The sequence below is a fragment of the Flavobacterium circumlabens genome, from assembly GCF_004345565.1.
In the GTDB taxonomy this organism is placed as follows: domain Bacteria; phylum Bacteroidota; class Bacteroidia; order Flavobacteriales; family Flavobacteriaceae; genus Flavobacterium; species Flavobacterium circumlabens.
On sequence record NZ_SLWA01000013.1, the window covers coordinates 1 to 57,671 of the forward strand.

At 36.0% G+C, this 57,671-nt stretch carries 43 protein-coding genes and 1 tRNA gene (1 of these 44 running past the window's edge); 24 read left to right on the plus strand and 20 right to left on the minus strand.

The annotated features are described in order from the left end of the window. Window positions 1-175 precede the first annotated feature (175 nt). Window positions 176-248 (minus strand) — tRNA-Met (locus EV142_RS22385). A gap of 148 nt (window positions 249-396) precedes the next feature. Here EV142_RS22385 and era point away from each other — a divergent pair. Together era and der are read left to right on the plus strand one after the other, a co-directional pair. Beyond that, window positions 397-1,278: a GTPase Era gene (gene era, locus EV142_RS22390; protein ID WP_041517423.1), complete on the plus strand. Its 882-nt coding sequence runs from the start codon at window positions 397-399 to the stop codon at window positions 1,276-1,278. 370 nt (window positions 1,279-1,648) lie between these two features. After that, a complete protein-coding gene (gene der, locus EV142_RS22395) occupies window positions 1,649-2,959 on the plus strand; it encodes a ribosome biogenesis GTPase Der (RefSeq protein WP_132038131.1) in 1,311 nt (436 codons plus the stop codon). A gap of 79 nt (window positions 2,960-3,038) precedes the next feature. Here the strand turns inward: der and EV142_RS22400 are convergent, their stop codons facing one another. Then, window positions 3,039-4,898, minus strand: coding sequence for a transthyretin-like family protein (locus EV142_RS22400; RefSeq protein ID WP_132038132.1), 1,860 nt, complete (start codon window positions 4,896-4,898; stop codon window positions 3,039-3,041). Between the two features lie 346 nt (window positions 4,899-5,244). Here EV142_RS22400 and EV142_RS22405 point away from each other — a divergent pair, with 346 nt between their 5' ends. Next, window positions 5,245-8,004, plus strand: coding sequence for an outer membrane beta-barrel protein (locus EV142_RS22405; protein ID WP_132038133.1), 2,760 nt, complete (start codon window positions 5,245-5,247; stop codon window positions 8,002-8,004). A gap of 4 nt (window positions 8,005-8,008) precedes the next feature. Here EV142_RS22405 and EV142_RS22410 read toward each other — a convergent pair whose 3' ends face one another. The 8 genes from EV142_RS22410 to EV142_RS22445 form a co-directional block, all read right to left on the minus strand. Then, a complete protein-coding gene (locus tag EV142_RS22410; RefSeq protein ID WP_132038134.1) occupies window positions 8,009-8,746 on the minus strand; it encodes a DUF2490 domain-containing protein in 738 nt (245 codons plus the stop codon). Between the two features lie 186 nt (window positions 8,747-8,932). Continuing rightward, window positions 8,933-11,479: a TonB-dependent receptor gene (locus EV142_RS22415; RefSeq protein ID WP_132038135.1), complete on the minus strand. Its 2,547-nt coding sequence runs from the start codon at window positions 11,477-11,479 to the stop codon at window positions 8,933-8,935. Between the two features lie 237 nt (window positions 11,480-11,716). Beyond that, complete coding sequence (locus EV142_RS22420) at window positions 11,717-12,130, minus strand: RrF2 family transcriptional regulator (protein ID WP_047777994.1); 414 nt, start codon at window positions 12,128-12,130, stop codon at window positions 11,717-11,719. A gap of 84 nt (window positions 12,131-12,214) precedes the next feature. Next, window positions 12,215-13,042 carry a TPM domain-containing protein gene (locus EV142_RS22425; protein WP_132038136.1) on the minus strand — a complete coding sequence of 276 codons (828 nt, stop codon included), beginning with the start codon at window positions 13,040-13,042 and terminating at the stop codon, window positions 12,215-12,217. 4 nt (window positions 13,043-13,046) lie between these two features. Then, a complete protein-coding gene (locus EV142_RS22430; RefSeq protein ID WP_132038137.1) occupies window positions 13,047-13,484 on the minus strand; it encodes a TPM domain-containing protein in 438 nt (145 codons plus the stop codon). 88 nt (window positions 13,485-13,572) lie between these two features. Then, window positions 13,573-14,154: a LemA family protein gene (locus EV142_RS22435; RefSeq protein WP_132038138.1), complete on the minus strand. Its 582-nt coding sequence runs from the start codon at window positions 14,152-14,154 to the stop codon at window positions 13,573-13,575. A 44-nt stretch (window positions 14,155-14,198) separates the two neighbouring features. Further along, window positions 14,199-14,531, minus strand: a complete 333-nt coding sequence (locus tag EV142_RS22440) for a MerR family transcriptional regulator (protein ID WP_127340335.1) — start codon at window positions 14,529-14,531, stop codon at window positions 14,199-14,201. A gap of 48 nt (window positions 14,532-14,579) precedes the next feature. Continuing rightward, window positions 14,580-15,557, minus strand: a complete 978-nt coding sequence (locus EV142_RS22445; protein ID WP_132038139.1) for a M23 family metallopeptidase — start codon at window positions 15,555-15,557, stop codon at window positions 14,580-14,582. Between the two features lie 263 nt (window positions 15,558-15,820). On the opposite strand from EV142_RS22445, the gene alaS reads away from it, so the two are divergent. Both alaS and EV142_RS22455 read left to right on the plus strand, forming a co-directional pair. Then, the gene (gene alaS / locus EV142_RS22450) at window positions 15,821-18,457 is read left to right on the plus strand and encodes an alanine--tRNA ligase (RefSeq protein ID WP_132038140.1); all 2,637 of its coding nucleotides are present in this window, start codon (window positions 15,821-15,823) and stop codon (window positions 18,455-18,457) included. 50 nt (window positions 18,458-18,507) lie between these two features. Continuing rightward, window positions 18,508-19,080 carry a hypothetical protein gene (locus EV142_RS22455; protein WP_132038141.1) on the plus strand — a complete coding sequence of 191 codons (573 nt, stop codon included), beginning with the start codon at window positions 18,508-18,510 and terminating at the stop codon, window positions 19,078-19,080. Between the two features lie 154 nt (window positions 19,081-19,234). Here the strand turns inward: EV142_RS22455 and EV142_RS22460 are convergent, their stop codons facing one another. Beyond that, complete coding sequence (locus tag EV142_RS22460) at window positions 19,235-20,980, minus strand: ABC transporter ATP-binding protein (protein ID WP_132038142.1); 1,746 nt, start codon at window positions 20,978-20,980, stop codon at window positions 19,235-19,237. Between the two features lie 144 nt (window positions 20,981-21,124). Here EV142_RS22460 and EV142_RS22465 point away from each other — a divergent pair, with 144 nt between their 5' ends. The 5 genes from EV142_RS22465 to EV142_RS22485 all read left to right on the plus strand — a co-directional run bounded on the left by EV142_RS22465 (window position 21,125) and on the right by EV142_RS22485 (window position 31,366). Continuing rightward, window positions 21,125-21,931, plus strand: a complete 807-nt coding sequence (locus EV142_RS22465; protein WP_132038143.1) for a hypothetical protein — start codon at window positions 21,125-21,127, stop codon at window positions 21,929-21,931. Between the two features lie 87 nt (window positions 21,932-22,018). After that, window positions 22,019-22,978 (plus strand): GSCFA domain-containing protein, encoded by a 960-nt coding sequence (locus EV142_RS22470; RefSeq protein WP_132038144.1) that lies wholly within the window; start codon window positions 22,019-22,021, stop codon window positions 22,976-22,978. Window positions 22,979-23,148: 170 nt separating this feature from the next. Further along, window positions 23,149-28,251 (plus strand): translocation/assembly module TamB domain-containing protein, encoded by a 5,103-nt coding sequence (locus tag EV142_RS22475; protein WP_132038145.1) that lies wholly within the window; start codon window positions 23,149-23,151, stop codon window positions 28,249-28,251. Continuing rightward, window positions 28,235-30,550, plus strand: a complete 2,316-nt coding sequence (tamL, locus tag EV142_RS22480; RefSeq protein WP_132038146.1) for a translocation and assembly module lipoprotein TamL — start codon at window positions 28,235-28,237, stop codon at window positions 30,548-30,550. The genes EV142_RS22475 and tamL overlap by 17 nt, the downstream gene beginning before the upstream one ends. Window positions 30,551-30,736: 186 nt before the next feature. After that, the gene (locus tag EV142_RS22485; protein ID WP_132038147.1) at window positions 30,737-31,366 is read left to right on the plus strand and encodes a DUF4230 domain-containing protein; all 630 of its coding nucleotides are present in this window, start codon (window positions 30,737-30,739) and stop codon (window positions 31,364-31,366) included. A gap of 322 nt (window positions 31,367-31,688) precedes the next feature. On the opposite strand, the gene EV142_RS22490 is transcribed toward EV142_RS22485, so the two are convergent. After that, the gene (locus tag EV142_RS22490) at window positions 31,689-33,446 is read right to left on the minus strand and encodes an aromatic amino acid hydroxylase (RefSeq protein ID WP_132038148.1); all 1,758 of its coding nucleotides are present in this window, start codon (window positions 33,444-33,446) and stop codon (window positions 31,689-31,691) included. Window positions 33,447-33,602: 156 nt separating this feature from the next. After that, entirely contained in the window at window positions 33,603-33,986 is a 384-nt protein-coding gene (locus EV142_RS22495) for a group III truncated hemoglobin (RefSeq protein ID WP_132038149.1), read from the minus strand. Between the two features lie 362 nt (window positions 33,987-34,348). Between EV142_RS22495 and EV142_RS22500 the strand changes: the two genes are divergently transcribed. Continuing rightward, complete coding sequence (locus tag EV142_RS22500; protein ID WP_132038150.1) at window positions 34,349-36,508, plus strand: RICIN domain-containing protein; 2,160 nt, start codon at window positions 34,349-34,351, stop codon at window positions 36,506-36,508. Between the two features lie 83 nt (window positions 36,509-36,591). On the opposite strand, the gene ilvA is transcribed toward EV142_RS22500, so the two are convergent. From ilvA to EV142_RS22520, 4 genes are all read right to left on the minus strand, one after another. Further along, window positions 36,592-37,836, minus strand: coding sequence for a threonine ammonia-lyase IlvA (gene ilvA / locus EV142_RS22505; protein WP_132038151.1), 1,245 nt, complete (start codon window positions 37,834-37,836; stop codon window positions 36,592-36,594). 355 nt (window positions 37,837-38,191) lie between these two features. Then, complete coding sequence (locus tag EV142_RS22510) at window positions 38,192-38,728, minus strand: DUF4136 domain-containing protein (protein ID WP_132038152.1); 537 nt, start codon at window positions 38,726-38,728, stop codon at window positions 38,192-38,194. Between the two features lie 99 nt (window positions 38,729-38,827). Next, the gene (locus EV142_RS22515) at window positions 38,828-40,804 is read right to left on the minus strand and encodes a urocanate hydratase (protein WP_132038153.1); all 1,977 of its coding nucleotides are present in this window, start codon (window positions 40,802-40,804) and stop codon (window positions 38,828-38,830) included. 309 nt (window positions 40,805-41,113) lie between these two features. Then, the gene (locus EV142_RS22520) at window positions 41,114-41,299 is read right to left on the minus strand and encodes a DUF5522 domain-containing protein (RefSeq protein ID WP_132038154.1); all 186 of its coding nucleotides are present in this window, start codon (window positions 41,297-41,299) and stop codon (window positions 41,114-41,116) included. A 114-nt stretch (window positions 41,300-41,413) separates the two neighbouring features. Between EV142_RS22520 and EV142_RS22525 the strand changes: the two genes are divergently transcribed. From EV142_RS22525 to EV142_RS22545, 5 genes are all read left to right on the plus strand, one after another. Further along, window positions 41,414-41,761 carry a hypothetical protein gene (locus EV142_RS22525; protein ID WP_132038155.1) on the plus strand — a complete coding sequence of 116 codons (348 nt, stop codon included), beginning with the start codon at window positions 41,414-41,416 and terminating at the stop codon, window positions 41,759-41,761. Then, the gene (locus EV142_RS22530) at window positions 41,758-42,654 is read left to right on the plus strand and encodes a 1-aminocyclopropane-1-carboxylate deaminase/D-cysteine desulfhydrase (RefSeq protein ID WP_132038156.1); all 897 of its coding nucleotides are present in this window, start codon (window positions 41,758-41,760) and stop codon (window positions 42,652-42,654) included. The genes EV142_RS22525 and EV142_RS22530 overlap by 4 nt, the downstream gene beginning before the upstream one ends. After that, window positions 42,647-43,534 carry a glucosaminidase domain-containing protein gene (locus tag EV142_RS22535; protein WP_132038157.1) on the plus strand — a complete coding sequence of 296 codons (888 nt, stop codon included), beginning with the start codon at window positions 42,647-42,649 and terminating at the stop codon, window positions 43,532-43,534. Before EV142_RS22530 ends, EV142_RS22535 begins: the two co-directional genes overlap by 8 nt. 70 nt (window positions 43,535-43,604) lie before the next feature. After that, window positions 43,605-44,891 carry a glutamate-1-semialdehyde 2,1-aminomutase gene (hemL, locus tag EV142_RS22540; RefSeq protein WP_132038158.1) on the plus strand — a complete coding sequence of 429 codons (1,287 nt, stop codon included), beginning with the start codon at window positions 43,605-43,607 and terminating at the stop codon, window positions 44,889-44,891. A gap of 180 nt (window positions 44,892-45,071) precedes the next feature. Next, window positions 45,072-47,546: a zinc-dependent metalloprotease gene (locus EV142_RS22545; RefSeq protein ID WP_132038159.1), complete on the plus strand. Its 2,475-nt coding sequence runs from the start codon at window positions 45,072-45,074 to the stop codon at window positions 47,544-47,546. A gap of 52 nt (window positions 47,547-47,598) precedes the next feature. Here EV142_RS22545 and EV142_RS24490 read toward each other — a convergent pair whose 3' ends face one another. Both EV142_RS24490 and EV142_RS22555 read right to left on the minus strand, forming a co-directional pair. Beyond that, entirely contained in the window at window positions 47,599-48,333 is a 735-nt protein-coding gene (locus EV142_RS24490) for a hypothetical protein (protein ID WP_238698785.1), read from the minus strand. Between the two features lie 162 nt (window positions 48,334-48,495). Beyond that, entirely contained in the window at window positions 48,496-48,936 is a 441-nt protein-coding gene (locus EV142_RS22555; protein ID WP_132038160.1) for a hypothetical protein, read from the minus strand. Between the two features lie 192 nt (window positions 48,937-49,128). Between EV142_RS22555 and EV142_RS22560 the strand changes: the two genes are divergently transcribed. The 4 genes from EV142_RS22560 to EV142_RS22575 all read left to right on the plus strand — a co-directional run bounded on the left by EV142_RS22560 (window position 49,129) and on the right by EV142_RS22575 (window position 52,763). After that, the gene (locus EV142_RS22560) at window positions 49,129-50,151 is read left to right on the plus strand and encodes a 2-hydroxyacid dehydrogenase (protein WP_132038161.1); all 1,023 of its coding nucleotides are present in this window, start codon (window positions 49,129-49,131) and stop codon (window positions 50,149-50,151) included. Between the two features lie 85 nt (window positions 50,152-50,236). Then, complete coding sequence (locus tag EV142_RS22565) at window positions 50,237-50,839, plus strand: hypothetical protein (protein ID WP_132038162.1); 603 nt, start codon at window positions 50,237-50,239, stop codon at window positions 50,837-50,839. A gap of 149 nt (window positions 50,840-50,988) precedes the next feature. Further along, window positions 50,989-52,155: an AAA family ATPase gene (locus EV142_RS22570; RefSeq protein WP_238698786.1), complete on the plus strand. Its 1,167-nt coding sequence runs from the start codon at window positions 50,989-50,991 to the stop codon at window positions 52,153-52,155. 2 nt (window positions 52,156-52,157) lie between these two features. Next, window positions 52,158-52,763: an RloB family protein gene (locus EV142_RS22575; RefSeq protein WP_132038164.1), complete on the plus strand. Its 606-nt coding sequence runs from the start codon at window positions 52,158-52,160 to the stop codon at window positions 52,761-52,763. Between the two features lie 54 nt (window positions 52,764-52,817). On the opposite strand, the gene lysS is transcribed toward EV142_RS22575, so the two are convergent. Further along, window positions 52,818-54,521, minus strand: coding sequence for a lysine--tRNA ligase (gene lysS / locus EV142_RS22580; RefSeq protein WP_132038165.1), 1,704 nt, complete (start codon window positions 54,519-54,521; stop codon window positions 52,818-52,820). A gap of 323 nt (window positions 54,522-54,844) precedes the next feature. On the opposite strand from lysS, the gene EV142_RS22585 reads away from it, so the two are divergent. The 4 genes in view from EV142_RS22585 to EV142_RS22600 are tightly spaced (at most 53 nt apart) and all read left to right on the plus strand, a layout consistent with a single transcriptional unit that may run on beyond the window. Next, a complete protein-coding gene (locus EV142_RS22585; RefSeq protein ID WP_132038166.1) occupies window positions 54,845-55,570 on the plus strand; it encodes a hypothetical protein in 726 nt (241 codons plus the stop codon). A gap of 53 nt (window positions 55,571-55,623) precedes the next feature. Further along, window positions 55,624-56,382 (plus strand): hypothetical protein, encoded by a 759-nt coding sequence (locus tag EV142_RS22590; RefSeq protein WP_132038167.1) that lies wholly within the window; start codon window positions 55,624-55,626, stop codon window positions 56,380-56,382. Between the two features lie 5 nt (window positions 56,383-56,387). Beyond that, the gene (lipB, locus tag EV142_RS22595) at window positions 56,388-57,092 is read left to right on the plus strand and encodes a lipoyl(octanoyl) transferase LipB (protein ID WP_132038168.1); all 705 of its coding nucleotides are present in this window, start codon (window positions 56,388-56,390) and stop codon (window positions 57,090-57,092) included. A gap of 18 nt (window positions 57,093-57,110) precedes the next feature. Next, window positions 57,111-57,671 carry the 5' portion of an AraC family transcriptional regulator gene (locus tag EV142_RS22600; protein WP_132038169.1) on the plus strand. The gene runs 261 nt beyond the window's last position, so only the first 561 of its 822 coding nucleotides appear in the window; its start codon is at window positions 57,111-57,113; its stop codon lies off the right edge, out of view.

Sequence of the window (57,671 nt, forward strand, 5' to 3'; positions counted from 1 at the left end):
TCACAATCACGAGATTTGATTGGTTCGATTTATCCTGAAAAATTTACGATTTCAGAAAATCAGCTTCGAACCACAAGAGTTAATGAAGTTGTTAGCGTTATCTATCTCATTAACAGTAGAATATCAACAAATAAAAAAGGGACAAAGAAGACTTTTTCTTCTTTGTCCCATGTAGTAGCGGGAACAGGACTCGAACCTGTGACCTTCGGGTTATGAGCCCGACGAGCTGCCTACTGCTCTATCCCGCGATGTTTCGGGTGCAAAGATACGCCGATTTATGAGAAAAACAACGAAAACTTTAAAAAATGTTTTATTTTCTGTATTGAGTTGATATGATTACCTTTGCACCCTAGACCGTAGGTCGAATTGTACGGAGTAAAAATAAATATTACGCAAATGTCACATAAAGCAGGTTTTGTAAACATCATAGGGAATCCAAACGTTGGAAAATCAACATTGATGAACGCCTTTGTTGGAGAAAGATTATCAATCATTACATCAAAAGCACAAACAACACGCCATCGTATTCTTGGAATCGTAAATGGCGAGGATTTTCAACTTATATTATCGGATACTCCCGGGATCATCAAACCGGCTTATGAAATGCAGGAATCGATGATGAACTTCGTGAAATCGGCATTTGAAGATGCTGATATCCTGGTTTACATGGTAGAGATAGGGGAGCAGGACTTAAAAGACGAAGCCTTCTTTAACAAAATTATCCACGCTAAAATTCCGGTTTTATTATTGTTGAATAAAATTGACAATTCAAATCAGGAACAACTGGAAGAGCAGGTTGCTTTTTGGACGGCTAAAGTACCAAACGCAGAGATTTTTCCAATTTCAGCCTTGCAGAATTTTAATGTACCGGAAGTTTTCGGAAGAATCATAGAATTGTTACCGGAATCACCGGCGTATTATCCAAAAGATCAGTTAACAGACAAACCGGAACGTTTTTTCGTAAACGAAACCATCCGTGAGAAAATCTTATTGAATTACAGTAAAGAGATTCCATATGCAGTTGAAATCGTGACTGAAGAATTTTTTGAAGATGAAAATATTATCAGAATCCGTTCAATCATTATGGTAGAACGCGAAACCCAAAAAGGAATCATCATAGGACATAAAGGCGCCGCTTTGAAAAAAGTAGGTACCGAAGCCCGTGCCGATCTGGAAAAATTCTTCGGAAAACAAATCCACATTGAATTGGTTGTAAAAGTGAATAAAAACTGGAGAAGCAACGCGAACATGCTGAAACGATTTGGGTACAATCAATAGTTTTATTTGTTTCAGGTTTCAAGTTGAAATGCGAAATTGTCCCGGTTAAATTGTTTCAGGTTTCAAGTTTTTGAAATGTGAAATGATAAACGAAAAAATTCTTGTAACCTGATGGCCTAGCCCAGATGGAAGCGGCATCCTTTTTCTGGCTTCTTTAGCCAGGAAAAGATAAAGCGGACAGCTGGAAAGAGCTCCTTAAAATAACAGGAAAAATAATAAAAAACTTAGGTACTTAGAAACTTAGCGACTTAGCCACTTTTTTACCTACCTTTGCAAAAAATTAAAATAAAGCATTTTGGATTTATAAGTGATAGAATTTTAGGGAACTAAAAATCTAAAAGCTGTAATCCAAAATCTAAAATTCAAAAAAATGAATAACATTGTTGCGATAGTAGGAAGACCTAATGTAGGGAAATCAACCCTTTTTAATAGGCTGATACAAAGAAGAGAAGCTATTGTAGATTCAGTTTCCGGAGTTACCAGAGACAGAAACTACGGTAAAAGCGAGTGGAACGGAAAAGAGTTTTCTGTAATTGATACCGGCGGATATGTTCGCGGAAGTGATGACGTATTTGAAGGTGAAATCCGTAAACAAGTGGAGCTTGCTATTGATGAAGCAGATGTTATTATTTTTGTGGTAGATGTTGAGGAAGGGATTACACCAATGGATGATGTAGTTGCACGCTTGTTGCGTAAGGTGACGAAACCAGTTTTATTGGCTGTGAACAAGGTAGATAATGCGATGCGTGAGAAAGACGCATTGGAGTTTTACAATCTTGGTTTAGGAGACTATTTTACTTTTGCGAGTATTTCAGGAAGCGGAACCGGAGATTTATTAGATGCTCTAATTGAATCTTTCCCGGTAAAACCGGAGCCTGTTCAGGAAGAAGTAGTTTTACCTCGTTTTGCTGTTGTGGGACGTCCAAATGCCGGAAAATCAAGTTTTATCAATGCATTAATTGGTAAAGAACGTTTTATGGTTACCGATATTGCAGGAACTACACGTGATGCAATTGATACCAAATTTGACCGTTTTGGTTTTGAGTTTAACTTAGTGGATACTGCAGGAATCCGTCGTAAAGCGAAGGTGAAGGAAGATTTAGAATTTTATTCTGTAATGCGTTCGGTTCGTGCGATTGAGCATGCAGATATTTGTATATTGGTTATCGATGCAACCCGTGGATTTGAAGGTCAGGATCAGAGTATTTTCTGGCTGGCAGAGAAAAACCGTAAAGGTGTTGTAATCCTGGTAAACAAATGGGACTTGGTAGAAAAAGATACCATGTCTACACGTGATTACGAAGAAAAAATCAAAAAAGAATTAATGCCTTTTACAGATGTGCCAATTTTGTTCGTCTCAGCTTTGACGAAACAGCGTTTATTGAAAGCACTGGAAGCTACGGTTCAGGTTTTTGAAAGCAGAAAACAAAGAATCCCAACTTCTAAATTCAACGAATTTATGTTGAAAGTGATCGAGGCTTATCCGCCGCCGGCAACAAAAGGAAAGTACGTGAAAATTAAATATTGTATGCAGTTGCCAACATTGACTCCTCAGTTTGTGTTTTTCGCCAATATGCCACAGTACGTTAAGGAACCGTATAAGAGATATCTTGAAAATAAGATTAGAGAAAATTGGGACTTTTCAGGAGTGCCAATCGATATTTATATCAGAGAGAAATAAAATTCTCTTTCAGAAAGATAAAAAGCAACATTTTCAAATTTGAAAATGTTGCTTTTTTGTTTTAGGTCATTCATATCAGTTAACCATTATAAAAGAATAATTGCTCTTCTGGCCAGCTTCCATCAGAATCACCATAATCACCATTGTGTTTTCTGGTAGAGGAATAAAGCCTTACGATGTAAGTACAGCGTGCCATAGTCGGCGGATTGTTAATTTCAGAACTGGCATTGGTTCTTTGATCCACTAGGACAGGATTATCAATTACACCATCATTGATATAGGTTTCGTCAGTATCGCTATTCTTTTTTATTGTTAAAGAGCAGGTCGATAAATAGGGATGGTATAAGGTATATTTCAGATGTATAATTCCGGTAATCGGACTGCAAAGGGTACTGTCTTCCAGTTCTTTAATGGCTAGCTTTTTGTATATCGGATTATTATTAATTACAATAGAATTCAGCGTTTTTCCATCGCCTCCAATCACTCCAAAATCATTACTAGCTTTATTTATTACCTCACGGATTTCAAATCGTATGGCAATTTTTTCCATATCAATTTTGTTTGCATCAGGAACAATTTGCCCTGCATTAAAAATATTCGGAACATTTGGCTCCGTCGTTAACGTAGTGGTATCTAATGAAATTAATGTATCTTCTTCTATAACATTGTACAGCGCTAAATCTGCGGGCGTTAAACCAACGCTAATTAAGGTTCTCTCAATGGCATGATTGACATCAAACCAGCCTTCAGGATCAAAATCACTTTGATCGCTTTCCACAAAAATTTCATTAAGAAGAGGAGCAGGAACGATACGGCTTAATTTAGAAACAGTGCTTTTAACAAACAAGCCAGGGGTCACACCAACAGTTTTAGTAAAATTTGCTTCGGGAAGGCTGGCCGCAGTATTTAAATCGGTTGTATGGCTAACTCTAAAACGATATTCGATTGGATAACCCGAGGCTGATTTTAAAGCTGCCTGTCCCGTTAAACGTATCGTTGAAAATAAAACGTTCTTACCTGAACCGGCAAAACCATTAACATCAAAATCATGAATACCTGTGCCGTAAGAAGAACTGAACGCATTTCCAATTCCTGACCACGCACTGGGAAAAGTTTCTTCGGGACGAGTCACCGCTATTTCTGAACATAAATTGACACATAGGCAGTAGCCCACATTTTTGCGTGCATCTGCTTTGGTTTCGTCAATTAATTTAGTTCCGGCCAATTCGGCTTTAAAGTAAACATCCGGACCACTTTCGAAGGAAAGAAAATTGGGATCGGTTTCTACATTGATCCACGGAGATAAAAAGGTCTTTTTAAAATCTGCAGCCGAATAATCGATTCTAAAATGTCCGTTAGCATCCGTTGTTGCAGCTCCTAAAGTATCATCGGTCAGGAAATCGGCATCCATTGCCGTAACTGTTGCATTGGCGATAGGTTTATTTGTTTTGCAGTTCATCAAATGGCCGCAAATAACCCACGCATCAAAGAAGTGACCTCTAATGTAACACCACCATTTATGAGCAATGGTATAATTCCATCTGGAATTTTGGTCTTGTGCTTGTTTTTCAAGCTCTGATTTCATCGCTAAAGTAGTGATATGAAATTGTACCAGTTCCTCTCTTTTTGGTTTGGGATGTTTTGGCGGAACGGAACCACAGACAAAATCAATATCGAAATCTGAATTCAGGTATCTTTCGTTAATTTCAAACTCAAAATCTCCATTTATATCCGTTGTTTTTTTGTCTATAAGTAATCCTTTTCTTTGTTCTGCTTCTTCTTTGGTAACTACATGAAATGCGTCTTTTGCATTAGCAGGTGAATCTGGTAAACGGGTTTCTTTATACGGCAGGTATAATAAAACGTCAACATTTGATATAAATTCGCGACAGTCTTCGCAAACATATCCCCTTAAGGAACCTTTAAAAATAGTGTTCATAATTATTTGTTTTTAAATTGCCTACTCTAATCAGTTTTCGACTTTTCTGTCATACTCTTTTTAGGATTTTCTGAACGCTCCTTATTTTTTAAATTATTGATAACAAAGGTTCTGTATTTTGATACAATAGAGATCAGGCTAAATACCGTTTTTAATTGGGCAATTTTCCCCTTTTTTTTTTGATTTAAAATATTGTTTTTCAGGTTTTTATATTGAAATTGCCTTGGGTAAAAAAGATTTTCAGCAGAGTTTTTCAAATGTCTTTTCAGAAGGATTAAATAAATGTTAAAGTCATAATTAAACCTTTTCTTTTTTTTGTAGTCTTACTATTCAAATCAATTATCTTATGACCAGACTGTCTTACCTTGTCTTCTTTTTTCTAGCCTGTTTTTCTGCAAGTGCTCAAAATGATATTACTATTAAAGGGACTATAATTGATATCAATACACAATTGCCTCTCGAAATGGCTACCATGTATTTTACGACTGTAAAAGATTCTACTGTACTTGAATATGCTACTACGGATAAGAATGGCGTTTTCAGGATTAATACTAAAAAAATTGAAAAACCAGTTTTCTTAAAAGTGAATTATATGGGATATCAGCCTTTGGTTGAAGAACAAAAGGAACTTTTGGAAAGTAAGGATTTCGGGAAATTATACCTGCTTGAAAGTGTAAATGCCCTGGATAATGTGGTCATCAAAACAGAAGCACCTCCCATTACCATCAAAAAAGATACTTTAGAATTTAATGCCGCTTCCTACAAAGTACGTCCGGATTCTAATGTAGAAACCTTATTGAAACAATTGCCCGGATTTGATGTGGATAACGATGGTAAAATAACCGTAAACGGAAGGGAAGTGACACAGCTTCTGGTGAACGGAAAAACTTTTTTTGATAAAGATGGCGCCATTGCCTTAAAAAATCTGCCTGCGGAAATCATAAAGAAAATTCAGGTTTCGGATTTTAAGACTAAAAAAGAAGAACTCTCTAAACAGGAATCAACTTCAGATTATTCGAGTATTAATATCACTATCGACGAAAAGAAAAATAAAGGATTCTTTGGAAAAATCCTCGGCGGATATGGCTCTGACGATCGTTATGAAAGCAGTCTGATTCTGAACTTCTTTAAAAATAAACAAAAGATAAGTGTTCTGGCCTCCTCTAATAATATCAACTCTACGGGATTTTCGCAGGATGAGGTATTTGATAATATGGGTGGCGGAAGAAATAGTAAGACCAGTTCTAAGGGTTCAGGTTCCGGAAGCGGGAAAGGAATTACGCAATCGAATCTGGCCGGAATTAATTATTCAGATGACTGGACGGAAGATCTGGAATTTATGAGCAGTTATAATTTTTCGAATTCGGTTAATAAAAACGAAAGCAAGTCCAATCAGGTTAGTTTTTTGCCAACAGGAAATATCCTGACGGCTGCAGATTCAAAAACCAGAAATGAAAACACCGGGAATAATGCTAATTTTGAATTAGAATATAAAATCAACCCTACAACCCGACTGGTTGTGGCTCCGAAACTAAATGAATCACATGCTAACAGCAAGTCGTCGTCTTCCACTTTTTCGGAAGATGAAAATGGACAGTCTTTAAACGAAAGTACTGCAGATTCGTACAACGAAAGCTCAAATACCAATTTTTCCAATAGTATTAATTTCAATAAAACTTTTGAAAAAGCAGCACGTAACCTGAGTTTGGTTTTCAACAACAGCAATTCAAGAAGTGATTCAAACGGATTTAATGTTTCTGAGACCATTTTTTATCAGGACAACAAACCCAATGATGAAAGAAACCAGAACAGCAAAAATAACAGCAGTTCAGATTCGTATTCTTTTGATGTGGAATACACAGAACCCGTTACGGATTCGCTCAGAATTAGATTTGGTTCTAATCTGGATTGGGCAAGTAGCGTAAACGATGCTAAAACGTTCAATTTTAACGCAGCAACCGATTCTTATTCGGATTTGAATGAATCGCTGACGAATTATACCACTTCAAGTCAAAATTCGATAAGTCCTAAATTTGGGATTACGTGGCAGAAAAGTAAATTCACCCTGAACATGAATTCGAAAACGTCAATTATTGGTTATGATAATTACTCTTTATACCAAAATAAGGAGACTGATCTGAATAAAAAATATGCTTTGCCTTTTGGAAACCTTCAGCTTCGATATAAATTCAGCCGATCAAAAAACCTGACATTTAGATACGATTATTCGAACGCACTTCCGTCTGCAGTTCAGTTAATGCCGGTGCTGAATCTGACGAATCCGTTAAATACCTTAATTGGTAACCCAGATCTGGATCCGATTGAAAAAAATACGGCCAGTATCGATTTTAAAAATTTCGATTTCCGTACGCGATCCGGTTATAGCTTATATGTAAAGGGGGATTACTACAATAATGATGTAGTTTCTACTTCTATTTACGATGATAGCGGAAAGAGAACAACAACCTATGCCAATATTTCCGGAACTTATATTGCTTCCGTTGGTGCCAATTGGAATCAGTCTGTAAAAAGAGATGCTCACGCTTTGAGATACGGCTTTGGAATCAACGGAAGTTATTCCTTTGATAAAGGATATACAAATGCAGTCATTTATACGGCTAAATCTACAGCAGTAACGCCAAGAGTTTACCTGACTTACGAATACGGAGATTTGCTCACGATTTCGCCATCGTACAGTTTATCTTATAATGAAACCAAATATGAGAACTTTACCAGGGATGCAAGCTCAAATGTAGTACACAGAATCAATTTGCAGACCACTTCGTACTGGCCGGCCAATCTGATTTTTGGAAATGATTTCGGTTACAATTACAATTCAAATATTTCAGGTGATTTCAAGAAAGATTTTTTCTTATGGAATACCAGTTTGTCGTATGGCTTTTTTGATAAAAAAATCTACGCAAAAGTAAAAGTATATGATATTCTGAATCAAAATCAGAGTGCTGTAAGAACCATTTCTGCAACCTCAATTCGGGATGAAGAGAATACCGTTCTAAAAAGATATGTAATGTTTTCCTTGTCTTATAAAATTGGAAATTTTGCCTCGAAAGAAAAAGAATCAAAAAGAAGACAAAGGGAAATGTAAAAATTTAAGCTTTTGTTTTTCGGTTAATCCGATGATATACCGTAAATCGGATAATATCACGATCGTAAAAATCAAGACCGCCTGCACGTCTCTGAAAGCTTTTTAAATAGCCCAGTTCTAATCCGATATTGGGATTGAAATGATAGCGTAAGGCAATGTAAAAGCGGTTTTGATCGAAGGTATTTCTTTTATTGTCTTTCCCGTAATTGAATAAAATTTCATCAGAAATAGTTCCTTTTATGCTGCGTTTGTCTTTTTCCCAAAGAGTAAACATCGACTGTAATCGGTATCTGAATCGAAAGGAAAAAGAATAATCGTCCAGTAGTTCCGTTTTAGTCGCTTTTTGAATAAAACGTTCTTCAAGCTGTAAACGGTTATGGAAAGTGATTTTTGCTTTATCAGTAATAAAGGTAATATCCTGCTGGCCCCGGTATTCCGGAACTGAAAAATTAGGGTCGGTATAAGGATCTTGTGTGTTGACATTAAAATAAGCAAATCCACCACCTAAATCTATTATTTTAGTGGCTCTGTAACGCCCCTGAATACGTATCACAAAAAGATTTTCATGAACAGGATTGACAAAACTGCGATTGTCAAACTCAGAGTGAATGGCCCATTTTTCAGTTAGAGGAAAGATATTGTAGTACCGAATCCAGGTCAGGGTTTGTTGATCCGTCTTTGTCTGAGCCAGCAAAAAGGGACTTGTAAACCCTAAAAGGAATACTATTTGGAGGATTTTCATCTAATCTGTATAAATTCAGGCTGCGAATATAGGCAAACCCGATAGTATTTACAGAAATTAAGATAGGTTTTTAAATTCGTTTTGAAAGCTATTTTGTGATTTTCAATACAGATCTCTTATAAAAAAACGGGATACGTTTTAGATGACGCATCCCGTTAATTGCTATTAACAAAAAAACAAAATTGTTTACAGAGAATATTTTAAAGTGATACCGTAGGTTCTCTGATCGCCTAAAACACCTGCATATTGTCCTGTATTTCCTCCTGCAGGTAATAATTGCTCATAATAATCCTTGTTCAGAAGGTTACGTCCCCAGAACTGAACTGATAATCCCTGAGAAGCACGGAAACCTAAACGCGCATTAAAAAGGGCATATCCCTGAACTACTAAATATTTTGAAGCAGAAGGACTTGATGAAAATTCAGAACGAGCATAAGAATCAACTGCTACGAAAACTTTCCCTGCATTTCCGAAGAATCTTGCATTATCAGAAAGTTCACCGCCTAAAGATCCTGCCCATCTTGATGCACCAGGTAAATTAGTTCCTGAAACGTCTTTAAACGCTACTGAAGCTCCTGTTTCTTCTAAAGGAAGCGGTGCATTGGTAAACTTCACATATGTACCGTCTGTATAAGTTGCGGCTCCATTGATCGTTAAATGCTGGCTCACAACAAAACTCGCATCCAGTTCAACACCTCTTACACGAACTTTATCAGCATTGGCAAGATAACCGCGATTGACACCTAATTCTGCTGCCTGAACGTTAGTTTGGAAATTTTTAATGTCCGTATTAAAGAACGTTAAATTAAAAATTGAGTTTTTAAAAGGAGACGTTTTTACGCCAACTTCATAATGATTTACTTCTTCCGGTTTAATTACGGCAAGTTCCAATAAAGGAGCACCAGCTGAATTGGTTGGAAGTCCCGCTACATTGACACCAACCGGTTTGTAACTTTTTGCAAAAGTAGCATAAGCATTGATTTTGTCTGTAGCTTTAAAAGAAACTGTTAAGTTTCCGGAGAAATCGGTATTGTCTGTATTTGATGCAAAAGCCTGGTCGCTGTACACTTGTTTTTTCAAAGCAAGTAATGCCGGATCTGTTGTTTGTAATCCTCCGTAAGTGGTACGGGTGTAATCTGCATCTTTTTTATCAAAGTTATAACGTAAACCTGGCAGTACATGTAAACGTTCTGTAATAGCCCAGTCCAATTGGCCAAATACGGCTGCACTTGATGCTCTTATACGGGCATCTGTTTTGATTCCGTATCCTTCAAAAAGACCCGGAGTTTTCCATAAATTGCTTGTAGAACTTTGAGAGAATCTCCATTGTGCATTTCCGGATTCTTCCGTACCATTGGTTTGTGAAGTCTGATCAATAAAGAATACACCCACAACGCCGCTCAATTTGGAGCTAAGCTGACCTGCATAACGAACTTCTTGTGTAAATTGTGTCTGTCTTGTAGGGTTTTGAGATAAGGCTAATACCTGCAATCCTGTAAAATCCCTGTCATTTGAAGGATCCCAATTCCAAAAACGCCAGGCCGTAGTAGACGTAAGTGTTCCACTTCCGATTTTAGTATCAATGTTAAGAGAAATACCGCCCATATCCTGTCCGGAACGCCAAGGCGTATCATGATCAATTTTACGGTCAAAAGCATTCTGACTTGGTAATTGGTAATTTAAATCGGCTATAATCGCATTAAATTGACGGTAAGGAGCACGTTGAGTAGGAGCAACACCCGCAACAACCTGTGCATATCCGTCAGGACGCTGTGTTGTAATGTCTGCTGCCAGTATAATATTTGTATTTTCTGTAGGAGTATAAAGTAATTGACCTCTAATTCCCTGATTGTTGAGTGTATTTGTAGCTCTTCCTGTAGCAACATTGTCAATTAGACCATCACGTTGTGTGCCTGAAAAAGACAAACGACCCGCTATTTTTTTACCCAAAGCTCCTGTAACAGATGCTTTTGCCTGTAAAAAAGCATAATTTCCGTAACTCACTTCAAAGTCTGCACCAGAGGTAAAACTTGGTTTGCGTGTCGTAATATTAAAAGCTCCCGAAGTCGTGTTTTTACCAAACAACGATCCTTGTGGTCCGCGCAATACTTCAATTTGTTCTATATCAATAAAATCAAGTGTTGTGGCAGCCGGACGGGCATAATAAACACCGTCAACATAAAAACCAACACCAGGATCGATTCCGTCATTGGTAAGTCCGAAAGGTGAACCTAAACTTCTGATATTGATTCCTGTATTTCTTGGATTTGAAGAGTACAATTGAACAGATGGTACCAGTTCCTTGATACGATTTACGTTGAAAGCACCCGTTTGCTCAGCCTGTTTACCCGTAATAACCGAAACGGCAATTGGCACATCCTGAACTTTTTCGATACGGCGTCTTGAAGAAACGACTACTTCTACCAGTTTATTTTCTTCGTTAAGAGTTACCAGTAAAGGAGTTGCCGGTAAAGAAGAAACATTGTATTCTGCTGTTGTGTAACCTGTGTATTGAATTAAAAGGGTTAAAGGAAGCTTTCCTTGTGTATTGATGCTGAATTTTCCGCTGGCATCTGTAATGGTACTGAAAGTAGTTCCTTTTATTACAACATTGGCAGCTTCTAAAGGGATGTTTTCATTTGTTGTTACTACACCTTCTATGTTTTGAGCGAATGAGATGGAGAATACTAAAAGAGATAATAGGGTAAATATATTTTTTATAGACGTTTTCATTTTATATTAAGTATATGTGATTAGTATAATTTAAATTAAATTTTTTTTACCAACACATACACATTAAAGAAGAATGGTTTTTCACTGTTGTGAATTGACTATTTTGCAAAAGATTTTTCGATACATCTGACAGACTGGAATGTACTTTCATAGGTTAGAATTTTGGAATTGTTTGTTAATTTTTTTTGCAAATATATATAAATTCTATAAATATAGTATAGTTTAGAAAATATTTTTTTATTTCTTCACCAGTGAGGCAATAGTGATCCCTTCCATAGCTTTTAAAGTTTTGTCTCTAATAAGCACTAAACCATGATGCAGGCTACATTCTGACTCAGTTTTACAATCGGAGCAGGGTTCGTAAAAGTTTAACGAAGCACAAGGTAAAAGCGCAATTGCACCGTCAAATAAACGATGAATTTCAGCCAAAGTGATATCATTTTTAGATTTTATCAGATAATATCCGCCAAATTTTCCCTGCTTACTGCTCACAAAACGCCCTCGTTTCAGATCCAGTAAAATCTGCTCTAAAAACTTTTTGGGAATGTTGGCACCATCCGCAATTTCTATTGTTTTAGAAATGTGATTTTCGTCCTGTTCTGCTAAATAAAGTAAGGCTTTAAGGGCATATTTTGCTTTATGTGATAACATCTGTATTGAATTATGAATTATAAATTATGAATTATAAGTTTTGACTGCGACTGTAAACCGTGACTGAATACTGCGACTAAAACCCTACCAGCCTCCGCTAGAGCCTCCACCTGAGAAACCTCCACCGCCAAAACCACCGCCGAAGCCTCCACCGCCACCACCTGATGATCCGCCTCCAAAGCCACCGAATCCGCCACCGCCTCCGCTTCTGCCAAGACTACTTAACAGAATTACATCCATCAGGCTCGGACCTCCGCCATTATTGCCTGAATTTCCTCCTCCGCCACGTTTATTTCGGGACAGTAAAATTAACACAATTACAACAATTATGATAAAGGGCAATATGGGGAAACTTTTTCCTTTGGCTTGTTTTCGCTCTCCTTTGAATTTTCCTTTAAAAACATCGATTATAGCATCAGTTCCTTTGTCCAGTCCGTTGTAAAAACTTCCGGCTTTAAATTCCGGAATAATTATATTTCGAATTATAGTTCCTCCAAGTCCGGCTGTTAAACGATCTTCAACTCCGTAGCCGGGATTGATCGCTATTTTCTTTTCGGCTTTAGCCAATAAAATAATAACCCCGTTGTCTTCTTTTGCTGTTCCTCCAATTCCCCAGGTTTGTCCCCATTTGGTTGCTAACTGGCTGACATCTTCACCCTTTAGGCTCTCAATGGTAATGACAACTATTTGAGTGGTAGTAGAGTCAGAATACCGTATTAGCTTTTCTTCTAATTGTGCTTTTTCCGTTTTACTTAAAACGTTGGCATAGTCATAAACTGACGTCTGAAAACTTGGTTTTTCCGGAATTGTAAATTGTGCAAAAATACAAGTAGAGGTAAAAAAGGCTATAAACAGAAAGGATAATTGAAAAATTCCTTTTGAATTGGATGTTTTGTTTGGGAAAATTTTCATTTATTTAACCTTTTGAGATTTCGTTAGATAATTCGTTTGTATCGCCGTCAGACCAAGGGAAATATTTTTTCAGTTGTTCCCCCGCATTCAGGATGCCGTCAACAATACCTTGTTTAAAATTTCCTGATTTAAATTGTTCCGCCATTGCATCTTTGGTACAATCCCAAAAATCGGTTGCAACAACATCATTTATACCTTTATCGCCGCAAATGGCAAAGGTTTTATCTTCGACAGCAAAATAAAATAAAACCCCGTTTTGTAATTGGGTTTCATCCATTTTTAATTCATGAAAAAGTTCTAAAGCTCTTTCAAACGGAGCTTTAGAACTAGTCTTTTCTATGTGTACTCTAATTTCGCCAGAAGTATTTTTTTCGGCCACGCGAATCGCTTCAACAATTATTAGTTCTTCATCCTTGGTTAAAAAATCTTCTACTTTTGACATTGAAATTATTTTAGAGTTTAGATTTCAGATTTTAGATTTCAGACTGAATCTGAAATCTAAATCGTTAATCAAAAATATTAAATCTTATTTAGAATTTTACTTCAACTGGTTTGTCAGCTCCTGTAACTGCTTCGAAATATGGTTTTTCTTTGTAATCTAAGAACCATTTGTTTGGTATAGAAAGGATATAACCGTTATATTCCTGAACTGTTTCATTGAAACGTGTTCTCGCTGTTAGAATCTGATTTTCCGTGCTGGCTAATTCGTCTTGTAATTTAAGGAAATTTTCGTTTGCCTTTAATGTTGGATATTGCTCTACAGAAACCAATAATCTAGATAAAGAGGAAGAAACTCCACTTTGAGCCTGATTAAATTGTGCTAATTGTTCCGGAGTTACATTACTTGGATCAATTGTTACAGAGGTTGCTTTTGCACGGGCTTCAATAACTGCTGTTAAAGTTGATTTTTCGAAATCAGCAGCACCTTTTACCGTATTTACTAAATTTCCAATAAGATCATTCCTTCTTTGGTATGCCGTTTGTACATTTCCCCATTCTTTATTCACTGCCTGGTTGTATTTTAATCCGGTGTTTTTAATTCCAATCGACCAAAAAGCGATAATAGCAACTAGTACTACAATAATTCCTACGGGGATTAACCATTTTTTCATATTTGTTTGATTTAAGTTGGTTTCTAATTTTAATAATAATTATGTTATAATTCGTTTTTGATTTCTGTTAATTGTGTTTTTATGGACTCTAATTTACGTATTATTTCGAATTTATCTAATGTTTTCTTTTGTCCTTCCTTCAAATGGGTTTTGGCTCCTTCAAGTGTAAAACCACGTTCTTTTACCAAATGATAAATCAACTGTAGATTGGTAATATCATCCGGTGTAAACATCCTGTTGCCTTTTGCATTCTTTTTAGGTTTCAGAATATCGAATTCGCTATCCCAAAATCGTATCAAAGATGCATTGACATTAAAGGCTTTTGCAACTTCGCCAATGCTGAAATATCTTTTATCTTTAGAAAGCTCAATATGCATGATTTATATTTTTCTGTTTTTACTTCAAACTTACTACTTTTTGCAGTGTTAATCTAATGACTGGTTTTCCTGATTGGCCATATGTGAAATGGCAACGTATTCTACTGCCGAAATATTTCCGTAATAAAAATTAAGCGGATTCACTACTTTTCCATCTTTATGCACCTCATAATGACAATGAGGCCCTTCAGAACGTCCCGTGCTTCCAACATAACCAATCACATCGCCTCTTTTTACATGTTGTCCGGGTCTGCAGTTGTATTTGCTTAAATGCGCATACACACTTTCATATCCAAAACCATGCCTGATAACCACATGATTTCCAAAACCTGATGCAGTATTATCAGCTCGTGCCACCACACCATCACCGGTTGCATACACGGGAGAGCCTGTACTGGCTGTGAAATCCATTCCGTTATGCATTTTTCGCACCTTCGTGAAAGGATCAATTCGATATCCGAAACCGGAAGCAACCCGTTTTAAATTTTCATTTCGGACTGGCTGAATGGCAGGAATTGCCAAAAGCAAATTTCCTTTGACACTCGCCAGCTTCAAAATCTCATCCAGTGATTTGGACTGAATGGCCAATTGTTTCGAGAGTCTATCAATCCGTTTGGTCGTATTCAATACCAATTGCGAATTGTTGTATCCCTCTAAATCTTTGTATCTCTTCAGGTCCTTAAAACCTGATTTTCTTATAGAATCGGGAATTGAGGCTTTGTTAAAATAAACCCTGTAAATATTATTGTCCCGGTCTTCTATCGCTTCCGTTACCTCATTAATCTCATCCATTTTTTTATTCAGAATCGAATACTGCAACTTCAAATTTTCAATTTCACGTGACTGCAGACGATCTTTTGGAGTTTCAAAATAAGGAGTGTTAACTAAAAGAACGAAAACTAAAAAGCCAAACAGCGCTGAGGCCAGTAAAAACAACAATGCATAACCGATTTTGATTCTCTTTCTGGTTTTTATTTTTGTATAAGCCAGATTTTCTGAGTCGTAATAATATTTTACTTTCGCCATATTTTAAAATACCCTATTTTTGCAGCTTGTAAAATTGTTAGTCGAACAAATTTAATAAATGTTTCAGTTGTTCGCCGCTTTTTTTCAAGAATTAAAAATAATTAGATAATGTGTCAATTTGATCATTAGATAATGTCATAAAACAGAAATTTATTGTTGTGAACGCTAAGTTTTTATTTAAGAATTATTTAATTATCACATTTTCAAATTAACACATTTTTTAATTTTCAAATTTTCACATTATCATATTTTCTAATTATAACATGAAATCACAAGACGTACGTAAACAATTTCTAGACTTTTTCAAGAGCAACGGACACTTAATCGTTCCATCTGCTCCAATCGTTCTTAAAGACGATCCAACCCTTATGTTCAACAACTCGGGAATGGCCCAGTTTAAAGAATACTTTTTAGGGAACGGAACACCAAAAAGTAAAAGAATAGCCGATACGCAAAAATGTCTTCGTGTTTCAGGAAAACATAACGATCTTGAGGATGTAGGTTTTGATACCTATCACCATACCATGTTTGAAATGCTTGGTAACTGGTCTTTTGGAGATTATTTCAAAAAAGAAGCGATCAATTGGGCTTGGCAATTACTTACAGAAGTTTATAAGATTCCAAAAGAAAATCTTTATGTTTCTGTTTTTGAAGGAAGTAAAGAAGATAATGTGCCTTTCGATCAGGAAGCCTGGGATATCTGGAAAACATTAATCGATGAAGACCGTATTATACTTGGAAATAAAAAAGACAATTTCTGGGAAATGGGAGATCAGGGACCTTGCGGACCTTGTTCTGAAATTCACGTTGATTTACGTTCTGAAGAAGAAAAAGCACAGGTTTCAGGAAAAAGCCTTGTCAATAATGATCACCCGCAGGTAGTTGAAATCTGGAATAATGTATTCATGGAATTCAACCGTAAAGCGGATGGTTCATTAGAGAAACTTCCTGCTCAACACGTTGATACCGGAATGGGATTTGAGCGTTTGTGTATGGCATTACAGGGAAAAACTTCTAATTATGATACCGATGTTTTTACACCTCTTATCGAAAAAGTAGAACAAATTACGGGATTAAAATATACTTCTGATGAAATTAAAAACATCAGCGAAGAACAAAACAAAACCAATATTGCCATTCGTGTAATTGTAGATCACGTTCGTGCGGTAGCGTTTGCAATTGCAGACGGACAATTGCCATCAAACACAGGAGCGGGTTATGTGATTCGCAGAATTTTGCGTCGTGCGATTCGTTACGGATTTACATTTTTAAACACCAAAGAGCCGTTTATCAATAAATTGGTAGAGGTTTTAGCCAATCAGATGGGAGAATTTTTCCCGGAAATAAAAGCACAACAGCAATTGGTTACAAATGTAATCCGTGAAGAAGAAGCTTCTTTTTTAAGAACTTTAGATCAAGGGTTACAGTTGTTGGACAATGTAATTACGCAAACAAAAGGCGCTGAAGTTTCAGGAGCAAAAGCATTTGAATTGTATGATACTTTTGGTTTTCCAAAAGATTTGACTGCCTTGATTTTGAAAGAAAAAAACATGTCTTTAAACGAAGCGGAATTTGATGCATCAATGCAGGAACAAAAAAATCGTTCCCGTGCCGCTTCAGAAGTTTCAACGGAAGACTGGTCGGTTTTAATTCCGGGAAATGTAGAGACTTTTGTGGGTTACGATCAGTTGGACAATGACGTAAAGATTACCAGAATTCGTAAAGTTGACAGTAAAAAAGACGGAATACTGTATCAGATTGTTTTAGACAATACGCCATTCTATCCGGAAGGCGGAGGTCAGGTTGGAGATAAAGGAACGTTGGTTTCTGCCAATGAGACTATCGAAATCATTGACACAAAGAAAGAAAATAACCTGATTCTGCATTTTGCAAAACAATTGCCGGAAAATATTGAAGCTGGTTTTACAGCAAAAGTAAATACCGATTTAAGAGGTTCAACTTCTAAAAATCACTCGGCTACGCATTTAATGCATTTGGCTTTGAGAAACCTTCTAGGTACTCACGTAGAGCAAAAAGGATCCCTGGTAAATCCGAACTATTTACGTTTTGACTTTTCACATTTTTCTAAAGTTTCAGATGAGGAGTTGCATCAGGTTGAAGCAAGTGTAAATGCCCAGATTGAGGCACAATTACAATTGGTAGAACACAGAAATATTCCGATTAAAGAAGCATTGGATAAAGGTGCAATGGCTTTATTTGGAGAGAAATACGGAGATAATGTCCGTATGATTGAATTTGGTGACAGTAAAGAACTTTGCGGCGGAATTCACGTAAAAAACACAGCAGAAATCTGGCATTTCAAAATCATTTCTGAAGGTGCAGTTGCAGCTGGAATTCGTCGTATTGAGGCGATTACAGGTGATGCCGTAAAAGATTTCTATCAAAATCAGGAGAATATTTTAGCTGAAATAAAAGAAACATTAAAAAATCCACAGGATATTTTAAAATCAGTGGCTTCTTTGCAGGATGATAATGCGAAACTGAAAAAACAAATTGAGCAACTGCTTAAGGAAAAAGTTGGAGCCTTAAAAACGGAACTTGAAAGAGATTTTCAGGAAATAAACGGCGTAAATTTCCTTGCCAAACAAGTAGATTTAAGCATGGCTTCGACAAAAGATTTAGCTTCGGCTTTAGGAAGTTCAAAAGCAGATTCGTTTGTGTTCCTGGCTTCAGTAGAAGACGGTTTGCCAAACATTCACTGTTATATTGCTAAAGAATTGGTAGCAGGCAAAAGCTTAAATGCAAATGCTGTGATTAAGGAATTAGGAAAGTATATTGAAGGAAATGGAGGAGGACAACCATTTTTTGCATCAGGAAAAGGTAAAAATGCTAACGGAATTGCTGAAGCTTTAGTTAACGCAGTTGAGTTTATTAAATAAAAGAGTATTTGAAAGCTTTTTCAGGATATTAAATTGAAGACTTAAAAATTATGTATAGAAAAATTAAAGTAATTATTATTTTTTCAATTGTTTTTACATCATTTAGTTATGCTCAAAGATATCAAATATATGAAGGGGGATTTGAAAACATAAGTGATATTAAATCCTTCAACGTAGCGTTTAATTATGAAAATATTCAAGTTCATGGTTTTGAATCAGAAGAAGACTTTTTAAAAGAAAAAATGGAAAAAAGAAAAGCTAATCCTGAAAAAGCTGCAGCTTTCAGACGGGATTGGTTTTCAAATCGGGATCAGTATTATAATCCGGCATTTATAAATTATTTTAATAATTATTTTAAAAAAGGAGAACGTAAAATTGTTGTTGATTCTCCCTATTTAATGAAGGTGAATTTAACCTGGATTTATCCGGGTTATGCATTAGAACCTGCTAAATTGTCTGCAACAATTGAGTTTATCGATACCATTAATTCGAAAAAACTACTTGTAGTTCATTTTGAAAAAGTGATTGGGATGGAGAAAAAAACAATAGAAATCAATGAGTATGAAAGAGTAATTGGTGCATTTGAAAAACTCGCCAAAAACTTAGCCATTCAATTAAAGTAAAGCAACGAAGCTTAAGAAACCTTTGACTCTGCTTACTTTAAAATTTTATTAATATTCAAAAACCCGACAGATTTTTAAAATCTGTCGGGTTTTGTATTTCAAGCCTAAAAAAGCTCAGCAACTTAGCACCTTAGTGACTCAGCACCTTAAAATTTTACTTTCTTTCCCCAATCTGCTGACGCCACATTGCGTAATACAAACCTCTTTCAACGATTAAATCTTCATGTTTACCCTGTTCTATAATTTTACCCTGCTCTAAGACAAAAATCCTGTCAGCATGCATAACCGTAGACAACCTGTGGGCGATTAAAACCGTAATTCTGTTTTTATCTGAAATGTTTCGTATGGTTGCATTAATTTCTTCTTCCGTTATAGAATCCAGCGCAGAAGTTGCTTCATCAAAAATCAATAAGTTCGGGTTTCTTAAAATAGCGCGGGCAATAGACAAACGCTGTTTCTCTCCGCCTGAAACTTTAATTCCTCCCTCGCCAATTGTCGTATTTAAGCCATCTTCGGCACGTTTCAGCAATTTTTCACAACTTGCTCTTTTCAGGGCATCATACAAATCTTCGTCAGTCGCATTTGGTTTTACAAACAATAAATTCTCCCGAATCGTTCCGGAAAATAATTGTGCATCCTGAGTAACAAAACCTAATTGTTTTCTTAAATCCAGTAAATCAATTTCAGTTGAATCAATATCATTATAAAGTACCTGCCCTTCTGCCGGAACATACAATCCGACCAATAATTTGACCAAAGTAGTTTTTCCGGATCCGGATGGGCCAACGAAAGCCACAGTCTGGCCTTGTTTTATTTCAAAATTAATATTTTCTACAGCTTTAAATTTTGCAGTTTTATGCTTGAAACTTACATTAGAAAAAAGCAAGGACTGAATTGCTCCAACATGTTTTGGACTTTTCGGACGAAATTCTTTCGGAGCATTTAGAAGAACCCTGAAGTTTTCCATTGAAACTTTAGTCTCGTTAAGGGCTATAATAAAATTCCCTAACTCCTGAAGGGGGCCAAAAATAAAGAAAGTAAAAAATACCATGGTCAGTAAATCTCCCACGATAATTTTCCCTCCAAATAAGAAATAATACAACGTAAAAACAACACACGTTCTTAAAAAATGAACGGTTGTTCCCTGAATAAAACTTAAACTTCTGATGAAACGGATTTTTTGCAATTCAAGCTGGAGAATTTTAAAGGTATTTAAATTCAGACGTTTTTCTTCCTGATAGGTCAATCCGAGACTTTTTACAAGTTCTATGTTTCTTAAACTTTCTGTAGTTGAACCGGCTAAGGCATTGGTTTGATTCACAATTTTTTTGGAAACAACTTTAATCTTTTTACCCAGATAAGAACTCACCAAAGCAATAATTGGTGCCGTAATTAAAAAGATTATCGATATGCGATAATCAATTCGGGAAACATAAAGAACCACAAAGACAAATCCGATAATAGTCTGGAAAATCAAAGAAATGGAAAGTGTAATTAATTTTTCGGAATCAGAGCGTACTTTGGTTAATTTGCTTAAAGTTTCACCACTTCTCTGGTCTTCAAATTCAGCATACGGTAAATCCAGGGATTTTTTAATTCCGTCCGTATACATCTGGGCTCCGGTTCTCTGAATGACAATATTGGTAAAGTAATCCTGAAAATTCTTGGTGATTCTTGAAATCATGGCAGCACCAAGGGAAAGTCCCAGCCAGAAGGCTAAAGACCTGATAAAACCCATTTCATTTCCTTTGTATTTCGCCAGTCCAACCCCGCAGTCCTGCATTAATTTACCGGTAATGATTGAATCTGATAAGCTGAAACAGATATTAATAGTAGCCATAATCAAAGCAAAAAGCAACAGCATTTTGTGTTTGATTATATAAGAATATAGTAATTTCATAAGTGAATTTAAATTTATTGGAGATGCAAAAGTAGTGAATTGTTTGTCTTTGTAAAGTTGATTTATTGTTATTAAAAATGTTAATTATTTTAAACTTTTGTTTTTGATTTAATTTATATTTATCCCCACAAAAAATCTAATCACATGAAAAAACTTTTATTTCTTTTTTGCACTGTAACATTTGTGTTGACATCTTGCTCTAATGATGAAAATTCTTCCCCGGAAAATTCTTCTCAAGACGATAATTCTGTAGTACCCAAAACTATTTCTTATATATATCCTTCCCTTTTATTAGGTGTTGATAGTAAAAGTAGTGCGATGTACAGCGGAAACAAAATTTTAAATAGCAGTGAAGAAGGGTATAAAACAGTATTTACCTACGATGGAGATTTTATTACAAAGCAAGAGGTGTTTAAGTTGGATAAACAAGGAAACCAAACCATAGTTAAAGAGGTTGCATATACATATGAAAATGGAAAATTAAAGACCAGAATCTATAGGGTAATTATTAACGGACAAAGTGGTAGTAGTGATTATATACAAAAAACAGTCTATACTCAGAATACTAATGATCTGATTTCTTATTTAAATTATTCTGTTGATGCAACAACTAAAATTGAGAGTTTAATTAATGAAGGAACTTTGACTTATGAAAATGGCAATCTTGTAAAACTTCAACAAAAGATAAATTCAATAACAACAACTTCAGTTTATGATTATGATACAAAACAGAATCCTCTTAAAAATATTTTAGGTTTTAATTTACTACTAGATGAAATCTATGGATTTGGAAAAAATAATATCATAAAAAAGACCAAAACATCATCTGAAAATACTAATCCGACTGTTTATTTAACAAGTTATATTTATAATGAAAGAGGCTATCCAATCAAGAACACCTCATTGAGTGGAGGAGGATCAGTAGAATATGAAATTGAGTACACTTATTAGAATCTATTTCTCATAAAAACCAAATACTTCAGTATTTGGTTTTTTTATTGGTGGAAATTCGTGAAATTCGTGTTTAAATAATAAGCCATGCAATTCAGAACCTTAATTCCACTTTCCAAAACCAATAATCCAATCGATTATAATTCGAAAGTAATATCTTTAGGTTCCTGTTTTGCTGTAAATATGGCCGAGAAACTGGACTATTTTAAGTTTGAAAACCATACCAATCCGTTTGGGATTATCTTCAATCCGGTTTCGATTGAGAAAATAATAAAAAGGGTATTCAAGCAGGAATTATTTACCGAAAAAGACGTGTTCTTTCATAACGAACGCTGGCATTGTTTTGACATACATTCCGATTGGAGTAATTCCGATAAACAAGAATTGTTAGAGAACTTAAATCAGATTGCAAAAACACTGGTTCAGCAGCTAAGCAACGCAACGCATGTGATAATCACCTACGGAACTTCCTGGATTTATCGAAATACAGAAAGCAGCGAAATCGTAGCCAATTGCCACAAAGTACCTCAAAAGCAATTCTCAAAAGAATTATTATCCGTTGAGACCATTCAGAAAAGCATCCAAAATACCATTGATTTAACTCAGGCCTTAAATCCAAGTATTAATTTCATTTTTACCATTTCGCCAGTCAGACATGTCAAAGACGGTTTTGCAGAAAACCAGCTAAGTAAATCACATTTGTTTACTGCACTTCATCAGGTTTTAAAAACTCATAACTCACAATTTATAACTCATAACTATTTCCCTTCTTACGAAATCATGATGGATGAGCTTCGGGATTATCGTTTTTATGGCGAAGATATGCTGCATCCCAACCCAATCGCAATCGATTATATCTGGCAGCGCTTCAGCGAAAACTATATCACAGAGGACAGTCTTTTGACTATGAAAGAAATTTCGGAAATTCAAAAAGCACTCAATCACCGTAGTTTTAATCCGGACTCGGAACAACATCTTAAATTCCTCTCAAAATTGCAGCAGAAGATTAAATCTATTGAAGAAAAATTCCCCCATATTAAGTTTTAATCCTGTTTTTTATTAAATAAAAAGAAAGAAAAGGATTACTTACGCGTGAAATTTTAGAACAATTTGGCGTAATTGTGTAAATTTTTGAAACATATTTTTTACAATTTTGTAAATTGTATAAGACACAATTTTTGTAACGTAACTTTAATCCAAACGTGTTTTACCGACGTATGAATAAGAAATCCATTCATTTTCTAAAAAAAACATTACGCGTATTGCTTTGGTGCGCGGTTTCGATAGTTGCACTTTTACTTCTTATTACGATTTTAATTCAGGTTCCGGCTATTCAGAATTTCGCAAAAGATAAGGCGATTACCTATCTGCATAAAAAAATAAAAACGAAGGTTTCCCTCGACCGAATTGGAATTAAATTTCCCAAAGAGGTAGTTCTGGAAGGTTTCTATTTTGAAGATCAGCAAAAAGATACTTTGTTAAGCGGTAAGCGTTTAGAGCTGGATGTCGATTTATTTAAACTGATAAGCAGCGAACTCGAAATCAATTCGGTTTCGCTCGAAAATGTAAAAGCCAATATCTCCCGAAATAAAGATGGTGTATTCAACTTCGATTACATCATTAAAGCATTCGAATCAAAAGAAGATAAACCCAAAGATCCCGATAGTAAACCTTTTAAAATATCAGTGGTAGATGTCAATCTCGATCATGTGAAATTTAATTTTAAAGATGACTTTTCTAAAAATGACATTCGCGTAAACCTTACCCATTTTGACACAAAATTCAAAAAATTCGATTTGGACAAAATGGATTTTGATATTCCGAACATCGAATTAAACGGTTTGAAATTAGTGTTAAATCAGGATGTGGTAGAGCAGATTGCGGAAGTTTCGGTAAAAACCGTGGACACCATTTCAAAGAGAAAAGATTTTAAATTGAAATTAGGTAAAATCAAACTTTCGAAAATTGATATTTCATATGATAATAAAGACTCTAAACTGGATTCGGGAATACGTTTAGGAAATTTAGAACTTGCTGTTAATGAAGTCGATTTAAATAAGCAGCTTTTGGATTTTGATTCTTTCGAATTAAAAGATCTGAAAGGAAATTTACGTCTGGGGGCAAAAGACAAACAAATAAAAACTCCGAATTTAGATTCAACGGCAATTCGTCAATCGGGATGGAAAGTAAAACTGAAAGAGGTTGCGATTCAGAATATAGCGTTTCAGTTTGATGATATGCAGTCAAAACCAAATGCAAAAGGAATTGACTACAGCCATTTGGATCTGGATAAATTCAATCTGAAAGCAGAAAAAATATACTATGGAAATGATACGATTTCCGGAAACATACAAACACTTGCCGTAAAGGAAAAAAGCGGTTTAGACATTCAGTCGTTAAAAACAGATTTCTTTTACGGTCCTAAAAAAGCGTACTTGAATGATTTGTATCTGAGAACGCCGCAAACCCTTTTGCAAAATAAAATTCAGGTCGGCTATTCGTCAATTGCAGCACTTAAAAAAGAGCTCGGAAACCTGACTCTGGATGCCAGTCTGAATCAATCCAAAATTGGTTTCAAAGATATTTTGCTTTTTGCTCCTGATTTACGAAAGTCCAATCCTTTTAAAAGTAGCCCTAATGCCGTTTTATATCTGAATACCCGTTTAAGCGGAAAAATCAAAGATCTGAATATTCCACATTTCGAAATGAGCGGAATCGGAACCACAAGAGTTTCTCTTTCGGGCAAAATCAAAGGATTGCCGGATGCCCAAAAAGCCTATTATGATCTGGATATCAAAAAACTGTCCAGTACTTCTAAAGACGTGTACGCTTTTGTCCCGGCAGGAACAATTCCAAAGAATATTCAATTGCCATCGCAGTTTAATGTATTGGGGAAATTTAAAGGTTCCATTCAGAATTTTAAAACCAATCTGGCGCTCAATAGTAGTTTCGGAAATGCAAAAGTAGATGCCTTATTTGATCAGCGTGTCAAAAAAAGAGAAAAGTACGATGCAACGGTTTATTTGCTTGACTTTAATTTAGGACGATTAATCAAAAATGATTCCATTGGGAAAATTACGCTGAAAGCAAAAGTTAAAGGAAAAGGATTAGATCCTAAAACGGCTCAGGCGGAATTGGACGGAATTGTTCAGAAAGCAGTATTCAACAGATACACGTACAGAAATCTGGCTTTAAAAGGAAATATCGAAAACGGATCTTTTGCTGTGAAATCAGGAATGAAAGACCCGAATCTGAATTTTGACCTGGTAGCCAGTGGCGATACGAAAGATAAATATCCATCGGTAAAATTAAAATTAAACCTTGACATTGCCGATCTCGAAAAACTGAATCTTCATGCCGGCCCTATGAAATTGCGTGGTAATGTTGATGCAGATATCGCCAACAGTAACCCGGATTTTTTAAACGGAAAAGTATTTCTTTCGAATATTCAGATCTTGCAGGATGCAGAACCAATTGTTTTAGATTCGGTTCGGGTCATTGCTTTTTCTGATAATACCAGAAACAACATCAAACTAAGCTCGCAGTTTTTAAAAGCTGAAGTAGACGGAAAGTACAAGCTGACGACCTTAACAGCGGCTATAAAAAAATCGCTTTCCAAATACATGGATTTGAAAAATCCGAAAGTAAACGGCGAATCAGACGAACAGCGACTGGCTTTTACACTGACCGTGGATAACGATCCGATATTATTTAAGCTCGTTCCGAAACTAACAGGCCTGGAGCCGATTAAAATTACAGGGAAATACAACAACGTAACCGATTCTTTGGAAATAAAAGGAACGATTCCGCGAATTGTGTACGCGAATAATACCATTTCCGACGGAAAAATAAACATCGAAGGCAAAGAGAATGCTTTGGAATATCAGATTTCCGTTGCAACCATTGAAAGCGGTGAATTGAAAGTTCCGTTTACCAGTTTGTCAGGCAAAGTTGAGAACAATATTCTCACCTATGCGTTGCAGGTAAAAGACACGAAAGACAAAGAGCAGTATGTTATTGCCGGAGAATTTCTGCGTCAGGATGCTAAGAATATCCTGAAAATCAATCCTGAAAATTTTGTACTGAATTATGATAAATGGGCTATCGATCCTGAAAATGCAATTGAGTTTGGCGATAAACGACTTTACATCCATAAATTTTTTCTGTCGAATTCCGGAAACGAACTTAAAATACAGTCTAAAAACAATCAGGTTAATGCACCGGTTGAAGTTGATTTTGTAAACTTCAAAATTGAAACTATTCTGAATATTGTCAAAAAAGACAAACTGCTCATGCAGGGTTTAATCAACGGAAAGGCAGTAGTAGAAAACGTGATGACATCTCCAGTTTTTACTTCAGATTTAAAAATAGATGATTTTGCTTTTAAGGCCGAACCTGTTGGAGATATTGCCATAAAAGTAGATAATAAAACGGCCAATACACTCGCAGCCAATGTAGTTTTGAGTGGTGAAGGAAACGATGTAAACCTTACCGGAAATTACAGAATCAGTGATGGAGATTTAGATTTTAATGTGTCTATTGATAAATTGAATATCAAAAGCATTCAGGGTTTTACAATGGGGAATGTTACGGAAGGGACCGGGTTTTTGTCCGGGAATTTCAAAATTGCAGGAAATACATCAGCGCCAAAAATTGCGGGTGAATTAAACTTTAATGAAACCGGTTTCAGAATCACACAACTGAATTCTTATTTTAAAACCAATAACGAGAAAATCACGTTCAATAACGAAACCATTTCATTTGATAAATTCTCTCTTTTGGATGAAAATGACAATGAATTATTTGTTGACGGAACCATTCAGTCGGCAGATTTCAGAAATTTTAATTTTGCATTAGTCGTTCAGGCAGAAGATTTCAGGGCGATTCATTCGAAAGCTCCGGATAATGATTTGTTTTACGGAGATTTATTTTTAGATACGAAATTAAATATAAAAGGAAACCTTGAGAGTCCGGTTATTGACGGAACAATCAAAATAAATAAAGAAACAAAATTCAGTGTTGTTTTACCACAGTCTGATCCTTCACTTGCAGACAGAGAAGGAATTGTTGAGTTTGTGAATGAAGATAATATGTATCTGAAACAAACGGTTGACATGAAAAATAAACTCGATCAGGCCGAATTAAAAGGCATGGATGTCAATGTGGCCATTACGATCGATAAAGAAGCAGAACTTACTTTGGTAATTGACAAAGGAAATGGTGATTATTTAAATTTGAAAGGAGAAGCACAGCTGGTTGGCGGTATTGACAAATCTGGAAAAACAACCCTGACCGGTAAATATGAATTTACGGATGGAGCTTACGAAATGAATTTCAACGCAATCCGAAGAAAATTTGATATCCAGAAAGGAAGTTATATCGTCTGGAATGGCGAACCGACAATGGCAACCTTAAATATTACAGCCATTTATAAAGTGAACACAGCCCCAATTGATTTGCTTGGCAACCAATTGTCAGGTATGGATCCGGCCGTAAAAAATACGTTCAAACAAAAACTTCCCTTTCAGACTTTATTAAAGATGAATGGCGAATTACTGAAACCGGAAATTTCGTTTGGAATCACTTTGCCGGACGGAAGTTATGATGTGGCCTCCAATGTGGTAGAACTGACGCAGACCAAACTGAAACAGTTAGAACAAGATCCGAACGAATTAAATAAACAGGTTTTTGCCCTTTTATTACTGAATCGATTTGTGGGTGAAAATCCGTTTGAGAGCGAAAGTGGCGGTACAAGTGCAGCAACACTGGCCAGACAAAGTGTGAGCAAAATTTTATCCCAGCAACTTAATGATCTTGCGGGAGAATTGATTACAGGAGTTCAGTTAGAATTTGATCTGGAATCAACAGAAGACTATACGACCGGAACCATGGAAAACAGAACCGATCTGAATGTGGCGGTTTCTAAAAAATTACTCGACGATAGATTAAAAGTTACCGTAGGAAGTAGTTTCGGAGTAGAAGGCCAGGAACGCGCCAACGAAGAAAGTACTAATATTGCGGGAGACGTTGCTTTAGATTATCAGCTTACAAAAGACGGTCGCTATATGGTTCGGGCTTATCGGAAAAACCAATATCAGGTAGCAGTTGAAGGTCAGGTGGTAGAAACCGGAGTCGCTTTTATAATCACGATGAGTTACAATAAATTCCGCGAACTCTTTCATCGCACTGAAGCCGAAAGACAACTGATAAAAGAAGAAAAAGTCCGTAAGGAGAAAAGAAAACAGAAAGAGAAAGAAGAAAAGGAAAAGAAAGAAAACCAACCGGAAAATCAAATTGAAGGAAATGAGCAAAAAACATAGCAATATAGAAACACGATGTATCCGGTATTTTATAGGGCTGACCTTATTTTTTGTTTTTGGATGCAGTAATACGAAATACTTACCGGAAGGTGATTTGCTGTATACAGGAGGTTCTGTAACCGTAAAAGATTCCATTATCAAAAAGAAAGAAAGAAAAGCACTCGAGAAAGAACTGGAAGGCCTGCTTCGTCCTAAACCGAATAAACAAATATTGGGATTGAAACCGAAACTTTGGATTTACAATATCGCCGGAGAACCTAAAAAGCAAAAAGGAATCCGATATTGGCTTAGAACTAAAGTTGGTGAACCACCTGTACTTTTCAGTAAAGTCGATCTGGATTATAATGCTTCTGTTTTACGAAATTTCAGCGAAAATCGTGGTTATTTCAAAACCAGGGTAAGTGCAGATTCTACCGTCAGAAACAAAAGGGTAACGGCAGAATATACCGTTACGCCTAAAAAGCAATACATTATAAAAAGCGTGACTTTTCCGGACGATTCCTTGAAAATGTCCAAAATTATTGCCAGATCTTCCAGAACAAGCCTGCTCAAAGTAGGCAAACCGTACGATCTGGATCTTATTAAAGCCGAAAGAGAACGAATTGATGCACGACTGAAAGAAAAAGGGTATTACTATTTTAATCCCGATTATATTCTGGCCAAAGTAGACAGCAGCAAAGGCGATCATGAAGTTAAAATCAGACTGGTCATAAAAGACGAAGCCCCGTCAAAAGCATTGACAGCGTATAAGATTGGTAATATATTTGTTTATCCGAATTATTCCTTGTCGAATGACAGTGCTGTATACCGAAAAAGAGATATCAAACAGTACAATGATTTTACGATTATAGATACCGCAGATACTTTTAAACCAAGAGTTTTTGACAGAACGATCTATTTTAAAAAAGGAGATTTGTATAACAGAAAAGACCACAATCTGACCCTAAACCGTTTTGTAAATCTTGGAACTTTTAATTTCGTAAAAAACGAATTCAAGGAATCAGATAGTATTCCGAATACTTTAGATTCCTATTATTACTTAACGCTTTTGCCTAAAAAGTTTATTCGCGTTGAGGTTTTGGGGAAAACTAATTCGGCGAGTTATACCGGAACAGAAATCAATGTCAACTGGAACAACAGAAACTTCTTTCGCGGGGCTGAATTGTTTACGGTCTCTGTATTTGGCGGGGCCGATTTTCAGCTTTCAGGAAAGAACAGTGGTAAAAATATATTTAAACTCGGAGCAGAAACAAGTCTGACCTGGCCAAGATTTGTAACGCCCTTTAACATTGAAGGAAACAGTGAATTTGTCCCGAGAACCAAAGCTACAATCCGATATGAATATCAGAACAGAACGCAGCTTTATGCTTTGAATTCATTTAATACTTCGTTCGGATATCTGTGGAAAGAAAACATTCGCAAAGAACATCAGCTAAATGTTATCGATGTGACTTATGTAAGTCCAAATCATGTAACGGACGAATATCTGGCAGATATAGCAGATGATCAGGCATTAGGAAAAGTAATTGAAAAACAATTGATTTTCGGGCCAACCTATTCGTATACCTACACCAATACGATGCAAAAGCGTAAAAAAAATACCTTTTATTTTAATGGTGAAGTTGATTTGGCCGGAAATATTACCGGATTGGTAACAGGCGCCAACATTAAAAAAGACAATGTCAAAAACATATTTGATGTTCCGTTTAGCCAATATGTGAAAGTAAAAACGGATTTCAGGCATTATTTAAAATTAGGAAAAGAAAGCGAATTGGCGAGCAGGGTTATTCTTGGCGTTGGATATGCGTACGGAAATTCAAATTCGCTTCCGACCTCCAAACAATTTGTGGTTGGAGGAACTAACAGTATTCGTGCTTTCAGGGCAAGATCACTGGGACCGGGAAGTTATAAGGCAGAAGTAACTTCCAATGATTACGTGCCGGATCAGTCCGCCGATTTAAAACTGGAGTTCAATACCGAATACCGCGCCAAACTTTTTAGTATTGTAAGAGGTGCTCTCTTTATCGATGCCGGAAATATCTGGCTCTTGCATAATGATCCAAACAGGCAAGGTGCGGAAATTACCAAAGATTTCATGAAACAGATTGCGGTTGGAGCAGGAGCGGGATTGCGTTTTGATCTGTCTTTCCTGGTTTTAAGAACAGATTTGGCTTTTCCGTTACGCATTCCATATTTGCCTGAAGGACAGCGATGGGTGATTGATGATATTAACTTCGGAAGCGGCCCCTGGAGAAAAGACAATCTGATTCTGAATATTGCGATTGGATATCCTTTTTAAAGTTTTTTTCACTACGAATTTTTTTTGCCACGAATTACACAAATTAACACGAATTTCAACTGTTGAAATTTATCAATCAACAAAAAGCATAGATTAGTGAAAATTCGTGTAATTCGTGGCAAAAAAATAAAACTTACAGGAAGCCTTTTGAAAAAAAGAAGTAAATTGGTCTAATAAATAAAGAGAATGCAAAACTTACTTAAAAGAATTTTATCCGTAGCTGTAATTGTAGTTCTTGTGATTTTGGCTTTCAAATATTGCCAATTCAAAAAGGAAGATGATTCTACAATCGACTATAACACCAATCTGATTCAGCAGCAAATCGTAAATGTTGGGAAATTAGTGGTAACCGAAGGACATTTTTCAGAAGTGATAACCTATAAAAATCAACAGAAATACTTGATGGACATGGTTTCTTTCGAGAAGAAAGCCCTTGTAGTCGTAAACGCAAACGTAACGGTAGCCTATGATTTGCATAAAATGAAATACGATATCGACGAAAAAAACAAAACGATTACCATCCTTAATATTCCAAAAGAAGAAATAACAATCAATCCGGATATTCAGTTTTATGACGTCGAACAAAGTAAACTGAACCCGTTTACGGGAGACGATTACAATAAAATCAATAAATCCGTCAAAGCCAATCTGGCTAAAAAAATCGAAAAATCTTCCCTTAAATCAAACGCTAAAAACCGATTAATCAGTGAGTTGTCTAAGATTCTGATTGTAACGAATTCAATGGGCTGGAAATTACAATACAAAGGAAAAACCATTGAATCTGATACCGATTTTAACGAGGATTTGAAATTGTAGGGAAAAGGTTCAAAGGTTTATAGTGACAAAGGTTCTAAGGTTTTTTGTCACAGATAAATCCACACTCTTGTCATTTCGACGAAGAAGGAGAAATTACATTAGAAATTCCAAAATCTTTGTCGAATACCGCATGTGATTTACTTCGTCTGTTCGCTCTCGCTCGGGTCTCCTCCGTAGAAATGACAAAAACTTTGCACGTCAAAAATTAAAATCTGCTCAATCTGCCAAATCTGCGGGAAAAAAATCTGTGGAAACCAGTTTAAATCCGTTAAATCAGCGGACAAAATTCAGCAGTATAAAGCTTCCGTCTTCGTAAAAAAAATTAAACCGCTTTCTTGTCAAAAATCAAATCCAATCCGCCGGAAATCAAATGCGCAACTTCGGGACGTTTTACTTTCAATTGATCCAGGTAAACTAAAACTTCCTGAAATAATTGATTTTCATCTGAATCCTTAAGAAGTTCAGCAATTTCTACAGAAAGAAGCCAATCGTTAGAATGTTTATTTTTAAGTTTTTCGAATACAGATTTTACTTCTGAAACGGAATTTTTATTTTCTCTGATCAGACGAATAGCCTGATACAAATTTTCTAATTCATCACGTTCGTCAGTATGTTTTGCCTTAATGGTTGTGGTTGTCGGAACAGTATTAATCAGGTCAAAACTATTGACATCAGCTGGTCCTGAAAAGGCCGAAACGACTTTTTTGCCAATCGCCATGTCGTAATTCCCCCATTCAGGCTGGAATAATATTGTTTCTCCATGTTTTACGGTGCAATTTCTGAAACTGATCAGAATAATTTCTCCGTGCAGATTTCTGGAACCCGTAATGATTTCACCTTCAACAATAATATTACCTTCAAATTCCAGTTTTACAGCTTCATTTTCAACAATATTATACGCCTGTAAATCCTTCGGGCTCATATCTTCAATCGCTAAATTAAAGCCTTTCAGTTTCCCAATCGGACTTCCGAATCCTTCAGGATGTGTTAAAGTTCCATGACCTACTAACTCTTTTTCGCGGTAGGCCAAAGCTGTTTTTCCGGTAGTCTGAATATAAACAGGTTTTCCTTCATCTTCAATTACATTGGTAAAAAGACCCGAAACCTGTAAACCTGTACTCAATTCAATTGTCCCTAAAGCATTCGAATGAATCAATTTATTAATACCGGAAATACCTCCGGTACGCAGAGCCATTTTATTGGCAAATTCCTCTAAAATCAAACTTAGATAAGAGAAATTTGGCGTTACATACAATTGCGGCTGTAATTGCGTAATATCAAAATTCTGATTCGCTGCTGAGATATCATAAGGGATTTTCTTCACGTTATCAGTCATGCACCAGGCACTTTCTCCAATAGACGAAAGCAATCCGGCACCGTAAATTTTCGGATCTTCAACAGTTCCGATCAGGCCGTATTCAACAGTCCACCAATGCAGGTTCCTGATTTGGGCCATTTCAGATAATTCGCCCATATTATTCTGTAAATCAGCAACTGCTTTTTCGGCTTCATCGATTTTTTCCTGTGGCGTATCTTCCGCTTCTTTCAAAATAGAAAGCAGACGAATCGCTTCGTACATTTGATAATCTTTATGAGATGAAATAGCTTTACAGCCAATTTCTCCAAAACGACGCAAATATTCTGCATATTCAGGATTGGAAATAATTGGAGCGTGGCCGGCACCTTCGTGAATAATGTCCGGTGCAGGAGTGTATTCGATATGTTCTAATTGTCTGATATCTGACGCGATTACCAAAACGTTGTATGCCTGAAATTCCATAAAAGCATTGGGCGGAATAAATCCGTCAACAGCAACGGCAGCCCAGCCAATTTCAGTCAGAATGCGGTTCATACCATACATACTGGGAATAGAATCAATTTCAATTCCCGTTTTTCGTAAACCATCCAGATAAGAATGATGGGCCACTTTAGATAAATAATCTACATTTTTACGCATCACATAACGCCAAACGGCCTGATTAACAGGAGTGTAATCGCTATAATCCTGAGGTTTGATAAATTGCTTTAAATGTTTAGGCAATCTTTCTAATAATGGATTTGTTTCAATATTGGCATTCATTTCGAAAACGTTGTAGATTAGAATGTAAAATTACGAATTTAGCCCGCTATTTTTTGCTATTCATTGCAATTTTTTTGTTCGAAATGATTTTTTATTGCATTTTTCGTGAGTTCACTCCATCAGACCGCAAAGAGCTTTTTGGTCCTGCTTATCAGGCTAGAGATTTTCGGCATTCCTGAAATATTCGATTTTATAATTGAACATATAGGCCATATTTGCCGCACGGATTTTAGCTTCTTCCGCTAATTTACCCACAAATAAAAAATCGACAGTCGAGTTAAATATCTCCATCCAGCGATCAAAATGAGTTTGATTTACCGGTAAGTGTTTGTGTGGAGGGAAAGGACTTCCGGAATATGTATGCTCTTCTAACAAAATAGTCTGCCAGAAACGATACATCTTTTCCAGATGTTCGGGCCATCTGCCTAACATTTTTTCATTAAAAATGGGGCCGATTAAATCATCATCCTGAACTTTTGCATAAAAAGTATTCACTAAAAGTTTAATATCGCCTAAGCTTGAAATATCCTGAGTTGCCATGTTGTAAAAGGTAAAATTCAATTGCAAAAATACAATATAACAAAGGGTTTATTTTCTGATATTTATCATTTAACAGCATTTTTTGATTTCTAAAATGCTGTTTTTTCTATCCTTTTTGCACCAAACAGATCTTGATGTATAGTTTACTTTTTGAAAGAATATTTATTTTACATTAATGTATTGTTAATCAGTATATTGAGTTTAAATCAGATATGTTTTTGTAAGGTTTTATGACTGTTTTGATGTGTTTTTGTTAAGTTTGTAAATTATTGTTTTAATAAAAATTAACATAAATTTGAAGGTAATTAATAAAATTAATCTTAAAAATAAAGAAAAATTAAATTATCAAAACCTTAAAAAAAATGAACAAAACTACCCCAAAAACCAAAGACCGAATAAAGTGTATTATAATGATGCCAATCATTATGTTATTACTGTTCACTGTTAAAACGAATGCCCAGACTGTCACTCCGTGGATGACTACAGGAGATCAGTCCAAATTATTGCAACAGCAAAACACTGTAAATTTTGGTGCTAATTCAGGAAGTAATCCTTCAACGGTAACCATTAACCCGGCAACGACTTACCAGACCATGGACGGATTTGGTTATACCCTTACAGAAGGAAGTTGTGAGGTGATTAGCGGAATGGCAGCCACTCAGCAAAATCAATTATTAAATGATTTGTACAATCCGACAACGGGTCTAAATGCCAGTGTGGTGAGAATTAGTATCGGAGCATCCGATTTAAGCAGCTCTTCTTACAGTTACAATGAAACTTCGGGTGATGTCAATATGAATAATTTTAGTCTGAACGGACCCGATCTCACGTATTTAATTCCGATTCTAAAAAAGATCCTGCTTATTAATCCCAATATAAAAATATTAGCCACTCCATGGTCAGCGCCACGCTGGATGAAAACCAATAACTCATGGGTTGGTGGAAGTTTGCAGACCCAATATTATGCCGCTTACGCCAGGTATTTCGTGAAATATTTTGCCGCCATGCAGGCACAGGGAATTTCGATTTGGGGAATTACACCTCAAAACGAACCTGAAAATCCAAATAACGAACCGAGTATGTTAATGAATTCGACAGAACAAAAGAATTTTATTAATACACAATTGGGTCCTCAGATGGCAACGGCAGGTTATGGAAATATAAAAATCATAGCTTTTGATCATAATTGCGACAATACAGCTTATCCGATTGATGTTTTAAACAATAGCGGGTATGTTGATGGCGCAGCGTTTCATTTGTATTTGGGAAATATTTCGGCTATGTCAACAGTACGAAATGCTACCAATAAAAACGTTTATTTTACAGAACAATACACCGGATCAGGCGGTAGTTTTAGCGGAGATTTTGGCTGGCACATGCAAAATGTGGTGATCGGAAGTACGAATAACTGGGCAAAAACAGTCCTGGAATGGAACGCAGCAAACAATTCGGGTTTAGGACCACGTACTCCCGGCGGATGTAACACTTGTCTCGGAGCTATTACCGTGAATAATAGTACCAGTTATACTAAAAATGTAGCCTATTATATTATCGGGCAAATCTCAAAATTTGTCAAACCGGGAGCTTTACGAATTTCATCTTCTACTACAAATGGAAGTATTGTTTCTGCAGGATTCAAAAATCCTGACGGATCGATTGCACTTGTGGTTTATAATTCAGGAGGATCATCTAATACCATCAGAATCGTTTCGGGATCATCTGCTTTTGATTATGCGGTTCCCGGATCTTCGGCAGTGACATTTACCTGGGGTGCCGGAACGCCGCCGCCAACTGGTTATCCGGGCTATTACAATATTATTTCCAGAAACAGCAATAAAGGATTGGATGTGGCCGATAATGCTACAACAAGCGGAAGCAGGATTCAGCAATACGATATCACAAACGGCGGAGGAAATAATCAGCGCTGGAAATTTGTGTCGGCCGGAAGTGGTAATTTTTATATTATTGTGAAATCGACTCAAATGTATCTGACAACCGAAAATAACGGTACCGGCGATGGCGTAAAGGTGGTGCAAAAAACTTTCGCTGCTACAAATGAATTTAAATGGACCGTTACCAGTCTTGGTGGAGGCTATTATAAAATCATCAATGTAAACAGCGGGAAATCACTTGACGTTGAAAATGTTTCAACTGCCAATGGCGCCAATATTCAGGTTTGGTCTTACACAGGAGGTTTAAATCAGCAATGGCAACTTGTGCAGATTGAATCCACAGCAAAAATGGGTATTTCAAAGGACATTACTGCAGAAACAGAGGACCAAAATGAAAGAACTGTTTTTATAAATGCAACTAATGATTATTTAAAAATTGGCACCAATCATCAAGGTGACGGTTCCGTAGAAGTTTTCACCATTTCGGGACAAAGCGTCCTGAGAAAGTCCGTAAGTTTTGTGAAAGGAAATCCATCTGAAATAGAAATTTCAAAATTACGCAGAGGACTTTACATCGTTAAAATTAATGATGATAAAGGCACTTATTCTAAAAAAGTGCTCAAACAATAAAATTCAAATCTATAATTAGTTAGTAATTTTATTTGATTTGAAAGGCTGTCTGGTATCAGACAGCCTTTTTTATTTTCATTCAATTAACCTATTAACTGCGTAAACAAATCCTGATTGTCATTCAGGTATTGGAATTCAAAACCATTTTTGGTCATGTTCATTTTAATAGCCAGAATGTCTTTTTTATTTTTCAATTCCAAACCAACTACAACAGACCCAACTTCGCGGCTGTTTTTTTTCGCAAATTGAAAATAAGTGATATCATCATCCGGACCTAAAATATTGTTTACAAATTCCTTTAAAGCACCGGGGCGTTGTGGAAACTGAATCATAAAATAATGCATCAATCCCTCGTACAGGAGAGAACGTTCTTTTATTTCAGCGGTTCTTTCGATATCATTATTACTTCCGCTCACCACGCAGACTACATTTTTATCTTTAATTTTATCTTTGTAAAAATCTAATGCTGCAATGGTCAAAGCTCCTGCCGGCTCTACAACCATGGCTTCTTCGTTGTACAATCTCAAAATTGTGGTACACACTTTTCCTTCCGGAACCAGAATAATATCGTCCAGGTTTTTGCGGCAAACCTCAAAAGTCATATCGCCCACTTGCTTTACAGCGGCTCCATCAACAAATTTATCAATGGTGGTAAGGGCGGTGTTTTTGTTTTCCTGAATGGAATTTTTCATCGAAGGCGCGCCTTTTGGTTCTACACCGATAATTTTGGTTTCCGGACTCAGTTGTTTGAAAACTTCAGACAGACCTGAAGCCAGTCCGCCGCCGCCAATTGGAACGAAAACGTAATCTATGGGTTCTTTAAAGGTATCAAGGATTTCCAATCCCACAGTTCCCTGACCAGCCATGACTTTTATATCATCGAAAGGATGAATGAAAATTTTATGGTTTTTGATGGCATCTGCTGTCGCTGACGCATAAGCATCATCAAAAGTATCTCCGGTAAGAATAATTTCAACAAATGATTTTCCGAACAGTTGTACCTGTTTTACTTTTTGCTTTGGAGTTGTTTTCGGCATATAGATTTTGCCTTGTATATGGAGTAAATTACAGGAATATGCAACTCCCTGGGCGTGATTTCCAGCACTTGCACACACAATTCCGGTTGCTTTCTCACTTTCGTTTAACGAAGAAATCTTATTATAAGCACCCCTGATCTTATACGACCGGACAATTTGTAAATCTTCTCTTTTTAATAAAATTGTAGCTTTAAATTCGTCTGAAAGATTCAGGTTTTGTGTGAGTGGAGTAGCGGCAACTACATTTTCGAGCTGCTTCTTAGCAGTAAGGACTTCGTTAAATAAATTCATAATTTTTGTTTTTTTTTGCCACAGATTAATTGATTTAAAAAGATTTTAATCTGTGAGAATCTGTGAAATCTGTGGCAAAAATTAATGCACTATGTTTAAATAAAAAAACCTCCCGAATTGGGAGGTTTGATAAATTGTATTTGTTTACTTCTTTATATAACACCTCGCCATTACTGCTGAATTGCAATAATGTTAATCACGATAATAATGTTATTTAAGTTTGACATTTTTTGTTGTTTGAAAAACAAATGTATTAATTATTTTGTAAAGTACCCGGAGAAGTTTTTCTTGTTTTAAAAAAAAACGGATCCCAATAGTCTATCATCCGGAGAGACTGAAAAACTGAGACTGAAAACTACTTTTTAACAGGCGGGTATTGCGCTAAAATTTTAGTTACAAACTCGTTTACTTTTTCATCTTTCTTATCAGCGTTTTTAGTCAGCGTTCCGATTCCTTCGCCCTGCCAGATCATTTCTTTCTTTTTGGCATCGATAAAATCAATAAATAAAGTTCCCTGTGTAGAAGTAGAAACCGTAGTTTGTCCTCCGTACATCATATAAGGATTCCATCCCCATCCCCAACCGTAGCCCCATCCGGCGCTAAATTGGTTGACATCTACCTGCTCTCTTGATTTGGTAAAAATGTTGATCAGCATATCAGGATTTTCACTTTTTGTAAAACCTTTTGCCTGCATTTGTGCTTCAATAGCATGCAGAATACGTCTTTTATCCAAATCAGAAATCTCTACCTTATCAATACCTGGCTTAAAGAAAGCATATGTTTTATAAGGCGTAAAATCGACACTTTTGTCGTAATCGGAATAAACACTAACTGTACTGCAGGAAGTCAGTATTAAAAGCAGAAAAATCGGTAGTAATTTGAATGTTTTCATATTTATAAAAATTTAATGTTCTTGTTCCTTTGTCACGCTGAGCGAAGTGGAAGCCCTTTTTTTATTAGCCTTCGACTTCGCTCAGGATAACACTGTATACTAAAATAAACTTTCGTCGACAATATTCGGTAAAGTCACTTTTAATAAAGGCTGAAATTCCATTGCTCTTTTTATGGCAAAAATAGCTTCGTCATTTCGTGCCCAGCTTCGTCTTGAAATTCCGTTGTTAACATCCCAAAAAAGCATTGATGCTAAACGTTTTGAAGCCTCTTTAGAACCATCAAGAACCATACCAAAGCCACCGTTTATAACCTCTCCCCAGCCAACTCCGCCGCCATTGTGAATAGAAACCCAGGTGGCACCCCTAAAACTGTCTCCAATCACATTCTGAATCGCCATATCGGATGTAAAACGGGAACCATCATAGATGTTGGAGGTTTCGCGGTAAGGCGAATCTGTTCCGGAAACGTCATGATGATCACGGCCCAAAACAACCGTTCCAATTTCGCCTCTTGCAATCGCCTGGTTAAAAGCTTCTGCAATTTTAATACGCCCTTCGGCATCTGCATATAATATTCGGGCCTGAGAGCCTACAACCAGTTTGTTTTCCTGAGCACCTTTGATCCATTTGATATTGTCCTGCATTTGCTGCTGAATTTCATTTGGAGCCGTCTTTGCCATTTCTTCTAAAACCTGGGAAGCAATGGTATCTGTCTTTTGTAAATCTTCCGGTTTTCCGGAAGTACAAACCCATCTGAAAGGACCGAATCCGTAATCAAAACACATTGGTCCCATAATGTCCTGAACATAACTTGGGTATTTAAAATCGATATTATTTTCGGCCATTACCGCTGCACCGGCGCGGGAAGCTTCCAGTAAAAAAGCATTTCCGTAATCGAAAAAGTAAGTCCCTTTTGCGGTATGTTTGTTAATCGCATCCGCATGTCGGCGTAGTGTTTCCTGTACTTTTTCTTTGAATAATTCAGGATTATTAGCCATCATTTCGTTAGCTTCTTCAAAAGAGATGCCAACCGGATAATAACCGCCAGCCCACGGATTGTGAAGCGAGGTCTGGTCGGAACCCAAATCGATTTTGATGTTTTCTTTATCGAAACATTCCCAGACATCAACGACATTTCCTAAGTATGCAATCGAAACCACTTCTTTATTGGCTTTCGCCGAAGTCACTCTTTTCACCAGTTCTTCAGTCGAAGTTACGATCTCGTTAATCCAGCCTTGTTCGTGACGAATTTTGGTAATTTTAGGATTTACCTCGGCACAAACGGTAACGCAGCCGGCAATATTCCCTGCTTTTGGCTGTGCACCGCTCATTCCGCCTAATCCTGAAGTGACGAATAAACTTCCTTCAGGGGTTTGTTTTATTTTTCTGAAACCATTCAAAACCGTAATGGTCGTTCCGTGTACAATTCCCTGTGGGCCAATATACATATAACTTCCGGCAGTCATTTGCCCGTATTGTGACACTCCAAGAGCATTCATCTTTTCCCAATCGTCCGGTTTGGAGTAGTTGGGGATCACCATTCCGTTCGTCACTACAACCCTTGGTGCTTCTGTATGCGAAGGAAATAATCCCATTGGATGTCCTGAATACATCGTCAGCGTTTGCTCATCTGTCATTTCAGACAAATATTGCATGGTTAGTAAATATTGTGCCCAGTTCTGAAAAACAGCCCCGTTACCACCATACGTAATTAACTCATGCGGATGTTGTGCTACGGCATAATCCAGGTTGTTCTGAATCATGTGCATAATGGCTTTGGCCTGTACTGATTTTCCCGGATATTCGTCGATGGGTCTGGCGTACATTCTGTAATCCGGACGAAAGCGGTACATATAAATTCGGCCGTGTTTTTCTAATTCTTCTGAAAATTCAGTAATTAATTCAGCGTGATGTTTGGAGTCAAAATAACGTAATGCATTTTTTAAAGCCAGTTTTTTTTCTTCCGCAGAAAGTATTTCTTTTCGTTTTGGCGCATGGTTAATCGCTAAATCGTATTGTTTTTTCGGAGGTAATATGCTTGGTATTCCTTGTTGTATTTCTTCTTGAAAAGTCATTTTTCTTAGATTGTTAGAGGATTGGATTATTAGACTTCTTAGATTTTCTCCAAGGGTAAATAATCCAATAGCCGTGGTAATTAAAAGTTAGTTAAGTAAATTATATTTGTTTGAAAAGAAATTATCTCATTTTCAAATGGACACACTTTCTAATTAAAACTAAGGATAACGAATATCCGACCTGTGATAGGATTTGTGGATTTTAATCCTAAATTTTCGCAAGAGAATATCCATATGTAATTTTAGATTTTAGATTGTTGAATTATAAGTTAGTTAAGAAATTATCTAATTATCAAATTGACACATTCTCTAATTCACCTTCTTCTTAATTTCTCCGGTTCGTTTGTCAAATCCATACGGACAGTGACGACAGCCGCTTTTACAGCAATATCCGCGTTTTAAATGGTGTTTTTCGGTAAAGCATTTGTAACCTTCGGGGGTATAATAAAAATCTTCGCCCTCGGTTAATTTATTTTCATTACTTTGCTCTTTCATAATCCTGTTTAAGGGCAATGTCGATTTGTTTTTAAAATCAAATCAATAATTTTGATTATTATTTTAATGAAAACAAACAATTTTGCCTCTACAAATTTATAAATTTTACAGTCAATGTTTCTAATTGTTGCTAAATATTTAATTCCGAATGGATATCGCGGAATGGCCGTGTTTCCGTTTGTTCTAATGAAATATAGCGATGATAAAACCAACAGGACTTTTGTCAATCACGAAAAGATTCATTTGCGGCAACAACTGGAAATGCTGATCCTCCCTTTTTTTGTCTGGTATTTTTTAGAATACCTGTTCCGGTTGATTCAATATAAAAATGCAGCAATAGCGTATCAGAATATTAGTTTTGAAAGAGAAGCCTATGCCCACGAAACCAATTATGATTATTTGAAAAACCGTCCGTTTTTTAAATTCAGGAACTACTTAACCTTAAACAAAAATAGATTTTGAACCAGGAAATTCATATCGATTTTCAGAACAATATTTCTTTGACCATAAAGCGGGAAGATTTAATCCATCCCTTTATTTCGGGGAATAAATTCCGGAAACTAAAATACAATCTGCTTCAGGCAAAAGCGGAAAATAAGAAAACGGTATTGACTTTTGGCGGTGCTTTTTCGAACCATATTGCAGCGGTTGCCTTTGCGGGCAAAGAATACGGATTTAAAACCATCGGACTGATTCGCGGGGAAGAACTCTTTGGTAAAATTGAAGAAAATCCAACGTTGAAATTTGCTCAGGAAAACGGAATGCAATTGGAATTTGTTTCCAGGGAAGACTATCGGCTTAAAAATGAAATTTCTTTTTTAGAAAATTTAAAGCAGCAATTCGGCGACTTTTATCTGGTACCCGAAGGAGGGACAAATGAGCTGGCGGTAAAAGGCTGCGAAGAGATTCTGACTGCAGAAGATGCTGCTTTCAATTACGTTTGTTGTGCTGTCGGAACCGGCGGAACTATTTCGGGATTGATAAATAGTGCTCATCCGGATCAGAAGATTTTAGGATTTCCGGCGTTAAAAGGTGACTTTCTAAAGGATGAAATTCGTATTTTTGCAAAAAAAGATAACTGGGATTTAATTTCTGACTATCATTTTGGAGGATACGGAAAGATAAATTTAGAATTAATTGAATTTATCAACGCTTTTTTTGATGAAAATAAAGTGCCTTTAGACCCAATTTATACGGGAAAGATGGTTTTTGGCGTTATAGATTTAATCCGTAAAAACTATTTTCCTGCGCATTCAAAAATTTTGCTCATTCATACCGGCGGATTGCAGGGAATTGACGGAATGAATTTAAAGTTGATGCAGAAGAAATTACCAATACTAAAAACGAATGTTTAAAAAAATAATACTACTCTTCATAATCGCAGCATTGGCTGGCTGTTCTTCCAGTAAGCCTGCTATTGCCACAACTAAAAAACAGGCGGCGATTCAGAAACCCAGGGTAGCTTCGACTAAAAAAGGGACCTATTCTAAACCTATAGGTAAATATCCCACCACAAATAATACCACTGAGGTTATTCAGTCTACTTCAAAAACGGTTGTTACAAGTGATTTGATCAATAATTATGTTTTGCAGTTTAAAGATATTGCAATGGGAAATATGCAGAAATATGGCATTCCGGCAAGTATTATTCTGGCACAGGGAATTTTGGAATCCGGTGCAGGAAGGGGAGATCTGGCTTTGGAAGCCAATAATCATTTCGGAATAAAATGTCATAAGGACTGGCTGGGCGAAAGTGTTCGCCATGATGACGATTCCGCTCAGGAATGTTTTCGAAAATATACAGAAGCTTCAGATTCCTATCGGGATCATGCTTTGTTTTTGGTAGGCAAGAACAGATATGCGACATTATTTACTTACGAAAAAGATGATTACAAAGCCTGGGCAAAAGGTTTACGTGCTGCGGGTTATGCCACTGATCCTAACTATCCGGATAAGTTAATTAGTTACATAGAAAGGTATAATCTGCATCAGTACGATTGTCTGGTTACCGGAAAGAGCTATACGGCAATTAATAAATCGGCTCCGACAAGAACCTCAAATACAAAAACAAATTCGGAGCCAGCTTCAAATGATCCCAATCTATACGAAGTTCAAAAAGGAGATACCTTATATTCAATTTCAAAAAAATTCAATGTATTGGTTGATGATTTAAAACGAAAAAACAATCTTTCAGACAATGCTCTTTCTGTTGGACAGAAGTTGAAGGTGATGTAGTTTTTTTAGTCTCAGTCTCAGTGAAATCGTAAATAATCTAAAATCAGAACTCTAAAATATAAAGTCAAAAATGATATATAAAAGAAGTAGTGAGCTTTTTGCGGAAGCAGAAAAAGTAATCCCGGGAGGAGTAAATTCGCCAGTACGAGCATTTAAAGCCGTTGGCGGAACTCCTATTTTTGTAAAAAGTGCCAAAGGTGCTTATTTGTATGATGAAGACGGAAATAAATTAATTGATTATATCAATTCCTGGGGGCCAATGGTTTTGGGTCACGCTTATCAGCCGGTGGTTGATGCTGTAATCGAAAAAGCCAAATTAGGAACTTCATTCGGCATGCCGACAGAACTGGAAACTCAAATTGCAGCTTTAGCGGTTTCGATGGTTCCGAATATCGATAAAATACGGTTTGTAAATTCAGGTACAGAAGCTTGTATGAGTGCGATTCGTCTGGCTCGCGGATTTACAAAAAGAGATAAAATAATCAAATTTGCAGGTTGCTACCACGGACATTCAGATTCATTTCTGATTCAGGCAGGAAGTGGTGCCGTAACTTTCGGATCTCCAAATAGTCCAGGGGTTACAGAAGGAACCGCAAAAGATACATTGCTGGCCAAATACAATGATTTAGAGAATGTAAAGACTTTAATCGAAGCCAACAAAAACGAAATTGCAGCTATTATTATTGAACCTGTTGCCGGAAATATGGGATGTATTCCCCCTCAAAAAGGATTCTTGCAGGGATTGAGAGATTTATGTACTGCAAATGGAATTTTATTAATCTTTGATGAGGTGATGACTGGTTTCCGTCTGGCTCGCGGCGGTGTTCAGGAATTGTATAATATCACTGCTGATATCGTAACTTTCGGAAAAGTAATTGGCGGAGGATTGCCGGTTGGCGCTTTTGCAGCACGCGAAGAAATTATGAATCATCTGGCACCACTTGGTCCGGTGTATCAGGCCGGAACATTATCAGGAAATCCTTTGGCAATGGCGGCAGGATTAGCGATGCTACAATCGTTAGATAATGATCGTGCTATTTTTACCCGTTTAGAAGAAAAAACAGCCTATTTAGAAGCAGGAATTGATAAGGTTTTGAAAGCAAATAATGTTGTCTTCACTATTAACAGAGTAGGTTCGATGATTTCCGTGCATTTTGATGCCAATCCGGTTACGGATTTTCAAACCGCAGCAAAAGGAGATAACGAAACATTCAAAAAATTCTTCCACGGTTTATTGCAGGAAGGTATTTATATTGCGCCATCGGCCTATGAAACCTGGTTTATTACAGATGCATTGACGTATGAGGATTTAGATTTTACGATTAATGCGATTGATAAGGTTTCGAAGACATTTTAAAAATTAAAATATATATTTTTCAATTTAAGGTTCCGCTTTTTTAGTAAAGCAGAACCTTTTTTTATGGGATTGAAATGTCGAATGGTATTAGTTAATGAAAAGTTAATAAGTAGGTTTTTTGCTATATATTTAGAATAAAAATTATTTTTGTTTATCAAATAACCATTAAACCAACAATAAATGAAGAAATTTTTCATTTTTACTACAATGGCAGTTTTTATGCTGTTTTCTACTAATCAATTTGCCCAATCCAACAAAAAGAAATCTAAAAAAGACGAAGCTGTCGTTGCGCCACCGGAGAAAAAATCAGAATCTGCAATTAAGGAATACAGTAAAGTAATTACGAAAGATGCTGTTTCTGATCCGGGTCTTTTCACGGTTCATAAAGTCGAAAAAAAGTATTATTTCGAGATTCCCAATAAGTATTTAAACAAGGATATGCTTTTAGTGAGCAGACTTTCTAAATTGCCTTCTAATCTGGGAGGCGGATATGTAAACGCAGGTTCAGAAACCAATGAGCAATTAATAGTCTGGCAGCGTTTTCAGGATAAAATTTTAATCAAATCAAAATCTTATAACGCGGTTGCGAACGATACTTTGCCGATTAGTATTTCGGTAAAATCTAACAATTACGAACCAACCTTATTTGCTTTTGATATTGTCGCTTTTAGCAAAGATTCCGCAAATACGGTTATTGACGTAACGAAGTTTTACAGTACTGACGTAAAAGCCATCAGCGGAATATCGGCAGAAATGCGTGAAACGTATAAAGTAAAAGGACTGGATGATTCGAGAAGTTTTATCAATACGATTAAAAGTTTTCCGATGAATATCGAAGTGATTCAGGATTTGACTTACAATGCTTCTAAACCATCTATGTTAGAAGAAACAGAATCCATAAGCATCCAGATGAATCAGTCTATGGTTTTGTTGCCGGAAGTCCCGATGAAACCCAGATTAGAAGATCCGAGAGTAGGCTGGTTCACCGTAAGTCAATACGACTACGGAAGTAATGAATTGAAATCTGACCTTAAAACGTACATTCGCCGCTGGAGATTAGAACCAAAAGATCCTGAAGCGTACAACCGAGGAGAATTGGTTGAACCGATTAAGCCAATTGTTTATTATTTAGATCCTGCAACACCGGAGAAGTTGAGAAAATACATCAGGCAGGGAATCGAAGAATGGCAAAAAGCATTTGAAGCTGCCGGATTTAAAAATGCCATTATTGCCAAAGATGCGCCAACCAAAGAAGAAGATCCGGATTTCAGCCCTGAAGATGTTCGTTATTCTGTGATTCGCTATGTAGCAAGTACCACCCGAAATGCAGTTGGACCAAGTGTTTCAGATCCCAGAACCGGAGAAATTATTGAAAGCGATGTAATCTGGTATCATAACCATTTGCGTTCTTACAGAAATCGCTATTTGTTAGAAACCGGAGCTGCAAATCCGTCCGCGAGAACATTACAAACCAGTGATCAGGAAATGGGAGAAATGATGCAAATGGTAATCGCTCATGAAGTAGGACATGCTTTGGGATTCCCGCATAATATGGGCGCGAGCTGTGCTTATGATGTGGAGAGTTACAGAAATGGAGATTTTACACAACAAAACGGGATCTCGGCAAGTATCATGGATTATGCCCGTTTTAATTATATCGCACAACCCGGTGACAAAAACATTCGTTTTATTCGTAAAATGGGTGCTTATGATCAGTATGCAGTAAATTGGGGATACAGAGTGATCCCGAATGCCAAATCTCCTCAGGATGAAGCAGCAACTTTAGATAAATGGATTCTGGAGAAAGCCGGAAATCCATTATATAAATTCGGAAAACAAAGCAGTGCTTTTGACCCGACTTCCCAAACAGAGGATATTGGAAATAATTCTATGAAAGCAAGCACTTACGGAATGAAAAACCTGGAATATGTAGCCGGACATTTGAATGAATGGACGAGTACTGTAACCAATAATTATGAAGATCTCGATGAGTTGTATAAGGAAATGCTGGAAGTTTGGAGCAGATATGTAGGTCATGTTGTTACCAATGTGGGTGGCGTTTATGAAAATACCAAAAAGCCAAATCAGGCGGGAAGTGTTTACGAAGTAGTGCCGAAAGCAAAACAAACAGAAGCGATGAACTGGCTTCAAACAAATGCTTTTGCTTCGCCAACGTGGATTGTAAATGTCAATACCTTAAAAAATACCGATTTTGCGGGTTATTCAGAAAGGTTTAGAAGCTTACAGGTGCGACATTTGAATAGTTTACTAAGTATTGGTCGCATTGGCCGATTAATGGATAATGAAATTCTGGGTGCAGATACTTACAAAGCCCTGGATTTATTAAAAGACACCCGAAGAGGAATCTGGAAAGAAGCCGTAACGCCAACGAATGTAACCATATACAGAAGAAATTTGCAACGCGGTTATATCGACAGAATGGGCGCTTTGATGACAGAAGAAATTAAGCCAACGGACCGATCAGTGATCTATTACAATGTAGCACAATCTGATGTCAGGGCTTTGGTTCGTGGGGAATTAAGCGCATTAAGAAGTACGCTTGCCTCTGCAAAAGCAAGACCCGTAAATACAGAAACAAAATACCATTATGAAGATTGTATGAAAAGAATTGATTTAATACTTAATCCAAAATAGGAAGTATACAAAACAAAAAAGAGGCTTTAAAAGCCTCTTTTTTTGATCTCAATTACATTTTATCTTTTCGGTGATCTTTCATTTTGTCCTGATGCGTTTTTTGAATAACCGCCCATTCTTTATATTGCTCAGCATTCAGAATAGCTTTCATTTTGGCATCTGTAGCTTTGCGATCTTCTTTCATTTGTTTTTTCAAGGCGTCTTTTTCTGCAGCAGTTGGTGCTGTACCAGCCTCTTTTCGGCTCTTTTTCAGCATTGCCATCTTGGTACTTCTGTCAGATAAAAGTTCACCCACTTGTTTTTGCTGATCGGCATTCAGGTTTAGCTCCGTTGTTAATTTTTGCAAATGTGCCTGATCGCGTTCTTGTGGAGATTTCATATCTCTTTTGCCTTTATGACCGCCTTTGTGTTCTTTTTTAAGAGCCGTCCATTTGGTGTATTGATCAGTATTTAAAATGGCTTTCATTTTAGCATCGTTTGCTGCTTTTTCAGTTTCCATTTGTTTTTTAAACGCTTCCCTTTCCTCAGCAGTAGGTTTTACTTTACTGTCTTTTTTAGCATCTCTGAATTTTTCTGCTTTAGCACTTCTTTCTGCCAGTAGCTGTTTTACCTGATCCTGTTGTTTTTTATCTAAACTCAATTCAGTAGTTAATTTTTGTAAATGTTTTTCATTTCGCTGTTCCGGAGTTAATTTTTCTTTTTGATCACGTGCCGGTTTCTGATTGATGTCTTGTGCAAAACTTACTATTCCAACGAATAATAAAGCTGCTATAAATAATTTTTTCATAATTCGTTTTTTAAAGATTTATATTGATTAGACTTCAAGAAGTTTGCTAAGTTTAATCAGATTGTGAGATTTATCTTTTAATTAACAGAAAGTATTAAGGAAAGCATAATGCAGTTAGAAAATAAAAAAGAGGCGATTGAAGCCTCTTTTTGTACACTATAATTAGTTGTTTTCGTCTTTGCGTTCTCTCATTTTTTCTCTGACCTTATCTCTTTTTTCTTCCTGAAGAGAGGTCCATTTTTTATATTGGTCAGCGTTCAGGATGGCTTTCATTTTAGCATCATTTGAAGCAACTTCTTCGTCCATTTGTTTTTTGAAAGCCGCTTTTTCTTCAGCAGTAGGTTTTACATTACTCTCTTTTTTTGCTTTACGGGCTTCTTTAAGACTTTCCACCTTTGCACTCCTTTCGGCTAACAATTGTTTGATCTGAGTTTGCTGATTGGCATCCAGATTTAATTCAGAGGTCATTTTCTTTAAATGCTTTTCATTACGCTGCTCCGGAGTCATTCTCTCTTTTTGATCGCGGGCAGGTTTTTGATCCATGTCTTGTGCAAAACTTGCTAGTCCAACGAATAGCATAGCTGCGATAAATAATTTTTTCATGATTTTGTTTTTTAAGTTTATGTCAGTTAGACTTTGTAAAATCCCTTAGGTTTAATCGATTAGTAGTAATTATGAAATTTTTAACGCGTTGAAAATCATTAATTAAGGTATTAACTGATTTTTGTTAGGATAAGATTCAGAATTAATCCTTAAATTTAAGAAATTATAAATGCAAATAAAAACTTACAATATATGAATTCAGCAGCATCATTAAATGAAAATAAAATTGCTTTTTTTTCAACACAGCCTTACGATAAAACTTTTTTTAACCAATACAATGAGTTTGGTTTCGAATTGGACTTTTTCGAAACACAGCTCAATCCGCAGACTGTCACTTTAATTCAGGAGTATAGTATTGTATGCGTTTTTGTAAACGATATTGTCAACGAAGCTGTAATCAAACAATTGGCCGAAAAAAACGTAAAGATTATAGCTTTGCGTTGTGCCGGTTTTAATAATGTTGATTTAGAAGCTGCTAAAAAATACAATCTTAAAGTTTGCCGTGTTCCCGCCTATTCGCCTCAGGCAGTTGCAGAACATGCTATGGCCATGATTTTGACCTTAAACAGAAAAACGCATAAAGCCTATAACAGAGTCCGGGAACAGAACTTCTCGTTAAACGGATTATTGGGCTTTGATTTATACGGAAAAACAATCGGAATCATCGGAACAGGCAATATCGGGAAAGCTTTTGCTAAAATCGCTTTAGGATTTGGATGCAAAGTATTGGCGTATGACATTGTAACCAATCTTGAAATGGAAAAAGACGGTGTTGTTTTTACTACCTTAAATAATGTTTTCAAAGAAAGCGATATCATTTCACTGCATTGTCCGTTAAACGAGCAAACGAAGCACGTAATTAAGGAAGAATCAATTGCTTTGATGAAAGACCACGTTATGATTATCAATACCAGCAGAGGAGGACTGATCGAAACGGCTGCTGTAATTGAAGGATTAAAAGAAGGCAAAATTGGTTATCTCGGAATTGATGTGTACGAGCAGGAAGAAAAACTGTTCTTCAGAGATCTTTCAGCAGACATTATTCAGGATGATGCCATTCAGCGTCTGATGAGTTTTCCGAATGTTTTGGTTACGGCCCATCAGGCTTTTTTTACCAATGAAGCTTTAACACAGATTGCCCTGGTTACTTTCAATAATATAAAATCATTATTGACTCAAAATGACATCGAGAATAAAGCGGCGTTGCTGGTCTAAAAACCTGTAACGATTACAAACCCGACAGTTTTTAAAACCTGTCGGATTTAACAAACATAATGTTGGGAATTTAAAACAGGAAATTATGAAAAATACAATTTTAATGGCATTTGTGATTCTGGGAATTATTTCATGCCAAAACAAGGATAAAAAAGACGAGCAAAGCATAATAAAAACAATTGCGGAAGACACCTTGTCCAAGACAGCTGCGGGAACTGCTGATGTCAGTGATGCTCCTCCAAAAGAAGATAAAGCAGTCGAGGTGATTCGAAAACAATTAAATGTCTTATTGCAGAAAGATTTGCCGGCAATGACCAAAGACGACCGGTTTTTTTATTATGATGCTTTTGATTTAAACAATGATAAAAAAGACGAATATTTCGTAGGTTTCTCAAATCCTTATTTCTGCGGAAGCGGAGGTTGTTCAGGCTATATTCTCAATAATAACGGAAGTGTAATCAATAAGTTTACCGTAACTGATTTCCCGATTTATGTAACCACTTCAGCAACTGAAAAATTTTATGATCTTATATTTGAGACTGGAGGGAAATTTCATCTTATAAAAATAAAGAACGGCAAGTATCCTTCAAATCCATCTGTTCAGGAAATATGGAAAGGAGATATTACGAAAGAAAGCACGAAGGTTTTGGATATTCAAGGAAAGAAATTGGAAACGTATTCGTTTTAATTAATTTACAGAATTAAGCTTTAATTTCGTATTGTGGACTTAAATAAAGTGTATATTTGCATAATATTCACAAATTAAATCCTTAAGTGATGTTGTTAAGCTTTAGAGTTGCTAATTTTCGTTCCATAAATGAAATGGTCGAATTGTCTATGATACCTAGCGATTTAAAAAATCCTACAAACGTAATCAAGACGACAAATATTCAAGCAACAAAAAATAAAGATTATTATGCTTTAACTTCCGCAGCTATTTATGGCCCAAATGCAAGTGGAAAGAGCAATATTATAAAAGCTTTGAATGAGTTTGTATATTTTGTTATAAAATCAACGGATAATAAACCTAATGAAGCAATTGATTTATATGAACCATTCAGATTGGATAAGGAGTGCTTACAAAAGCCTTCTTTTTTTTCAATAGATTTATTAGTTGAAAATGTCTTGTATACTTATTCTATTGAAGTTTTTCGAAAGGAAGTTATTAGAGAATCTCTTTTTTTCTATCCTAAAGGATTGAAAGTTAAGGTGTTTGTAAGGAATGGGCAGGAATTTATTAAAGGAAATGGTTATGAAGGGATTTTTGAGAATATCAAACAACGTACAACTGAAAATCAGTTATTTCTAAGTAAAGCTGCAATTGAAAATGTTGAAATTGCAAAAGATGTTTTTCAAAAATTTGTTTCAATGATTATTCTTACAACAGATAGATTGCATTCTGATAGATTTAATAGAATGTATAGTAAAATTATGTTTAAAAATTTAGATGCTTGGGGAGAAATATTGAAATTATCAAAATCATTAATTAAAAAATTTGATACTCAAGTTGTAGATTTTGAAGAAAAAGAAGATATAGTTAAAACTTTTCATTTGAATGATAAAAATGAAAAAATTGAATTTGATTTTGAAGATGAGTCGTCAGGAACACAAAGAGTCATAGCATTTATTCCGTTTGTATTACATGTTTTATTCGGAGGACATATTTTAATTGTTGATGAATTTGAAAGGAGCTTACATCCTGAAATTGCTCAATATATTTTGAGTTTATTTAATGATCCTGAAGTTAGTAAAAAAGGTGCGCAGTTTATATTTGCGACTCATGACACCACTTTATTAAGTCCTGAAAATAATTTACGAAGAGATCAAATCAATTTAGTTGAAAAAAATTCAAAAGGAGAAACAGAATTATATACAGTGTCAGATATCAAAGGAATTAGAGAAGGGAATTTCGAAAAATGGTATATTGAAGGAAGGTTAGGTGCAGTTCCGAATATAGCAAAAGAAACTTTTAGACATGAATTAATAGATTATATAAAATCATAATTATGGCTAAAAGACCTCAAAATAATTTTAAGGAACGACAACTTAAATCAAAAGTTCTGATTCTATGTGAAGGATTGACTGAGAAGAATTATTTCAATGCTTTAAAAGAAGATTTAGGTTTGCCAAAAACTATTGCTGTAAATGTTTTTCAAAGTAATAAAGTTGATTGCAAAGGTGTTGTTGAAGAAGCTATAAAAAAGGCTAAACGAGATGGCTTTGAAGAAATATTTGTTGTTTTTGATCATGATAATCAGTCTAAAAGAGATGAAGCTTTTAAATTGGCTAAAACTAAAAGTATAACTGTAATTTTTTCAAGTATATGTTTTGAGGGTTGGTATTTACTGCATTATAAAAATTCAACTAAGGCCTTTTCTTCTGAAGCTGATTTAGAAAGAGAATTGAAAAAATGTATAGGAATGGAGAATTATGAGAAAAATAATTTTAAACATTATTCAATTTTGAAAGACAAAATAGGAGATGCAAAATCTAATGCTGAAAAAAGCAGATTAGCGGTTATTCAAAATAATGAAGGCGTGGAAATTTTTAATTTAAATCCTTTTACTAATGTCGATGAATTAGTAATTTATTTAGAAAAACAAAAAACATAAAAAAAGAGCTTCAAATTTGAAGCTCTTTTTATTACTATTATATTTGAAATTCATTTACTCCACCAATTCCACAAATTTAAACTCACCTTCAACAGCCACTTTAGTTAAACCGTGTTTAGATAAGTTTTTCATTGATGCATCCCATTTTTTACCGCTTAAATTAGCAGTAATTTTTAATTGCTGAAGATCCATTTTATTTTCATTTCCTTTCAATAAATCTACAATAAATTTTTCTTCATCAGACAATTCAATCTGAGCTTGTTTTTTCTCCGGACGCATTTGCGGGAACAATAAAACTTCCTGAATAGAAGCGTTATTGGTTAAATACATAATCAGACGGTCCATTCCAATTCCCATTCCGGAAGTTGGCGGCATACCATATTCAAGCGCTCTCAGGAAATCTTCGTCGATTATACCATTTGCTTCATCATCACCTTTTTCAGCCAGACGCATCTGGTCTTCAAAACGCTCACGCTGATCAATTGGATCGTTCAGTTCAGAATACGCATTTGCGATTTCTTTTCCACAAACCATTAATTCAAAACGCTCTGTAAGCTCCGGATTATCGCGGTGTTCTTTACATAACGGTGACATTTCTTTAGGGTAATCGGTAATGAAAGTAGGCTGAATATAATTTCCTTCGCATTTCGCACCAAAAATTTCATCAATCAATTTTCCTTTCCCCATTGTTTTATCAACGTCAATTCCCATTCCTCTTGCTGCGTCAAACAATTCCTCTTCTGTTTTACCCGAAATATCAAATCCGGTAAAATGTTTAATAGAATCCGTCATTGTTACGCGGGCATAAGGTGCTTTAAAGTTGATTTGATGCTCACCAAAAGTAGCTTCGCTGGTTCCGTTTACGGCAATAGCACAATGTTCAAGCAAACCTTCTGCAAATTCCATCATCCAGTTGTAGTCTTTGTAGGCTACATATATTTCCATGGCGGTAAATTCAGGATTATGCGTTCTGTCCATTCCTTCATTTCTAAAGTTTTTAGAGAACTCATAAACACCTTCAAAACCACCAACAATTAATCTTTTTAAGTACAATTCGTTGGCAATACGCATGTAAAGCGGAATATCAAGCGAGTTATGATGCGTAGTAAAAGGTCTCGCCGCAGCTCCACCGGGAATTGACTGTAAAACCGGAGTTTCCACTTCAAGATATCCTGCATCATTAAAATAGCCACGCATAGCAGTGTACAACTTCGTACGTTTGATGAAGTTTTCCTTTACTTGTGGATTAACCGTTAAATCTACATAGCGCATTCTGTAACGTAACTCAGGATCGTTAAAGGCATCGTGTATATTTCCGTCCTCATCTACTTTTGGTAAAGGAAGCGGGCGTAACGTTTTGCTTAAAAAAGTAAATCCGTCCACGCGAATACATTGTGCACCCACTTTTGTAGTAAACAATTCACCTTCAATACCAATAAAGTCGCCTAAATCGGTTAATTTTTTAAAAACCTGATTGTATAAAGTTTTGTCGTCACCTTCACACAAAACATCACGATTCACGTACAATTGAATACGGCCTTCGCTATCCTGTAATTCAGCAAAACAGGCTTTCCCCTGATCTCTCACACTCATCAAACGTCCGGCAACGATCACCTTCTTACCTTCTTCGAAAGACTCCTTAATTTGCTTAGAAGTATGATTTACAGGAAAAAGATTAGCCGGATAAGGATTGATTCCTAAGTTGCGTAAGTTTTGAAGTTTCTCTCTTCGAATGATTTCTTGTTCAGATAAGGCCATTATATACTGTTTTTTAAGTGTGCAAAGATAAACAAAAGAATGTAGATTTCAGAATGCAGATTTTAGATTTTTTGCAGCAGTATTTTATCGTATTTAAATCGCCTTTTGTCCCGTCCCGATAGCTATCGGGACTATATATCTTTTTTTGTAGAAAAAGCAAAAAAAGGATACCGTTTCTATCGGGACTATTGAGGAAATTTTAGTTTTTAAAAGACGTTTTGGTTGGGATGGTTACCGATATGTGTTTAAAAAATAGTTTGTAAGAAATTAAGCAAAAACCTCATTATCTTAGCCATTCAAAACCTCAGAACCTTTCAGGAAAAATGAAATACAATTCAATACTAATACTAGTAATTCTGCTAACAAGCTGTCAGATTACCGAAACGATTCATCTAAACGCAGACGGAAGCGGAACCATTGAAGTCGTTACTTTTCGCGACGAAAACAGTTATATGCAACTGGCAGGTGAGAATTATTCCAAAGAAGAAAAATTTCAGGATACCACTTACATTTTTAGTGAGTATATCAAAAAATACAACGAAACATTCGTAAAATATACACCCGAAGAACAAAAGTTATTTCAGCAATATTCCAATGTGAAAGTACATCTTAAGAAGAGTTCATTCGAAAAAGAATTTCGGGACGTGTTTTCGCTGAACTTCAATAAAATTTCAGAAGTTCCGGATTTGTATAAAACCGAGAATTATGCTGATGATATCAAATACAACTATGCTTTAACAGCAGAAAATCATTATTATAAAGTTGCTTATGCTTTTGAAGGGAAAGTTTTTAAGCGTCTGGTCTCTATTACAAATGAAACTGAATTACAAAAAGCAAAAGAGGAATTTAAAAAGATTGATCCCAAATATGCTTCGTTAAAACTGACGCAGCTTTATACGTTAAAGTATCATTTTTCCGGAAAAATAAAATCAGTTTCAAATCCAAAAGGAGTAATAAGTTCAGATAAAAAATCAGTTGTGGTAGAATTTCAACTTTCAGACTGTCTGCAAAATCCTGAAAGTACAAGTCTGGAAATAGTTTTGGAATAAAGTAGCGAAACAATTAAAAATACTCTTCGTATCTTTGGGAAAAATAAACCACGATGAAATTATATAAATTACTTACTTTTTCTTTTTTATTCGCAGCACTTACAAGCTGTACTTTCACAGAAAATATTTATGTAAACGATAACGGAGCCGGGAAATTCTCTGTAGATATGGACGGTTCTTCTCTAATGGCAATGGCCGGTGACCAAATTGGAAGTCAAATGGGAGCTGAAGCAAAAAAGGATATTGATTCTACGTTTACCTTCAAACAATTATTTGCAGCAAAAAAAGACAGTATCGCCAAGCTTTCCCCGGAAGCCCAAAAGGAACTTAAAAAAATAGAAAACTTTGTAGTTCACACTAAAATGAGCAGTGAAAAGAAAGAGTTTTTAATGACACTTTCTACAGATTTTAAAAACGTAAATGAATTGCAGGATATCTTGCAGACACTAAGTGCTTTTCAGAAATTAGAGCAGGGCGCAAGTGCTGCTGCAAGTCCTTTTGGAAGTAATTTTGGCAATAATAACAGCAAGCTAAGTTATACCTACAACGGAAAGAAATTTACCCGTACAGCAGTAATTGATCAGCAAAAAATGGCTGCAAAAGCAAAAGATACGACAGCGGATATGTCTAAAATGATTTTTTCCTCTTCCAATTACATCCTGAAATATCATTTCCCGAAAAAGATTAAAAAGGTATCTAATCCGGACGCTTTGTTTAGTGAAGACCGAAAAACAATTACAATTCAATACCCTTTTACGGATTATATGGAGAATCCTGACAAACTCAACTTTGAAGTAGAGTTTGAAAAATAATAAAAATGAATAAAAAAATTCAACTTCAGGATTTAGGAAATAAAGATTATAAATCGACCTGGGAATATCAGGAAGAACTTTTCAAGGATATTGTCGACTTAAAAATAAAAAACAGAAGAGAAGAACTCGATTTGCCAACACCCAATTATTTGCTGTTTGTAGAGCATCCGCATGTTTATACTTTAGGTAAAAGCGGTGATTTGGAAAACTTGCTTTTAAACGAAAAACAACTCGAAGCCAAAGGAGCGACTTTTTATAAAATCAATCGCGGTGGTGACATTACGTATCACGGCCCCGGGCAAATTGTAGGGTATCCGATTTTAGATTTGGAAAACTTCTTTACCGATATTCATAAATATTTGCGTTTTCTGGAAGAAGCTATTATTCTGACATTGAAGGAATATGGTTTGGAATGTGGCCGAAGCGAAGGAGAAACCGGAGTGTGGCTGGGGGTCGGAACTCCATTTGCGAGAAAAATTTGTGCACTTGGTGTGCGTGCTTCACGCTGGGTAACCATGCATGGATTTGCCTTAAATGTTAACGTAGATTTAGGTTATTTTGATAATATCATACCCTGTGGAATTCGTGGAAAAGCGGTTACCTCTTTGCAAGTAGAATTAGGCGTAGAAAAAGTGGATGAAGAAGAAGTGAAAGCCAAAATTCTGAAACACCTTACCCGTTTATTTGAAGCTGAATTTATTCAGGAATAATATATTTAAAAGAAAAGAATGAAAAATTCTGAAGAAAATAACAATTACAGAATTGCTGTTCCTTCAGAATTTGAATCTGTTTTTTCTCATTTCTATTTTGCTGAAAATAAAACGGATTCTTCTGTAGTAAAAACGTTATTGCCCAGTTTTCAGACCATACTGGTCTTTACTTTTGGAGGAAATGTATCTTTAAAATCACAACAAAATCATGTCCTTCAGGCTGAAAAATGTCTTGTTTTAGGTCCAATAAAACAGGCTTTTGACTATACTTTAGAACCCAATTCTGAAATTCTGGTGGCTAATTTTAAAGAAGATGCCTTCTACAGGTTTTTTGGAAACGCCCTTTTAACACATTCTTTGCCGATTCATCCGGACGCTCTGCTTGCTGAAAATTGTTTTAGTGCTTTATGGGAAGAATTAAAAATAATTCCGGACACCAGGGATCGCGTAAATTACATCCTGGATTTTTGTAAACCTTATTTAAAAGAGCAAAATACTATCACGGCACTTTTGGCTGATTTTAAGGATGAAAGCTTAAATCCGATCAAAGCAATTGCTTCCAGAACCAATCAGACAGAA

Bases quoted from the DNA above. Each gene is read 5' to 3' on its own strand.
- era (WP_041517423.1), top strand. From the start codon at position 397: ATGTCACATAAAGCAGGTTTTGTAAACATCATAGGGAATCCAAACGTT.
- der (WP_132038131.1), top strand. From the start codon at position 1,649: ATGAATAACATTGTTGCGATAGTAGGAAGACCTAATGTAGGGAAATCA.
- EV142_RS22400 (WP_132038132.1), bottom strand. From the start codon at position 4,898: ATGAACACTATTTTTAAAGGTTCCTTAAGGGGATATGTTTGCGAAGAC.
- EV142_RS22405 (WP_132038133.1), top strand. From the start codon at position 5,245: ATGACCAGACTGTCTTACCTTGTCTTCTTTTTTCTAGCCTGTTTTTCT.
- EV142_RS22410 (WP_132038134.1), bottom strand. From the start codon at position 8,746: ATGAAAATCCTCCAAATAGTATTCCTTTTAGGGTTTACAAGTCCCTTT.
- EV142_RS22415 (WP_132038135.1), bottom strand. From the start codon at position 11,479: ATGAAAACGTCTATAAAAAATATATTTACCCTATTATCTCTTTTAGTA.
- EV142_RS22420 (WP_047777994.1), bottom strand. From the start codon at position 12,130: ATGTTATCACATAAAGCAAAATATGCCCTTAAAGCCTTACTTTATTTA.
- EV142_RS22425 (WP_132038136.1), bottom strand. From the start codon at position 13,042: ATGAAAATTTTCCCAAACAAAACATCCAATTCAAAAGGAATTTTTCAA.
- EV142_RS22430 (WP_132038137.1), bottom strand. From the start codon at position 13,484: ATGTCAAAAGTAGAAGATTTTTTAACCAAGGATGAAGAACTAATAATT.
- EV142_RS22435 (WP_132038138.1), bottom strand. From the start codon at position 14,154: ATGAAAAAATGGTTAATCCCCGTAGGAATTATTGTAGTACTAGTTGCT.
- EV142_RS22440 (WP_127340335.1), bottom strand. From the start codon at position 14,531: ATGCATATTGAGCTTTCTAAAGATAAAAGATATTTCAGCATTGGCGAA.
- EV142_RS22445 (WP_132038139.1), bottom strand. From the start codon at position 15,557: ATGGCGAAAGTAAAATATTATTACGACTCAGAAAATCTGGCTTATACA.
- alaS (WP_132038140.1), top strand. From the start codon at position 15,821: ATGAAATCACAAGACGTACGTAAACAATTTCTAGACTTTTTCAAGAGC.
- EV142_RS22455 (WP_132038141.1), top strand. From the start codon at position 18,508: ATGTATAGAAAAATTAAAGTAATTATTATTTTTTCAATTGTTTTTACA.
- EV142_RS22460 (WP_132038142.1), bottom strand. From the start codon at position 20,980: ATGAAATTACTATATTCTTATATAATCAAACACAAAATGCTGTTGCTT.
- EV142_RS22465 (WP_132038143.1), top strand. From the start codon at position 21,125: ATGAAAAAACTTTTATTTCTTTTTTGCACTGTAACATTTGTGTTGACA.
- EV142_RS22470 (WP_132038144.1), top strand. From the start codon at position 22,019: ATGCAATTCAGAACCTTAATTCCACTTTCCAAAACCAATAATCCAATC.
- EV142_RS22475 (WP_132038145.1), top strand. From the start codon at position 23,149: ATGAATAAGAAATCCATTCATTTTCTAAAAAAAACATTACGCGTATTG.
- tamL (WP_132038146.1), top strand. From the start codon at position 28,235: ATGAGCAAAAAACATAGCAATATAGAAACACGATGTATCCGGTATTTT.
- EV142_RS22485 (WP_132038147.1), top strand. From the start codon at position 30,737: ATGCAAAACTTACTTAAAAGAATTTTATCCGTAGCTGTAATTGTAGTT.
- EV142_RS22490 (WP_132038148.1), bottom strand. From the start codon at position 33,446: ATGAATGCCAATATTGAAACAAATCCATTATTAGAAAGATTGCCTAAA.
- EV142_RS22495 (WP_132038149.1), bottom strand. From the start codon at position 33,986: ATGGCAACTCAGGATATTTCAAGCTTAGGCGATATTAAACTTTTAGTG.
- EV142_RS22500 (WP_132038150.1), top strand. From the start codon at position 34,349: ATGAACAAAACTACCCCAAAAACCAAAGACCGAATAAAGTGTATTATA.
- ilvA (WP_132038151.1), bottom strand. From the start codon at position 37,836: ATGAATTTATTTAACGAAGTCCTTACTGCTAAGAAGCAGCTCGAAAAT.
- EV142_RS22510 (WP_132038152.1), bottom strand. From the start codon at position 38,728: ATGAAAACATTCAAATTACTACCGATTTTTCTGCTTTTAATACTGACT.
- EV142_RS22515 (WP_132038153.1), bottom strand. From the start codon at position 40,804: ATGACTTTTCAAGAAGAAATACAACAAGGAATACCAAGCATATTACCT.
- EV142_RS22520 (WP_132038154.1), bottom strand. From the start codon at position 41,299: ATGAAAGAGCAAAGTAATGAAAATAAATTAACCGAGGGCGAAGATTTT.
- EV142_RS22525 (WP_132038155.1), top strand. From the start codon at position 41,414: ATGTTTCTAATTGTTGCTAAATATTTAATTCCGAATGGATATCGCGGA.
- EV142_RS22535 (WP_132038157.1), top strand. From the start codon at position 42,647: ATGTTTAAAAAAATAATACTACTCTTCATAATCGCAGCATTGGCTGGC.
- hemL (WP_132038158.1), top strand. From the start codon at position 43,605: ATGATATATAAAAGAAGTAGTGAGCTTTTTGCGGAAGCAGAAAAAGTA.
- EV142_RS22545 (WP_132038159.1), top strand. From the start codon at position 45,072: ATGAAGAAATTTTTCATTTTTACTACAATGGCAGTTTTTATGCTGTTT.
- EV142_RS24490 (WP_238698785.1), bottom strand. From the start codon at position 48,333: ATGAAAAAATTATTTATAGCAGCTTTATTATTCGTTGGAATAGTAAGT.
- EV142_RS22555 (WP_132038160.1), bottom strand. From the start codon at position 48,936: ATGAAAAAATTATTTATCGCAGCTATGCTATTCGTTGGACTAGCAAGT.
- EV142_RS22560 (WP_132038161.1), top strand. From the start codon at position 49,129: ATGAATTCAGCAGCATCATTAAATGAAAATAAAATTGCTTTTTTTTCA.
- EV142_RS22565 (WP_132038162.1), top strand. From the start codon at position 50,237: ATGAAAAATACAATTTTAATGGCATTTGTGATTCTGGGAATTATTTCA.
- EV142_RS22570 (WP_238698786.1), top strand. From the start codon at position 50,989: ATGATACCTAGCGATTTAAAAAATCCTACAAACGTAATCAAGACGACA.
- EV142_RS22575 (WP_132038164.1), top strand. From the start codon at position 52,158: ATGGCTAAAAGACCTCAAAATAATTTTAAGGAACGACAACTTAAATCA.
- lysS (WP_132038165.1), bottom strand. From the start codon at position 54,521: ATGGCCTTATCTGAACAAGAAATCATTCGAAGAGAGAAACTTCAAAAC.
- EV142_RS22585 (WP_132038166.1), top strand. From the start codon at position 54,845: ATGAAATACAATTCAATACTAATACTAGTAATTCTGCTAACAAGCTGT.
- EV142_RS22590 (WP_132038167.1), top strand. From the start codon at position 55,624: ATGAAATTATATAAATTACTTACTTTTTCTTTTTTATTCGCAGCACTT.
- lipB (WP_132038168.1), top strand. From the start codon at position 56,388: ATGAATAAAAAAATTCAACTTCAGGATTTAGGAAATAAAGATTATAAA.